This window comes from Plantibacter sp. Leaf314 (assembly GCF_001423185.1).
GTDB lineage: Bacteria > Actinomycetota > Actinomycetes > Actinomycetales > Microbacteriaceae > Plantibacter.
Genome location: NZ_LMOB01000002.1, coordinates 456,902 through 512,030 on the forward strand (window position 1 = coordinate 456,902; position 55,129 = coordinate 512,030).

The window sequence follows — 55,129 nt, forward strand, 5'->3', positions numbered from 1 at the left end:
CGCGCCGAGGCTCACGAGGCTGTCGTCGAGCGCGACACCGTGCTCGGCGAGCGCGGACCGGTAGCCCTCGAGCCGGCGACGGGTGCTGGGTGGGTGCGCGGCGTCGGCGACGAAGGCGACCCTGGTGTGCCCGTGCTCGAGGAGATGCCTCGTCGCGAGGTAGGCGCCGCGGTGGTCGTCCTCGACGAAGCTGTCGGCGTCGAGTCCCCCTGGCGCCCGGTCGACGAACACGATGGGCGTGTGCTCGGCCCAGGGCGCGAGCCACGACTGGTCCTCGGCGACGGGGGCGAGGACGAGCCCCATGAGCTGCGAGCGCAGCAAGGAGTCCAGCACGGCGCGCTCACGCGAGGGGTCGTCGCCGATGCTCGTGACGAGCGTGGTGATGCCCGAGCGGGAGCAGACCTCCTCCACCGCCCGGACGACCGCGGCGAAGAAGGGGTCGACGACATCGGGGACGGCGACGCCGACGGAGGAGGATCGACCGGCACGGAAGGTGCGCGCCAGCACGTTCGGGACGTAGTTCAACTCGCGCATCGCCGTCTCGACCCGCGACCGCGTCTCCGGGAGGACGTGCGGGTCGTCGTTGAAGACCCGCGAGACCGTCTTCGAGCTCACCCCCGCGAGGGACGCCACGTCCTGCATCGTGGCCATGGGTGCTCCTCGGGGATGGTGCCGGTTCGACGGGTGGACGTGCGCGGGCGGTGACCTCGGCCACCGCCCGCGACGCGTCAGCGTCCGGCGAGGGCGGTCTCGATGACCTGCTCGAGCTCGCGGAGGCGGGGCAGCGCACGGTTCGTGAGCAGTTCCTCGCGCGTGGCCGACGAGATCGAAAGGCTATCCTTCCACAGCGAGCGACCGGCCATGGCGCCACCGGCACCGTTCTCGACCGCGGTGCGGACCTGACCGACGAAGGTCTCGTGGTCGACACCGGCCGAGAGGACCGCCCACGGCACACCGGCGGCGGCCTCGGTCACGGCGGCGGCGGCCTCCGCCGAACCCGGGTACTGGAGCTTCAGGACCTTGGAGCCGGCGGCGACGGAGATCTCCGCGGCCCCACGGACGAGTTCGGGGAAGATCTCGGCGTAGGCCTCGTCGCTCTCACCGTCGAGCTGGTAGACGAGGATCTCGACGATGAGGAGCACGCCCTCGGCCGAGCACTCCGCCACGAGGCGTGCGATCTCGTCGATGACGACCTGCTCCGCCTCGCGCTGGTCGGAGCGCAGGTAGAACAGCATCTTCGCGGCGTCGCCACCGAGCTCACGGACCTTGCGGGCGTCCATGCCGGGCACGTACTTCGTGCGACGCAGACCGTTCTCGGTGTCGAAACCGGAGGAGTCCATGCCGACCACGAGGCCCGTGGTGCGGGAGAGGGTGCGCTCGTCGACGACGAGCGGGAGGGCGACCTCGGGGTCGAGGAGGATGGCGGGCGCGTGGTTGCCGAGGAAGCGCACGAGGTCGCTCTTCGCCTCGGCGAGCTCGTCACGGCTGATGCCGGCCGCACCGTTCGGCGCGTCCTTCATGACGGCCTTCATGCCGTTGCGCTGGTCGCCGGCGACGATGAGCATGCCACCGGCCGGGGTGCTGATCGTGGACATGGCGCGGCGTTCGAGCGTCGTGAGCTCGTTGGTGCGGGTGGCTACTGCGTTCATCAGGTGCTCCTTGTGCTTCGGATGGGGTCTGTGCCGACGCGGTCGCGTCGGATGCTGCGGGCCGGTCGTGGTCGACCGGTGGGTGGGTTCGGTGGGTGGGCTGGGCGGACGGACGGGTCAGGGACGGGCGCGGCCGGCGACGGCCGGCTCGAGGAGGGAACGGGCGAAGACGGTGGCACCGTAGGCGGTGTCCTGGGAGCGGTCGGAGACCTGGATCCCGGGCAGGACGGCGGCCCGCGCGCGCTGGACCGAACGCATGCCGGCCCACCCGCCCGTGAGGAGGGCCGAGCTCGCCGGCGGCACCTCGCGGTCCATCGCCTCGATGAGCACGCGGAGTTCGTCGTTGCCGTGGCGGAGGACCGCCGCGAAGACCTCAGCGGGGTCGGCGCCGTCCGCCCGCACCGTCAGGTGCAGGACCCCGTCATCGTTGCGGGCACCGGAGACGACGATGTCGCCGTCAGCGAGACGACCCTCGGCAGGCAGCTCCATGACCGCGTCGTCGAGGCGGTCGCGGCCGGACCGCTCGGTCACTCCGACGAGCTGCAGGGTACGGCGCATGAGGAGTCCCGTCTTCACTCCGGCGACGAGGACCCAGGTACCGGGGACGACGTGGCGGACGCAGTTGATGAACACCTCGGCGAGGCGTTCACGAGCGGCGAAGGGCAGGGGCGCGTCGAGCCGGCGCAGGAGGACCTCGGCGGTGCCCATCGACACGTGGTACCGCTCGGCGGGGAACGAGCCGGTGGACACGGCGGAGACGAGGTGGTCGTGACCGGCGACGGTCAACGCGGCATCGGCGAAGACCTCCGGCACCCAGGGGGCCGAGGCGGAGCCGAGCGGGGTGCCGGCGTCCACGAAGGGCGGCAGGAACGTGGCGTCGACCCCGAGGTGCTCGAGCAGTTCAGGCCAGGGGGCGCCGGTGTCCTGATCGAGGAGTCCGGTGCGGGACGAGAGCGAGTACTCCGCGGCCTCCTCGCCGCCGAGTGCTGCGACGAGGTACTCGGGCAGGTTGAGCCAGCGGGTCCCCGCGAGGTCGAGTCCGGCGTCCCGCAGGTGCAGGAGCTTGACGACCGAGACCTGGACACCGAGCGGGAGGCCGGTCCGGCCGGCGAACTGCTCCGCGATCGTGGCCGGGAGCGCGGCGAGCTGTTCGGCGCCGCGTGGGTCGAACCAGGCGATCGCGGGGGCGACGGGCCGACCGACGGCGTCGAGGACGATCCCGGACTCCCCCATCCCCGACACGGCGAGCGCGCGGACCCGGACGGTCGGTCCGAACCGGTCGGCGAGTTCGGCGGCGACGTGGTCGAGGAGCTCCCGGACGGTCGCGATGAGGGAGGCGGCCTCCATGACGGTCGTGCCGCCGGCACCGGCGAGCCACGGGGTGGGGAGCTGGTGGATGAGGACCTCGGCACCGTCGGCGTCGGTCACGAGGATCTTGACACCGGTGCTTCCGAGGTCCAGGCCGGCGACGAGTCCGTCGGGGGCCACGGACGCGACGGTGGTCGGGTCGAGGTTCGCAGCAGGGTGCACGGCGGTGTCCGTTCAGGGTCCGACGTCCGTGTCGGCTTCCGACGATGACTCCATGTCATCGATGTCATGGCGAGCATACCCCGTTCATGTCATCGATGACATACCCCAGCGTGAATTCTTCGGAAACCGTGCGCTCGAGGGTGGCCGAGGCCGGTGGATTCAGTCGCCGACGTCGTCCGTCGCCGGCTCGAACGCGATCTCGAGGTCGACCTCGAACGACTCCCCTGGCTCCACGATCCGCCCGACCTTCCCGCGGTCCGGGCCGACGGCGTGACTCGGCCAGCAGGTGCCCGGTTCGACACCGAGGGCGTACGAGCCGGCAGCCGTGCTCCGCCACACGGTGAGGAAGGGCAGCTGTTCAGGGCGGAAACGGATCGAAACCGTGCCGGCCTCGCCGACCAGCGTCGCGGTGGACCAGCCGTCCGGCCCCGCGACGGCGTCCAGGGCGTCGACCCGCTCATCGGCCGCGGGCTCCGGCTCTCCGATCACCCGTCGCCATCGGCCGTCGTCCTGCGGTCCGCTGGAGTCCGGTCCTCCGGACGGCTCGGCCTCAGCCGCCACGACCGCGCCACCGTGCAGCAGCGGCCACCCGAGGTTCACGTGGTAGAGCAGCCGGACCGGCTCGGCGACGAAGCCCTCGTTGCGGACGACGTCGTGCAGGCGGATCCGCGCGACACCGACCTCGGCGCGGATGCCACGGGTCACCGTGAGGTTCTGCTGGAAGACGGCACCCTCGCGCAGCAGCCCGTCGACGAGGAGCTCGTACCGGCCCTCGGGGGTCCACCGGCCCTCGCTCCGGGTGAGCGTCGCCGGGATCCTGGACGCCCGGCCGTGCATCCCACCTTCGGCCTCTGGCGCCACCCCGACCGCCGTGAGCCCGCAGGTCGTCAGCAGGCCGCCCTGCCACCGCCTGGCCCAGCTCTCCGCATGCGGTGCGGTCGTCGGCGCGACGAAGGACACGACGTCCCCGTTCCAGGACGCCTCGCCGAGGTCGAGGAACTGGTCGACCTCGACGGTCGTCTCCAGCCCACCGAGGTGGCGGAGTTCGATCTGCCGCCGACCGATCGACGGGCCGTCGTCGACCCGGACGGGACGCGGAGCCCAGGCTCGTTCGACCGCGCCGGAGCGCGCCTCGACGAACCGCCGCCGACGCGTCCCCCAGGCGGCGTCGCCGGCGAGGTCGGGTGCGGGGTCACCGTGCGGGTCGGGGTCGGTCATGGTTGGTCCTCGGGTCTGGTGGGCGGACGGTCTGGTGGGGTGGGGGGGGGGGGGGCAGAGCGCCGTGTAGCCGCCGTCGATCACGAGACTCTGGCCGGTGAGATAGGACGACGCGTCCGAGGCGAGCAGCAGGACGAGCCCGTGCAGATCCTCCGGCTGTCCCATGCGTCCCGCCGGGATGGCGGCCGTCCACTCGGCGGCGAGGTCCGGGTTCGCCTCGGTGAACTCACGGGTCATGTCGGAGAGGAAGTACCCCGGGGCGATCGCGTTCACCCGGACACCCGAGGGCGCCCACTCCACGGCCAGCGAGGAGGCGAGGTGACTGACCGCCGCCTTCGAGGTGTTGTACGAGGCCTGGAACTGCGGCTGGTTCACGATGAACGCCGACATCGAGGAGATGAAGACGGCCGAGGCGGGCCGACCCGCTGCGATCGCGCGACGGGCGAAGGACTGCGCGGCGAAGAAGGTGCCGTCCAGGTTCACGGCGAGCACCTTCCGCCAGGTCTCCGGCGCGACGTCGACGCTGTCGCCCCAGATCGTGATGCCCGCCGCGGTCACGAGCAGCGACGGCGCGCCGAGCTCGGTCTCGGCGGTCGAGAAGGCCGCTTCGACGGCCTCGGCGTCGGTCACGTCGACCGTGATCCCGACACTGCGGACGCCGTGTTCAGCGGCGAGCCGCTCGGCCGACGCGTGCACGGCGGGCAGCAGGTCGAGGAGGGCGACGTCGACGCCCTGAGCGGCGAGCGCCGTCGCGATCGAGAAGCCGAGCCCGCGGGCCCCGCCGGTGATGACCGCGGTGCGGCCGTTGAGGTCGGAGAACATCAGGACTCCCTGCTGGTGGGTGGCTGGTGGATGGAGGTGTGGCTGGAGATCGGTCCGGGCACGGCGGTCAGATCTCCTGGTCCGTCGGGAGGATCACGAGGTCGCGGATGGTGACGTGGCGGGGGCGGGTGAGCATGAAGAGCACCGCGTCGGCCACATCCTCCGAGCGGATGCCGGTCCGTGCAGCGACCTGGTCCTCCACGCCGGAAGCGCCCTCCGCGATCCCCCACAGCTCGTTGAGCACCACGCCGGGGGCGACCGCGCCCATCCGCACCCCCGACCCGACGAGGTTCCGCCGGGTGGTGTGGACGAACGACTGCATGGCGTGTTTCGTGGCGGAGTACACCGGCTCCCAGTGGATGTCCTGGTGGCCCGACACCGAGCTCGTCACGAGGACGTCGCCGGAGCCCTGCCCGATGAGGTGGGGCAGCGCGGCCCGCACGGTCGCCATCGCGCCCAGGACGTTGACGCCGACGAGCTCCTGGATCGCCGTCATCGGGGTGTCGGCGACGTCGCCGCCGACGTAGAGCCCAGCGTTCGCGAGGACGATGTCGAGGCGACCGAGGGCGGCGAGGGCGAGCGCGACGGCCTGGTCCGAGACGGCGGGATCGGCGAGGTCGCCGGCGAGGAACACGCTCTCGGTCGGGAGGGCGTCGGCGACGGCCGAGAGCCGCTCGGTGGAGCGACCGACGAGGACGGTGCGCACGCCCACCGCCGCGAGCGCCTGCGCGTACGACCGGCCGATGCCGGAGGAGGCACCGGTGATGATGGCGACCTGCCCGGCGAGGTCGATGGTGCCGTTCGGTCCGGTCATGCGTCGGCCCCGTCCTGTGCCGTCGTGGCACGGTTCGTCGTCGGTCCCGGCGACGCCAGGGCGGCGCGCCGGAGGAGTTCGTCGGGTCGCGTGTCGATCCGCGCGACCGCGTCGTCGTCGAGGTACACGGGGCCGCCCACCGCCAGCGCGCCGAGGAGCACCTGGGCGACCTTGACCGCCATCTCGGTGATCCGCAGGACCTCTGCGCTGTCGGATCCGAGCGCGAACATGCCGTGGTTGCGCAGGTAGACGACCTTGGGCACCCGGCCGGTCGCCTCGATCCGCTCGCGCAGGAGGCGTCGGACCACGCGGGCGAGCCCCAGCCCCGGGTCGACGTAGGGCACGAGCAGCGGATCGGGGCCGAGCACGACGATCTGGTCGGGGAACAGCGAGCCGCGGGTCAACGCCTCCGCCGACACCGAGCAGAGGAGCGCGTTGACGGGGACGGGATGGGTGTGACCGACCGCGGCGACGCCGGGCAGATCGAGACAGACGGCGTGGAGGATGGCCTCGACGGAGGGCCGTCTGCCGTTCCCGGCACTGGCCGCCGCGTCGAAGAGCGCACCGACCTCGGCGTCGCCTCCCGTGTCGGCGTCGACGAGCTCGAGGACGGACGGAAGCTCCAACCGGACGGCGTCGTCGGGGGTCGCCGTGGCCATCGACGTGCCACTCGCCTTCACGAGCATCGTCGGGGTGTCGGCGCCCGGGAGCAGGAGCGAGGTGTTGCCCTCGGCGAGCAGCGCCCACGCACGATCCGGGTGGCCGAGTTCCCGGGAGAAGGTCGCGAGCCGTGCACGCGGCTCGGCCTCGGTCTCCTGCCGGTCGGTGGGGTGTGTCATGTCGGTCCCTGTCCCTGATCGTCGGCGGGGTCGTCGCGGTGACCGCGGTACACGGCGTCGAGCGACGGAGCGCGGCCGGCGGCCACGAGTTGCACGGCGAGGTTGCCGAGCGCCGAGGCCTCCACGGGGCCGGCGGTCACCGGCAGGCCCGTCAGCTCCGCGGTGCGCGCGCAGAGCAGCCGGTTGCGGGATCCGCCGCCGACGATGCGGACCGAACGGATCGGGACGCCGGTCAGGGCCGCAGCGGCCCGACCGGTCGCGGCGTACGCGGCGGCGAGGCTCTCGATGACGCTGCGGACGAGGTCCACGCGACCGCTCGGCGGGGTCCCTCCGGCCGCTCGGCAGAGCGCCGTGATGCGGGCCGGCATGTCGCCGGGGACGAGGAGTCCGGGGTCGGCGACGTCGAACACCGTCGGTGGGACGGCCTCGGCCGACTCGGCGGCCGCCGTCGCCGCGGCGACGAGCGCCACCGGGTCGACGACGTGTCCGTCCTCCTCCGACCAGGCCCGCGCGCACTCGGTGAGCAGCCACATCCCCGAGAGGTTGCGGAGGAGGAGCGACGATCCCGCGGCGCCCGCCTCGTTCGTGAAGCCGGCCAGCCGCGCCGGTTCACTGAGGACCGGCTCGGCGAGACACACGCCGGCGAGCGACCAGCTGCCGCTCGAGACGAGCAGCTCGGCGCCGTCCGGGCGGGCGAACGCGAGCGCCGACGCCGTGTCGTGCTCGGCGACCCGGTGGACGGGGATCGCGGCGCGCGCGCCCAGACGAGCGGTGATCTCGGGGGTCGTCGAGCCGACCAGGGTGCCCGGTGCGACCACGGGCGGGTAACGGAATCCGCCGAGCCCCCACCGCTCGACGAGCGATCCCGCCCAGTCGCCGGAGCGCTGGTCGAGCAGCTGGGTCGTGGAGGCGATCGTGCGCTCGGCACCGACGACGCCGGTGAGCAGCCAGACCCAGAGGTCGGGGACGAGCAGGACGGTCGGTGCCTCGGTCGTCGGCGGTCCGGCCTTCGAGCCCGCAGCGAGCGACCGGAGCTGGAAGGCGGTGTTGATCGGGTGTTCGATCACGCCGGTGACCGCGTACGCCGCGGCGGGGTCGACGAGGGCGGCGGCGCGCTCCGGCTCGTGCTCGTCGGCACCGCGGTGGTGCCGGACCTCGGGGACGGACGAGGCACGACGCGAGGTGCCCAGAACGGGCAGGCCGACATCGACACCCCAGCTGTCGATCCCGATGCCGTCGAGCGCGCCACCCGCCGCCTCCGCGTGCCGGACCGCCACTGCGAGGCCGATCAGCGTCTCCTCGAACAACCGCTCGGCGTCCCACACGAGCCGTCCGTCGCGCACGACCGGGCCGTTCGGGAAGCGGTGCACCTCGACGAGCCGGAGATGCTCGCCCTCCCACCGCCCGAGGATGACACGACCGCTCGACGCACCGAGGTCGACGGCGGCGTGGAAGCTCGGGACGGTGGACGCGGTCATCGCGGCTCGACCTCCGACCGCGGTGGTGTCGCCGGTTCACGCAGGGGCGTCGCCGGGTCGGGGTCGCGGACGGCGATCGGGAGCGGTGCACCGTCGAGCGAGGTGAGGACCGTCGTCGCGCTCGACACCGCGAGCGCGCCCCAGGCGGCGGCCGTCGCGACGGCGGTCGCCGGATCGTCCTGCCCGTCCGGCCCGCGGAGGCCGACGAGGAAGCCGGCGAGCGAGGCGTCTCCGGCACCGGCGGTGTTGACCACGGTCGCCGCGGTGTGGGCGTGCCACAGGCCGGCGGACGACCGCACGAGCGCACCGTCGGCCCCCATGCTCACGTAGACGAGGTCGCAGCCGGCCCGGTGCAACTCGTCCGCAGCGTCGGCGACGTCACCGACCGTCAGCAACTCCCGGCCGGTGAGTTCGGCGAGTTCGTGGGCGTTCGGTTTGAGCAGGTGCACCAGATCGAGGTTCGCGACGGCGGTCTCGAGGGCCACGCCGGCGGTGTCCACGGCGACGCGCGCTCCGCGACCCGCGGCCGCCCGGAGCAGCTCGAGGATGTCGACGAGTCCGCCGCCCTCCGCGACCGTGGGGATCGTCCCGGAGAGGACCAGCCAGTCCGCGCCGATCCGGTCGATCTCGCGCACCGACGCCGCGACGACCGCGGCCCAGTCCGCGGCCCGCAACGGGATCGCGGGCTCGTTGACCTTGGTCGTGCCGGTCGCGTCGTCGAGGATCGTCGTGTTCACCCGGGTCCGTCCGTCGGTCGGGACCACGGCGAGGAGGGGCTGCAGGGCGGGGTCGGCGGCGAGGATCCGGCCGTCCTCCCCCATCGGCACGACGGCTCGGACGGGCAACCGGGACAGGGTCACGGCCCTGGCGACGTTGACACCCTTCCCGCTCAGCTCGGTCGAGACGCCGACCGCCCGGTTGACGTCGCCGAGGCGCAGCCCGTCGACGCGGTAGGTCTGGTCGATCGCGGCCGCCGGCGTGACGGTCACGATGCCGCTCATGCGCCGACCCCGATCGTCTCGACACGGACGCCGGTCGTGAGGAGGGCGTCGAGGGTCGGTTCGTCGACGCCGTGATGCACCACCGCCACGTCGAGGCGGGCGGCCGGGACGGACGCCGCGAGGCCGTCAGCCCCGAACGTCGCGGGGTCGCCCAGCAGGATCGCCGTGGAGGCGAGTTCGACCGCGGCCGCGACGACCGCCGCCTCCTCCGGCGAGGCGTGGAGCAGTCGGCCGTCCGCGGAGACACCGAGCGCCTCGACGACCGCGACGTCGAGGCGGAGGCCGGCGAGCTGCTCGCGCGCCCAGGCGCCGGTGAGGACACCGCGCCCGTCCGCCGTCCCGCCGACGAGGTGGACGACGGCCGATTCCTCGGCAGCGGCCGCGGCCAGCGCGACCGGCACCGAACCGGTCACGATGACGGTCCCGGCGGTCGTCGCGAGGCCGGCGGCGAGCGCCTCGCAGGCGGATCCCGCGCCGAGGAAGACCGCTGAGCCGGGATCGACCAGGGTCCTCGCCCGCGCGGCGAGCGCACCGGACGCCCCGGAGTCCTGGCCCGGGTCGAGGTCGACCCGCACCGCACCGCCGTGCGCGCGTCGGAGGCGTCCGTCGAGTTCGAGGACGCGGAGGTCGCGTCGGATCGTCTCCTCGGTCACGCCGAGGCTTGCGGCGAGCACGCCGACCTCGACCCGCCCGTCCTGATCGAGTCGGGTGAGGATCTCCCGCCGCCGGTCGTCCACCGGGCTGGACGTGGCCGTGCCACGACCGCCGACGGAGGCGCTCATCGTCCCACCCCGGCACGGTCGTCACGTTCGGACGCCGGACCGTCGGGGCTCGACTCCTCGCCCCGCCGTCGCCACCAGGGGCCGATGGCCTCGACGAGCTCGTCGAACGCGGTTCCGACTCCGGCCCAGTAGGCGGCCGAGGCGTCCGTCGGCAGGACGGCGGGTGCGTGTCGGACGACGTCGTGCTGGGCCTGTTCCACTGACGGCAGGAGCCCGGTCGCGACCCCGGCGACGATCGCGGCGCCGAGGGCACCTGCCTCCTCGGAGTCGACGACCGTCACCGGCGCTCGAAGCGCGTTGGCCACGAGTTGCACGTACAGCGGCGACCGCGCGAGGCCACCGCCGAGGACGATCGGTTCATCCCACCGGAACCGTTCGCCGAGCGCCCGGGTGTGCCAGCGGTGCATGAGCACGATGCCCTCGAGGGCTCCGCGCAGCACATGCGCCCGGGTGTGCCAGTCACGGACGCCGGCGAGCGTGGCAGACGCTTCGGCGCCGAGCGGCGAGTCCGATTGGAAGGGCAGCACGAGCGGCACCTGCTCCTCCGGAGGGAGCGCCGCGGCCTCGGCGATCAGCGCGTCGCGGCCGGTGGCGTCGGTCACGCCGAGCAGCCGGAGCGTCCAGTCGAAGGAGGGCGATGCGGTCGCCGAGGTGGACATCGCGATCCGCAGGTCCGGGGTGATCGAGAGGCGGGACTGCCACCGCGGGTCCACGTCGGGCCGGGTCGTCGTCACACCGTTGGTGCTGAACGAGCCGGCCACGAGGGCGAGCCGCCCGGGGACGAGCGCTCCCATGCCGATCGACGAGGCCTGCACGTCGTGGAGCCCCGAGACGACCGGCGTCCCGGCGACGAGGCCCGTGCTCGCGGCGGCCGCTGGGAGTACCCGCCCGACGATCGTGCCGCTCGGGTTGATCGGCGGCAGCAGGCGGAGCAGTTCGGCGGGCAGGCCGTAGGCGTCGAGGACCTCGGCGCTCCAGGTGGCGGTCCCGACGTCCAGGAAGGAGGCGCAGGCGTCGGAGTAGTCGGTGGAGATCTCACCGGTGAGCCGCAGGCGGACCACGTCCTTGCAGAAGAGCATCGCGTCCGCCTGCTCGACGCGTTCCGGGTCGTGCCGGAGCAGCCAGCGGAGGAGGTTGCCGGCGGCGCCCGGCGTCGGCAGCTGTCCGGAGCGTTCGAGCACCACGCGCAGCCGGTCCGGATCGGCCGCGAGTTCAGCGGCCTCGACGTGCGCCCGGGAGTCCATCGCCGTGATGGCCGGGCCGACGGGCGCTCCCGCAGCGGTCACGAGGTGCAGGCCGTCGCCGTGGCCCGTGATCCCGACGGCGGCGACCAGGTTCGGGTCGACACCCGCCGTCGCCATCACCTCCGAGACCGCGTCGGCGACCGCGGCCCACAGGGCGTCCTGCGACCGCTCGGCGTGCCGGGCGACCGGACGGTCGACGGGGCTCGCGCGCCGAGCGACGGCGACCGGCCGCAACCGCTCGTCGTGCAGGACGGCCTTGACGGCGGTCTGCCCGACGTCGATCCCGAGCAGGAACCGCGACCCCGACTCGTGGGGTGCGCTGTGCGGCCCGTGCTCAGCCATCGGCGGCCTTCCGTTCGTCGTCATCGTCGTCGTCGGGTGCGCCCGATCATGTTGATCTTTGCACCGATCCCACCGAATCGGAAGGGATATCGGACAGATTCGGATACGCTGGCCGGACCGGACGGAGGAGTCATGTACCCAGCAGAGCGTCACGCCGCGATCCTCGCGGGCGCCCGCCACGGCGACGGTGCTCTGTTGGTCGCCGAGCTGAGCAGCCGACTCGGCGTCACGCCGGAGACCATCCGGCGCGACCTCGCGGTGCTCGAGCGACAGGGGCTCATCCGCCGCCACCATGGTGGCGCGGTCCTCACCCGACGATCCGCATTCGAGCCCAGCCTCCAACGACGCCGCGAGGGCGAGCGCATCGAGCGCGCCGCCGTCGCCCGGCTCGTCGTCGAGCAGCTCCCCGCGGAAGGGGTCGTCCTCCTCGACTCCGGCGCGATGACCCTCGAGGTCGCCGCACTCCTCCCCCACGCCAGCCGACTCCTCGTGGTGACGAACAGCCTGCCGATCGTGGCCCTGCTCGGTGGCCGACCGCGACTCACCGTGCTCGCCCTGCCCGGACGGGTCCGCGCCGTCACGCAGGCGACCGTCGGCGCGTGGACCGTCGAACGGCTGTCGGGCCTCCATGCCGACGTCGCCGTGCTCGGCGCCAACGGGGTTGGGCTCACCGCCGGAGCCACGACGACCCTGCCCGAGGAGGCCGAGGTGAAGCGGGCGATGCTCGCTATCTCCAGGCGACGCATCCTCGCCGTCACCGCCGCGAAGTTCGGCACCACCTCGTTCCACCGCGCCGCGGGGCTCGACGAGTTCGACCAGATCGTGACCGACGACGGGATCGACCCTGACACCGTCGACGCGCTCGCCGAGAGCGGTCCCGAGCTGCTGCTGGCCACCACCTGACCATCCACACCGGCACCGGGTTGATCGTCCCGTGTGCATCCCGAGAGGAACCACCATGACGCTCGTCTCCACCGCCGCGCTCCTCGACGCGCAGCGCGCCGTGCTCGCCTTCAACGTCGTCCAGCTCGAACACGGCGAGGCCATCCTCCGCGGCGCCGAGCTCGCGGGCCGGGGCGTCATCCTGCAGGTCTCGGAGAACGCGGCGAAGTACCACGGCGGCCTCGCACCGATCGGGCTCGCGAGCCTGGAGCTCGCACGTGGGACCGGTACCGCGACGGCCGTCCACCTCGATCACGCCGAGGACGAAGCGCTCGTGGAGGAGGCGGTCCGGCTCGGCTTCACCTCGGTCATGTTCGACGCCGCGACCTTGCCCGACGCCGAGAACCGCGAACGCACCGCAGCGGTCGCCCGGGCGGCTCAGGCGCAGGGGGTCTGGGTCGAGGCCGAACTCGGGGCGATCGGTGGCAAGGGTGGCGCGCACACGCCCGGCGTCCGCACGGACGTGGACGACGCGGTCGCGTTCGTCGAGGCCACGAGAGTGGACGGGCTCGCGGTCGCGGTCGGCAGCTCGCACGCGATGACGTCGCGGAGCGCGACCCTCGACTTCGGGCTCATCCGAGAACTCGCGTCGGCCGTCCCGGTCCCGCTCGTCCTGCACGGTTCGAGCGGCGTGAGCGATGCGGACCTCGTGCGGGCGGTGGACGCGGGCATGCGGAAGATCAACATCTCGACGCACATCAACGGGATCTTCACCCGCGCCGTGCGCGAACGGTTGGACGCCGACCGCTCGCTCGTCGACCCGCGGAAGTACCTCGGGCCCGCCCGTGACGCCGTCGCCGCCGAGGTCGCGCGGCTCCTCGCCCTCGTCGCCTAGGACTCGTCGCCGACGCGACCGTCAGTCGATCGAGTCGGTCACAACCAGTGGACGATGTCCGGGTCCAGGCAGACCCCGCCGAGGCCCTCGGTGGTGGTGACGCCGTCCGCGAAGCGGACCTCCACGGTTCGTCCCTCCATACGCACGTACTCGGCCCGGAGCCCGAGTCGGAACGGGACGTCGGTCGACGCGGTGGCCGCATGGCTCGCGCGTTCGGGGACCGTGATGACCAGGCGGTGGGCTCGCCCCGCTGCATCCACGATCTCGGCCTCGATCCGTCCCGGAGATTCGTCGGACATCCGCTGCACCGCGGTCGCCGCGACGATCACCTGGGTCATGTCGCGATTCTCGCACCCCGTGGAGGGTGGCGTCGAGGCGGAGCGAATCGCCCGCTCATCGGGAACGGATGCTTCCGGACGCAGCGCGACGGCGCCGGAGCTCGAAGCTCCGACGCCGTCGCGGTCTGTCGTGCGGGGTGGCCTTCGGGCCTAGCCGCACTTGGACTGGTAGACGGCATCCTTCGCGTCGCCGTCGACGTTGTCCTTGGTGATGATGGTGAAGCCGGTCTCGATCTTGGCCTCGACCTTGTCACCGTTGAGGGCCGCGATCGCCTGGGCGACGCCGTCCTTGCCGATGGTGGCCGGCTCCTGAGCGACGAGCGCCTGGACGGTGCCCTCCTTCAGCTGCTTGACCTGGGCGGGACCCGCGTCGAACCCGACGATGGTGACCGAGTCCTCCTTGCCGGCCTGCTTGACACCGGTCGCGGAACCTTCAGCCGCGAACAGGTTCGCTGCGAAGATGCCCACGATGTCGGGGTCCTTCTGGAGCGCCGCGGTCACGATCTCAGCAGCCGTGGACGGCTCGTTGTGGCTGTACTGCACACCGAGGTCGGTGAACTTGTCATCGCCCTTGACCGCTTCCTGGAAGCCCTCGGCACGGGCGTCCGTGGTCGAGATGCCGGGGTCGACCGAGACCACGAGGACCTTGCCGCCCTCGGGGTGTGCTTCCTTGATCGCGTCGAACGCCGCAGCGCCGCCGCCCTTGTTGTCGCTCGAGATCTGCGAGACCGCGAACGACGGGTCGTCGACCGTGGTGTCGACGAGGACGACCTTGATGCCCGCGTCGGCAGCAGCCTTCAGCGGAGCCTCCATGGCCTTCACATCGGTCGGGGCGACGAGGATCGCGTCCGGCTTCGAGGCGACGACCGAGTCGACGAGCGGCTTCTGCAGCGTCGGGTCGAACTTCTCCGGGCCCTGGGTGGTGACCGTGGCACCGGCGTCCTTCGCCGCCGACTCGATACCGCACTGCATCGAGATGTAGAACTCGTCACCGGCGACACCCTGGATGAACGCGATCTTGTAGCCGTCGGAACCTGCGCCTGCGCTGCTGCCGCCGGAGCTCGCGCCACCGGAACACCCGGTGAGCATGAGGCCTGCCGACGCGCCGAGCGCGAGGACTCCGAGAACTGACTTCTTCCACTTCATTGTGATTACCCGTTTCTCTTGAACTGCTGGACTACTAGGGATGGTGCTGGGGAGGGTCGAACTATTGGGGGCTATTTCTTCTTCCTGCTGACGAGGGCTCGCCAGAAGCTGGTGGATCCGCCGCGGGCTGCGGAGGAACGACGGACCTGGTCGACGTAGACGGCCAGGATGAGGACGGCGCCGACCGCGACCTGCTGCCAGAAGGGCTGCACGCCGGTGATGACGAAGCCGTTCTGGAGGACGGCGGGGATGAACAGACCGACGACGGTGCCGAAGATCGTGCCGTAGCCACCGAACAGCGAGGTGCCACCGATGACGACCGCGGCGATGACGTTCAGGTTCGTCTGCGACTGACCGGCGATCGCGGTCGTGCCGAACTGCGACAGCGACAGGATGCCGGCGAGGCCCGCGAGTCCACCCGAGATGGCGTAGATGCGGATGAGGTGACGGTCGACCTTCACGCCGACGCGTCGCGCCGCCTCTTCGCTCGAGCCCACCGCGTAGGTGTAGAGGCCGAACTTCGTCTTGTGGAGCACGAGGGCGCCGATGATGACGACGACGAGGGCGATGACCGAGATGATCGGGACGGCGCCGAAGATGTTGCCGTAACCGATCGAGTCGGTGAGCACGGACGGCACCTCGCGGATGTCGACACCGCCAGTGAGGATCTGGGCGAGGCCGAGCGCCATGCCGAGGCTACCGAGGGTGACGATCAGCGGCGGCACCTTCGCCTTGGAGATGAGGAGGCCGTTGAACGTGCCCCAGACGATGCCGACACCGATCGACACGAGGATGCCGACGATCGCGGTGCCCCAGTCGTCGCCGCCCATGGCCCGCATCGTCGTCGCGGACACGACGCCCGAGAAGACGAGGACGGAGCCGATGGAGAGGTCGATGCCCGAGGTGATGATGACGTACGTCATGCCGACGCCGAGCACCGCGAGGATCGACGCGTTCTGCACGACGAGCCGCAGGTTCGACAGCTGCGCGAAGGTGTCGGGGGCGATCGCGGAGAAGATCGCGATGACGACGAGGAGGACGATGAAGATCTGGAAGGCCTGCGCCTTGAAGAGCTTCCGGATCGGGGTCTCCCGATCCTTGGCCGTCTCGATGGCGGTCGTCTCCGGCCCCATCTCGGCTTGCTTCACCGCGCTCATGCGACGTTCCTCGTGCTGGCACCGGTCATCAGACCGACGAGTTCTTCCATGTTCGTGTCCTTCGTGTCGACCGTCGCCGCGCGGTGGCCGAGCCGGAGCACCTGCACCCGGTCGGACACCTCCATGACGTGCGGCATCGAGTGGCTGATGAAGACGACCGCGATGCCCTTGTCGCGGACGCGGCGGATCGTCTCGAGGACGTTCTTCGTCTGGCGGACGCCGAGGGCGGCCGTCGGCTCGTCGAGGAAGACGACCTTGTTGGCCCAGTGCACGGCGCGGGCGATGGCGATCGCCTGGCGCTGACCACCGGACATGGCACCGACCGGGTCGGTGAGCGAGCGGACGGTCGCGCCGAGTTCGTCGAAGGCGTGACGCGACTGCTTGCTCATCTCCTTCACGTTCATGAGGCCGAGCAGGCCGCCGAGGCCCGGGCGCATGATCTCGCGGCCGAGGTACACGTTCTGCACGGGGTCGAGGTGCGGGGCGAGGGCGAGGTCCTGGTAGACCGTCTCGATGCCGAGCGAGCTCGACTGCATGGGCGAGGTGAGGGTGATCGGTTCGCCTTCGAACTTGATCACGCCGCTGTCGACCGCGAGGTTGCCGGAGAGGGCCTTGACCAGCGTGGACTTGCCGGCGCCGTTGTCGCCGATGAGGGCGGTGACCTCGCCGGGGTAGACCTCGAAGTCCGCTTCGTCGAGGGCACGGACGTGCCCGAACTGCCGGGTGAGGCCTCTGGCCTCCAAGACGGGAGTCGTCATGTCGTTCTCGTTCCTTTCCAGCCGGTCCCGGTGGACGGGTCCGGCGTGTGGTGGCTGTCGTACCGCCGTTCGGGGCGGTGGTGTGGGGTGTTCGGGTGACTGGTGGTCCTGGGTCCTGCGTTCAGCGGGGGCGTCATCGGATGCCTCCCGCGGTGAGGCTCGCCGGCCAACCGGCTCCGGGTCCTGCGACGAGCACGGTGGCCTCGCCGGTGACGGTCCACGGACCGAACCCGGCGGGCACCGCGAGGACCTCGCCGGCGGACACCGCGACCGGTTCCGCGCCGTCCTCCGGCGTGAGCGACCCGGCGCCGCTGAGCGCGAGGGCGACCGAGAAACCGGCGTCGACGGGGTCGCTGCCGTCCGCGCCCGGTGCGACCGCGAACAGCCGGAAGTAGGGGTCCGCGGCGGCGGGGAGCAGGCTGACGGGCGTGTCCGTCCGGGCGTCGAGGTCGTGCTGGACGACGAGCCCGGCGATCTCCGACTCGGGCAGCGCGGCCGTCGACACCGCCCCCATCACCGTGTCGAAACCGAGCCCGAGGTGGGACTCCTCGCGCGTCGAGGTCGTGACCGACCACTCGAGCAGGATGGAGAGGTCGGTGGGTTCCTGCACCTCGGCGAGGAAGATCCCGCCGTCGATCGCGTGTGCGGTGCCGGCCGGGACGAGGATGCCCATGCCGCGTTCGACGACGATGCGGTTCATGTGGGCGAGCATCCACTCGCTGTCCTGGGCGTCGCGGCGACGGTCGAGTTCCTCGGGGTCGACGTCCTCGCTCCACCCGAGGTGGACGGCCGAACCCGGCTCGGCGTCGAGGATGAACCAGGCCTCCGTCTTGCCGTAGGCGCAGTCGAGGTGCGAGGCCGCGAAGGCGCGGTCGGGGTGCACGTGGACGGGCAGGCGCTGCCTGGCGTCGAGCAGCTTCACGAGGATGCCGGTGTCGGCGGCGTCGGTGCCGTGGTCGCGCCCCGCGCCGGTCCACTGCTCGGGGTCGGCGGCGACGAGGTCGCGGAGGAGGACGCCGTCGACGGTGCGGGCGAGGCCGATGGCACCGCCGGGCTCCTGATCGGCGCGGCTCACCGTGGCACCGAGCCACTCCTCGGGCTGGAACTCGCTCTGCTGCTCGATCCCGCGCAGGGCGGCGATCCGGTCGCCGCCGCGGTAGAAGTGCTCGATGAGGTTCGGTGCGAGTCGCGTGGGCTGGGCGAGCCTCGTGGGCTGGGTCGTGCTCATGCTGCTGGTCCTCCGACCATGGTCGTGGTGGATGCGGTGTCCGCATCGACGGTGTGCTGCCGCATCGGTCCGGCGATCTCGCCGGAACCGCGGGGGACGAGCGAGGTCGGGACGATCCATTCGCGCGGCTCATCCGTCGGTGACTCGCGCAGTTCCAGCAGCCGTTCGATCGCGGCGGTGCCGATGACGAACGGGTCCTGGTTGATGCAGCTGACGGCCGGTCGCAGCACGTCGGCGAGGATGAAATCGCCGAACGCGATGTGCGCCGTCCCCTCGCGCCCGATGCGGTGGAGGGAGGTCGTCAGGCCGATCGCGGCCTTCGCGTTCGAGGCGAAGAAGGCGGTGGGCGGGTCGTCGAGGCCGAGCAGTCGCTCCGTCTCGGCGGCGTAGTCGAGGGAGCCGTCGATGGTCCAGGAGACGAGGGACGGGTCGAGCTCGATGCCGGCCTCCGCCAGCACGTCGGTGTAGCCCTGGTAGCGGCGGCGGATGGTGAGGAAGCGCTCGTCGCGGTCGTAGAACGCGATGCGGGTGTGACCGAGCTCCACGAACTGGCGGATGGCGAGCTGCGTGGCGGCGTAGTCGTCGACCACGACGCTGTCGAAGGCGGCCAGCGGGCGGTCGACGGCGACGACGGGGGTCACGTTCCGGAAGGCTTCGAGGTAGGGCAGCTCCGCGGCGACCGGGGCGATGATCACGCCGGCGACCTGGTGCCCGGCGATGAAGCCGGTGAGCTGGTCGCGTTCGCGACGCTCGTCCAGCCCGGTGCTCGCCACAAGGACGCTGAGGCCCTCCTTGAGCGCGCGGGCCTCGATGGCGCTCACGAGTGAGGCGAAGAAGGGGTCGGCGAGCGAGTCGATGAGCACACCGATCGCGCCACCGGTGCCGGACTTCAACGAGCGGGCGGCCGTGTTGGGCACGTACCCGAGGCGATCAATCGCCTCGAGCACGCGGCTTCTGGTCTCGGGGTGGACGGACGCTTCGCCGTTCACCACTCGCGAGACGGTCTTGATGCTGACGCCGGACTGCGCAGCGACATCCTTGATCCCGGGCGGCCGCATCAGCGGGTCCACCGGTCATGCGACGGAGCGGTTCCGACGGTGCGGTCGGGGTGGAGCGGCAGCGCGTGCGCACCCGTCCGGTTCGGACTGGTCGCGGCGTTCGCGGGGTTGCAGGTGCCCATGGGCTCCACCTCCTGACAGCGTTGTCATCGTTCGGAGTGGTGCAGCTGCAGAACCCCGTCGTTCCTTCGTGCGCTTATACTGACCGCACACCGACAACGTTGTCAAGCAACGTTGTCTGAAAGAGATCAAATTCATTTGGAACTCGCATCGATGAGGCGTTCAGGCCCCTCGGATGTGGGTCGCCACCCCGGAATCATCGAGGAGTCAGCGTGATCGTCGTCGTCGCAGGAGCAGCCGGAAGCGGCAAGACCACCCTCGGACGTGAGCTCGCGCGAGCCCTCCGACTGCCGCTGCTCGACCTCGACACGATCACCAATCCGCTGCTCGACGGCCTCGGCCCGGTCTCCGATCCCGAGGGCGCCGAACCGCGGCACTGGAACGACCCGGTGCTGCGTCCGACGATGCGGCCGGCGCGATACGCGGCGCTCCGCGCGGTCCTCGCCGACCAGCGCGACAGTGGGGTCGGCGCGGTGCTCGTCGCCCCCTTCACCGCGGAACTGCGAGGCGGAGCCGAATGGGAGGCGCTCGTCGAGGCGGCAGGGGTCGTCCCGAAGGTCGTCTGGCTGCACGCTGACGCCGCCACGCTGGCCGCCCGTCGGGCCGAGCGTGGTGCTGAGCGGGACTCGCACATCGTGGACCCGGCGACCGACAACCCACCGGCGATCGAGCACCTGTCGATCGAAGCGGCGTTGTCCACCTCGCAGCAGCTCGCCGCCGTCCAACGTGCGCTCGGCCTCGGACGGACCATCGAGGCGACGGCGCCGATCTTCGGCCAGGTCTTCGCCGCAGGGCTCTTCGACCTCGACGGGACGCTCATCGACTCGACGCCCGCCGTGAACCGGTCCTGGGCGCAGCTCGCCCGCGAGTACGGTCTGGAGGTCGACCTGCTCGCCGAGGGGCACGGCCAGCCCGCGGCCCAGGTGCTCACTGCGAGCTTCCCGCCGGAGCAGGTCGCTGGAGCGCTTGCACGGATCATCGAGATCGAGGCCGAGGAGGTCGCGGACGTCATCGCGCTCCCCGGGGCGGCGGAGGCCCTCGCGGCGCTCGGTGACGATGCGAAGGCGATCGTCACGAGCGGCACCCGACTCATCGCGGGGAACCGGATCGCCGCCGCCGGCCTCGTGCGGCCTGCGGTCGTGGTGACCTTCGACGACGTCACGAAGGGCAAGCCGGATCCGGAACCGTTCCTCCTCGGCCGCTCGCGGCTCGGCATGGAGGCGCAGCCGTGCGTCGTGTTCGAGGACGCACCGGCGGGGCTCGCCGCCGCACGTGCCGCGGGGTGCTGGACGGTCGGGATCGCGGGGACGCACGAGGCGCACGAGCTTGACGCCGACCTCGTCATCGACGGCCTGTTCCAGCTGCGACTCGAACCGGTGGTCGAGGGTGGCTTCCGGCTTGTGCCGGCGTCGCTCGGCTGACCCCGGCCGGTCCTGATCCCTGATCTCTGATCCCGCGACCCGGCCCCTGAGCTTGTCCGGCCCCTGAGGCTGTCGAAGGGCGCACGGGCGACTCCCCTACCCTTCGACAAGCTCAGGGACCCGTGCTTCCCTCGGGCACCGCGGGGGCTGGCAGGCGGAACCGGATCGCGCTCCGAACCCGGCCACTCGGTTCTTGAGCCCGTCGAAGGGCACACGGACGCCCCCATCGTGCTCGAGACCCGACCCATCGGTCCCTGAGCTTGTCGAAGGGCGTTCCGGTCGCCGAATCCGTGACGTGGCATCCCCGGCCCCTGAGCGTGTCGAAGGGCACACCGGCAGACTACACCTGTTGCGTAAAACACCAGGTCCGGGTAACATTCCACTCGAGTTCCAGTGTCGGTGGTCCGTGTTTGGATGGAACCATGACCAGCACCGCACCGAACCCTCTCGTCGCCGCCGCGGCGGGGTTCGATGCCGTGTGGAACGGTGCGCTCGACGCGATCCGTGCCGGCTCGGATGTCGCGGAGCAGCTCGAGAACATGAACGGTGAGGCCCTGTTCCGCGTCCTCGACGAACTCGGTGCCGTGCAACACGCGGTCGAGGTCCTGGCCGCGCGGGTGACCGGGGCGATCGCGCTTCGTCCGTCGCCGACGGGCCGCGACGGGAACCTCGTCCGGGCGGCCGGCTACGCCAACCCTGGCGTGNTGGCCGCGCGGGTGACCGGGGCGATCGCGCTTCGTCCGTCGCCGACGGGCCGCGACGGGAACCTCGTCCGGGCGGCCGGCTACGCCAACCCTGGCGTGATGGTGTCGGAGCGGTGGCGGGTGGCACGTGCCCGTGGTGCGGCCATCGCTGAGGTCGGCGCCGCGATCACCCAGCCCCGCGGGCTGCTCGGCGAGCTGGAGGCGTGCCCGTTCCCGGACATCGCTGCCGCCCTCGACGCCCCGAGTGGCCTCGTCGAACCATCGGCTGAGGTCGAGGCCGCAGACACGCCAGCTACTGGGGCGCCCGGCACACCTCCTGCCCCGCTCAGCGTCGACGGTGCGGCGGTCATCGTCCGCGAACTCCGCAACGCTGGCCGCATCTGCGCCACGGCCGAGCTGCAGGCCGCGACGGTGATCGCGGTCGAGCACGCCGCGCACGCGCCCCTGCAGGACGTCGTCCGGATCGCGAAACTCGTCCGCACCCGCCTCGACCAGGACGGCCGCGAACCCCGCGACGAACTCCTCCGCCGAGCCGAACGCGCCACCCTCCGAGAACTGCCCTCCGGCATGACGCTCCTGCGCGCCGAACTCGCCCCCGAAAGCGCCGCGTTCGTCCGCGCCGGCCTCGACGCCCTCATCGGCGCCGGGCTGCGCCGACCGTCCTTCGTGGACACCGCCGCCGACACCGCCGGCGATCAGCCCGACGGATCCGGCACGCCCATGCCGGAGGGCCTGTCGGTGATCCCCACCGACCGGCGCCGCGCGATCGCCCTCACCGAGATCTTCCGCCACACCGCCGGCTGCAGTGGCGCCGCCACCGAGCTCGCACCCGTGTCCGTCGTCATCCGCGTCGACCACGACACCCTCGAAACCGGCCTCGGCGCAGCCACCATCGACGGCATCGAAGAACCCATCGGCCCTGGAGCCCTCCGGCGCCTCGCCGCGGACGCGAAACTCATCCCCATGGTCCTCGGCGGGCCGTCCCAGGTCCTCGACCTCGGCACCGGTGCCCGCCTCTTCTCCCGCGCCCAGAAAGTCGCCCTCGCTGAACGCGACGGCGGCTGCGCCTGGACCGGCTGCACCCACCCACCATCCTTCACCGAAGCCCACCATCTCGATTGGTGGTCAACAGGTGGCCCAACCGACCTCGAGAACGGCATCCTCCTCTGCCCCTTCCACCACCACCGCATCCACGACGACCACTGGAACATCCAGGTGCGCGACGGCGTCCCCTGGTTCATCCCACCAGGCACCATCGACCGACACCGCACCCCCATCCGCGGCGGACGCATCCGCCTCGCCGCCTGACGCATGGCACCCGTCTGCCCGCAGGCAACCACCCTGCCCTTCGACAAGCTCAGGGACCGGAACTGCCAGCAGAGACGGGGGCCACTCGCTCCCCGCGTCACTCTCGGAAACCAGAGCCCCGGTCCCTGAGCCTGTCGAAGGGCCCACGGACGACCACGCCCTTCGACAGGCTCAGGGACCGGTGCTGCGCTCTGAGACCGGTGGGGCGCTCAGGGACTGGTGCAGCCCTCTGGGACCGCGGACACCCCGCTCAGGGACCGCACCCCGACACACTCGGCGACCGGTCCGGCGCACGCCGCACGGGTCAACCCGCGGCGACGACCTCCTCGACGGCCGCACGCGCACCGACGGCAGCCAGTCGGTCGCGCGCCGCGACGAACGCCTCACGGAGCCGCGCATCCTGGCCGAGGTCTCCGAAGACGACCTCCAGGTCGAGGAACGCCCCGGGCTTCTCGGCTTCCTGAGCGACGGCCGCCTGCAGTTCGGCGAGCCGCCGGTCGACCGGCTGCAGCTCCCGACCATCGTCACCGACACCCTCGATGAACCGACTCCACGCCGCCAGCACGAGCGCCGAGCGCGCGATCCCGCCGCCCGTCCGCAGCTGCTCCCGCACGACCGGAAGCAGGAACTTGGGGATCCGTTCCGACCCGTCGACGATCTGCCGGGCCAGGGTGTCCTTGATCGCCTCACTGCCGAAGCGACGCATCAGCTCCGCGCTGTAGGCGTCGAGGTCGATGCCCGGCACCGGCGCAAGCGTCGGCCTCGCCTCCTCGTGCATGTAGCCGAGGAGGAACCGGGCGAAGAGGTCATCGCGGCAGACGTCATGGACGTACGTCTCCCCCGCGAGCAAGCCCAGGTAGCTCATCGCCTGATGGGAAGCGTTCAGCAGCCGGAGCTTCATCAGCTCGTACGGTTCCACGTCCTCCACCAGCTGCACCCCGACCTGCTCGTACGGCGGACGGCCGTCACTGAAGTCGTCCTCCAACACCCACTGCTCGAACGACTCCGACAGCACCGGCCACCGGTCCTCGATCCCGAACCGCTCCGCGACCATGACCCGCTGCTCGTCGGTCGTCGCCGGGGTGATGCGGTCCACCATTGAGTTCGGGAAGCGCACCTCGGCGGCGATCCAGGCCGCGAGCGACGGGTCGATCCGCTCGGCGAACGCGAGGATCGCCGTGCGGGCGACGTGACCGTTGCCCTGGATGTTGTCGCACGACATGACCGTGAACGGCACCGCCCCCGCGTCCCGACGAGCGCGCAGGCCGGCGGCGATGAATCCGAGCGGGCTCTGCGGCAGCGCACGCGCGGGCAGGCCGTCGAGATCCGCGAGGGTCGCACCGTCGCTCGGCTCGAACGCGCCCGTCGCGTCGTTGACGCCGTAGCCGCCCTCGGTGATCGTGAGCGACACGATCCGGGTCGAGGGATCACTCACCCGGGCCAGGACGGCGGCCGGGTCGTCGGGTGCGAAGAGGTACTCGACGATCGACCCGACCACGCGCGCCTCGGCCTCGCCGTCGGGACTCGTCGTCACGAGCGTGTACAGCCGGTCCTGCGCACCCAGCGCGTCCCGCATCGCGGCATCGCCGGGCAGGGTGCCGACGCCGACAAGCCCCCAGGACGAGTGCTCGGCACCGGGCAGCGCGAGTACCCGGTCGACGAACATCGCCCCGTGGGCACGGTGGAAGGCGCCGACCCCGAAGTGGACAATGCCGGGGCGGACGGCGGAACGGTCGTAGGACGGCACGGCCACCTGCGGGTCGAGGGTGGAGAGGGTGGCGTCGGAGAGCTGGGTCATGGGTGGTGCCTTCTCGTCGGTGAGCGGGTTCCGGATGGTGCGGTGGTCGTCAGGCGCCGTGGCTGGACTCGGTGGCCAGCGGCGTGGTGGCGTCGAGGGTCACGACGCGGGTGGCGCGATGCTTCGTGGCGTCCACCAGGCGCGCGTTCGGCTCGTCGACGCCGAGCACCCAGGCTTCGGCCTCGTCCCGCGGGTGGCCGTGGCCGAGGCGTCGGGCGATGAGGCGGTCGCGGCGGAGCTCGTCGTCCACGTCCACGTACCAGGACTCGTCGAGGTGCCGGGCGACGTCCTGCCAGCCGTGATCGTCGAACAGCAGGTAGTTGCCCTCGGTGATGACGAGCGGCACCTCGGGGCGAACGAGCACCGCGCTGCCGATGGAGACCTCGAGTGAGCGGTCGAACCGGGGCGCGTAGACCGGGGCGCCGGCCGACGCCTCCGTGCGACCGCTCGTGGCGAGCCGCGCCAGCAGGGCGACGTAGCCGTCGACGTCGAAGGTGTCCGGGGCGCCCTTGCGGTCGCGTCGCCCGAGGCGGACGAGTTCGGGGTTGTCGAGGTGGAAGCCGTCCATGCCGACGATGACCGCCTGGTCGCCGAGGGCCGCGGCGAGCGTGTCGCTGACGGTCGACTTCCCCGCGCCGGGAGCGCCGACGATGCCGAGGATGCGTCGCGACCCTGAGGCGGCGAGGGTCCGCGCGCGGTCGACGAGCTCGTCGAGGCTGGTCCCGGTCGTGCTGCCGCCCATCGTGATGCCCCACCTCTCGTCGGGTCGGCGTCGTCGCGGTCGCGCCGTCGCCCGACTCACGGTAGGTCCAGGCGATGCCCGTGTCAACCGCGCATGTCACCGGTGTCACGACATTGGTCGGAAATGCCATGTCACGGGTGACATGAGCGTGAATCCGTGGATATGATGCTCGCGACCCGGTGCACCGACGCACGGGCCCCTCACGTCGATCGGAAGAACCCATGACTGACTTCAACGGCCGTACCATCCTCGTCACCGGAGCGAGCGGCGGCATCGGCGGCGCGACCGTCCGCCACCTCGTCGCAGCGGGCGCACAGGTCATCGCCTCCGGCCGCAACGTGGAGCACCTCGAGGCCATCGCCGCCGAGACGGGTGCCGAGCCGCTGCCCTTCGACCTCACCTCCGAGGACAGCATCCGCGACGCCATCGAGGGTCGCGACATCTGGGGCGTCGTCAACTCCGGCGGCTGGGGCGGCGAGATCGCCTCTCCTCAGGAGACCGACATCGAGGTCTTCGACAAGGTCATCAGCATCAACGCGCGCGGATCGCTGCTCGTCACGAAGTATGCGTCGCGCGAGATGATCCGCCAGGAACGCGGCGGCGCGATCGTCAACGTCTCCAGCCAGGCTTCCCTCGTCGCCCTGTCGGGTCACATCTCCTACGGTTCGTCGAAGGCCGCCCTCGACAACATCACGCGGGTCTCCGCCCTCGAACTCGGGAAGTACGGCATCCGCGTCAACGCCGTCAACCCGACGGTCGTCATGACGCCGATGTCCGCCTGGTACTGGGGCCGCCCCGACATCGAGGGCCCGTTCCTCGAGGCCATGCCGCTCGGCAAGTGGGCCACCGAGGACGACATCGCCGGCCCCATCACCTTCCTCCTCAGCGACGCCGCCGGCATGATCTCGGGCGTCTCGCTGCCGATCGACGGCGGCTACACCGCACGCTGACCCGGTCGGCACGGGCGGCGCGGCGAGCACGAGCGACACGAGCGAGCGGGAGGGAGGACGACGCATGGCGACGATGCGACAGATCGCGGCAGCCGCCGGCGTGAGCGCGAAGACCGTCTCGCGCGTCTTCAACGACGATCCACACGTCCTCCCGGAGACGCGCGAACGCGTCGAGGCGATCATGCGCGAGCTCGACTACGTGCCGAACACGCTCGCCACCTCGTTCCGGTCCGGCCGCCCCTCGGTCATCGGGGTCGCCGTGCCCGACATCGTCGATCCGTTCTTCGCCGAGATCGCCCGGGCGGTGGAGCGGACCGCCCGCGACCACGACATGTCGACGCTCGTGACCAGCCTCGGCGACGATCCGGAACGCGAACGCGAGGTGCTGGAACCGATGCTGCGGCGGCAGCTCGCCGGGGTGGTGCTCGCGCCGATCGGCGACGACCAGAGCTCCCTGGCCGCGTGGGCGTCGCGGACGCCGTTCGTGTTCGTCGACCGTGCACCCGGCGGACTGGCCGCCGACTCCTTCACGCAGGACGACTTCGGTGGGGCGTTCGCAGCGACGACGCACCTCGTCGAGCACGGCCACCGACGGATCGCCTTCATCGGCGACCAGCTGGCCCTGCCGACGACGGCCGAACGGTTGCGCGGATACCGGGCCGCACTCACGGAAGCCGGGCTGCCCGTCGACGAGGACCTCGTCGTCCTCGGCGCGGAGACCCGGGTGGGGGCCGCGGGTGCGCTGGCGGCGGTCGGCCCACGGGCGACGGCACTCTTCTCGTCGAACGCCGTCTGCACCATGGCGTTGCTGCCCGCCCTCGCCGAGCACCCGCCGCCCCTGGTCGCATTCGGTGACTTCCCCTTGGCCGAGCTCCTGCGACCGTCGGTGTCCGTCATCACGCAGGATCCGGAGACCCTCGGCCGACTCGCTGCCGAACGCATCATCGACCGCCTCGACCGCCCGGACGGACGCTATCGCCGGAGCACCGTCCTCCCGGTGCACCTCGTCGAGCGGGACTCCTGCCGGGTCGCCTGAGTCACCCGGTCCCTGAGCTCCCTGCCGGTCCCTGAGCCCACCGCCGGTCCCTGAGCCCACCGCCGGTCCCTGAGCCCACCGCCGGTCCCTGAGCCTGTCGAAGGGCCCACGAGCACCCGACCGCCCTAGTAGCTCAGCACCGCCGGCGCGAGCTCCGCGGTCTGGTCGCCGACCCGGTCGGGATCGCGCGGGTCGAGCCGCAACACCTCGTCGGCGTCGGCGAGCCGGTCGAGCTCGACCCAGAAGATGTTGGGGCTCCTCGTCGACCCGAAGTAGTACACCCGGTTCGTGAGGTCGGCCCCGGCCCGCCACCAGGTGGGGTACACGTCGCCCGTCGAATACGGTGCGCCGTACGGGACCGACACGTTCGCGATGAGCTGGAACACGCCCGCCACGGCCTCCACGGTGCCCTCGGGCTCCGGCAGGTAGTGGAGGAAGTAGGACGCGCGCACGAACCGGTCGAGCGAGGTGATGTCCCCGGGAGGCGGGAGCTCGCCACCGAACGGGCGGTACCGGTCGCGGTTGGCGAGCTGCTCGTCGAGACTCGGCGAGTTCGCCATGACGGTGTATTCACGGCCGTGGTGGACGACGAGCCGGCCATCGATGGGCTCGATGATCGCGGAGTCACCCGACGCGTCCTCGATGGCGATGTGGATGCCCATCTGGAGGCCGCGGAACAACGGGGACGTGATGCGGACGGTGTCGATGTCGGCGATCGCCTCGGCGACCGACGCGTAGCTGTCGAGGAGGTACTGCACCCAGAGCGCGTTCGACACCGTCGGGCGACCGTCGGGCTCGGCGAACGTCACGTCCTCCGGATCGAGGTAGAGCGCATGCGCACCGAGGCCGGCGGTGTTCAGGCCGTCGACGGTCCCCATCCCCCACATGCTCGTGACGACGCTGCCGTACCGGGAGGTCCACCGATGCGAGGTGGCGTCTCCGGTCCCACCCCGGACCGTGCCGCTCGGGACGAACCACAGCTCCGGTTCGTCGCTTGCGGACCAGTCCATGCAGCGGCTGACCGTCTTGGCGACCGCGTTGTCATTCCAGAAGATTCGAGTGCACACGCGCTGAGCGTACTCCGCGAGCGGTGTTCGCCGGAGGGGTTATCGCCCACGCAGTGCCGCCGCCTCGCTGAGCCAGCGGGCGTACCCGTCCCAGGGGTCGACGTCTCGGGCGACCGCGGCGATGTGGGCGAGGAGCCGCGGCGAACCGGTGAACCACTCGGAGCGTTCCAGGCGTTCGCGGGCGAACTGCTCGTGCCGGGCTCGTTCGACGTGTCGGTCGCCGCGTTCGAGCGCGAGCAGTTCGTCGTGCCAGATCGCGGCGAAGCGTTGGCGGGGGTTGGTCGTCGTGCCGATCTTCACCCGGTCGCCGTGACGGAGGTAGTAGACGACGTCGATCCGTGGTCGGGCGAGGTCGTCGTCGGGCACCTCGCCCTGTCTCCATTCGCAGGTGGCGCACAACCAGCCGGATGGGTAGTCGCGGCCGAGCCGTGAGCCGCACATGATGCACGGCGAGGGCAGGGTGTCGAGGACGCCCCATCGGCGTCCGGCCCACTCGGCGGCGAGCGCGAGGTGTTGTTCGCACAGCGCGACCGGCGCGTCCCGTGGAGCCGTGTCGTCGCACCCGGGCTGCACGCATCGTCTGTCGGACATGTGGCGAGTCTCCCCCACCCCGCCGACACCCGTAGGTCCCAGAGCTCGTCGAAGAGCCCAGGGCCACCACGGCACGCTCCCGGCTGGGAGGCGGTCGGGTGGCCTCCCAGCCGGCGCGCAGGTCACATCGCGATCGCTCGCCCCTCCTCGTGGGAACGGATCGCCGCACGGTAGATGTCGTGGGTCAGCGCCGCCTCCTCAGGACGGGCGGCACCGAACCGGTCACCGAGCGAGCCGTGACGCTCGGCCAGGAACACCGCCCACATCTGCAGGATCGTGTCGGAGAACCCCGACTCGAAGTTCGGCCCGGTGACCGTCGGCCACACCGACTGACTCCCCGCATCGAGCTGCTGCCACACCTGTTCGCGCCCGCCGCCCGGGATGTCCCGGATCGCGAACACCTCCACGAGCTTCGGGTTCTTCGTGCTGAACCGCACGCCACCGTCCAGCCCGATCGCCTCGAACTCCCAGGTGTTCTTCTGCCCGGGATCGATGCGCTTCGTCTCCGTCGTGAGCGGGAAACGCACGCCGTCGTGGCTCGCCCAACTGTGCAACACGGCGTTGTCCCACGTGTCGCACGGCACGAGCGAACCGTCAGGGCCCGGGCGTTCGGTCACGATGTTCTGCAACACGCCGTAGACGCTCTCGGGTGCCCAGCCGAGCCGCAACGGCACGTGCCAGGTGTGCATGCCGAGGTCGTTCATCACGCCGGCCTCGCCACAGAACTGCGTCTGGCGCTTCCAGTTGATCTGCTTGCCGCGATCGATGTCGCTCGAGTGCAGGAAGCTGTTGCGCGCCTCGACGATCGTGCCGAGCGCGCCGGAGCGGACGTAGACGATCGCCAGCTGCGCACCCGGGAAGAACGGCATCTCGCTCGAACACCGGACGAAACTCTCGGGGTGCTCGGCCATGGCCGCGAGGACGGACTGCGCCGCCGCCGCGTCGATCCCGAACGGCTTCTCCGCGAGCAGACCCTTCCCGGCGCGGATGACGTCGGTGTAGATCTGCTCATGGAGGTCGTGACGCACGGCCACGTAGACGACGTCGACGGACGGGTCGGCGAGGAGCTCGTGGTAGTCGGTGGTCTTCGTCACGACGGTGTCGATCTCATCGAACCAGTCCAGGGCGGCCGGGTTGATGTCGCACACCGCCGTCAGCCGGGGTCGCACCGGGTGGTCGATGAGCGCGGGCCAGCGCTGGATGGCCGCGGCGATCTCGCGCCCCATGAGGCCGCCGCCGATGATCGCGATGTTGACGCGTTCCGCCGCCACCCGGTCGGTCGTCCCCTGCTCGGCGCTCATGCGCGGGCCGCCTCGAGGATCGCGAGGCCGGCGTCGGCGTCGGCACCGTCGTGCAGCACCGCCATGAGTGCCGCCGTGATGGCCGCCGGGTGCTCGTGCTGGATGATGTTGCGGCCGTAGACGATGCCGCTGACCCCGGCGTCGAGCACGGCGACCGTGCGCTCCAGCAGGGTCCGGTCGTCCACCCGGCCGCCACCGCGGACGAGGACGGGGACGTCACCCGCGACCTCGACGACGCGCCCGTACTCGGTGATGTCACTGCTCGGATCGGCCTTGACGAGGTCGGCCCCCAGTTCGACCGCCTGACGCACGAGCGTGACGATCTTCTCGATGTCGCCGTCGACCTGGTAGCCGCCGGCCGTCGTGTTGTCCTGCATGACGAGGGGCTCGATCATGAGCGGCATCCCGTACCGGGTGGCCTCGCGGCGCAGCGCCATGATGGAGCGGATGTTCGCCTCCCGCACCTCGGGGTGGTCGGGGATCTGCATGAGGTTGACGCACACGGCGACGGCGTCGAGCCGGACGGCCTCCTCGATCGCGTGCGGCACGTGGTGGCTGTACAGGAGCGAGTCGAGCGGGTTGCCGTAGACGTTGGCGACATCGGTCCGGAGGACGAGTGCCGGCTTGTCCTTGCCGGGGACCTGCTGCAGGTGTCGGGCCTGGCCGAGCGTCAGCTGGACGGCGTCGGGACCGGCGGCGACGAGGGTGCGGACGACCGTGCCCATGTCCTCGATGCCGGTGATGAACGAACGCTCTCCGAAGAACCCGTGGTCGACGGCGACGTCGAGCGCACGACCGGATCGGGCGTTGAAGAGACGATTGAGGCGGTACAGCGACATTGCGGCGGCTCCTGATCGTGACGGGAAGGGTTTCCGGATCCTCCCTCGGTGTGTCACAGTAGTGGCCTGAGACAACGTTGTCTAGCGTGCGTCGGCTGAGCGTCGACGCGAAGAACGGAGGGTCCATGGGCGAGATCGTCGTCGCCGGCCACATCTGCGTCGATCTGTCGCCCCGGCTCGGCGCGAGCGCGCGCATCGACCCCGGCGCGCTCATCGACACCGGCCCGCTCCGCATCTCGCTCGGTGGATGCGTCGCCAACACCGGTCTCGCGCTCGCCGACCTCGGCAGTGACGTCCGACTGCACGCGACCGTCGGTGACGACGAACTCGGCGCGATCGTCGCCGCCCGTATCGCCGCGCAGCCCCGCCTCCATCCGGCACTCGAGGTGACCGACCGGGCGGCGACCTCGTACAGCGTCGTCGTCGAACCCGAGGGCCTCGACCGCACGTTCTGGCACCACACGGGCGCGAACGAGGTCTTCACCGGCGAACACCTCGCCGTCGGTGGCGCGGACCTCGTCCACCTCGGGTATCCGCCGCTGCTGCCCGGCATCGTCGCCGACGGCGGAGCACCACTCGCCGCCCTCCTGGAGCGGGTCCGCACGCACGGGGCGACCACCTCGATGGACCTCGCCGTCGTCGACCCGAGCAGCACGGTGGGCGCCCTCGACTGGGAGGCGATCCTTCGACGCACCCTCCCCCTCACCGACGTCGTGAGCCCGAGCGTCGACGACCTCCGATCCGCCCTCGGCACGACACTGCTCCCGGCCGACACCGCGCCGTCACCCCGGGCGCAGGCCGCCGCGTTCGCCGAGCTCCTCCTCGCCTGGGGTGCCGGCGTCGTGGCGATCTCGGCCGGCGAGGACGGGCTCGTGGTGCGCGCCGCCGGCGTCGACCGCCTCCGTCAGGCCGGCCGGATGCTCGCGCCGCTGGCTGCAGCCTGGGCCGACGCCGCGCTCGTCGCACCACCGATCCCCGCTCCGGCGTTCGTGTCCACGAACGGCGCCGGAGACGCCTCGACCGCCGGTCTGCTGTTCGCCATGTCACGCGGCGCAGGACCTGCGGCCGCGGCGGACGTCGCCGGCGCCAGTGCCGCCGCGGTCATCGCCGGTCTCCGGCCGACCGCGGACGAGATCGTCCGGCTACGGCCGAGCGTCCGCCCGCTCCTGACGGACGCATCGCCCGACCGACCCGCCGCGTGATCGGCGGTAGGCCAGGATGGTGATCATGCGCAGCTCCCGGCCCCCGACCATGAACGACGTCGCCGCAGCGGCCGGCGTCGGTCTCAAGACGGTCTCGCGGTACGTGAACGGCGCGACGAACATCAACACCGAACTGTCGGAACGCATCGGCGCGGCCATCGAGTCGCTCGGCTACCGACACAACCTCGCGGCGGCGAGCATCAGGCCCGGACGGTCGAGCAAGGTCGTCGGACTCATCATCGGCGACCTGGCGAACCCGTACTACTCGGTGCTCGCCCGCTCCGTCGAACGGGTCTGCACCGAACACGGCTACCTCCTCATGTCGGCGAGCTCCGAGGAGGACGCCGGCCGGCACCGACTCCTCGTCGACCGCCTGGTCGCGCAGCGCGTCGACGGGCTCATCGTCGTTCCGCCTCGGCACGCCACGACGCCGTGGGCGACGAGCACGGTGGAGCACGCGCCGATGGTCCTCGTGGACCGCCCGACCGGACCGCTGGAGTCGGTCGAGGTGCACACGGTCCTCGCCGACAACGCGGGCGGGGCACGCCGGGCGACGGCGGCGATGCTCGACGGCGGGGCCCGGCGGATCGCGTTCCTCGGCGACTCCCTCGAGCTGTACACGATGCGGGAACGACTGACCGGCTACCACCGGGCCCTCGCCGAGGCGGACCACGTGAGCGCCACCGGCGCCGCGCCGCCCGAGCCGATCGTGTCCGACGGCGCGCACTCCGTCGAGGACGCGGCCGCGGTCGTGGCCGGCTTTCTCCGCGACGGCGTCGTGGACGGGGTGTTCGCGGCCAACAACCGTGCCGCGATCGGGACCATGCAGGCGTTCGCCGCGGCCGGACGTCGCCTCCCGCTCGTCGGCTTCGACGACTTCGAGGCGGCACCCCTCGTGACGCCGGCGGTGTCGGTGGTCGCGCAGGACGTCGCCCTCATGGGGCGGGTCGCCGCCGAGACCCTGCTGGCCCTCATCGCCGGCGAGGCCGGACCACCGACCACCCACACACTCGACGTGCACCTGGAGTTGCGCGGCTCCGAGCGCTGAGCGGGGGCCCTTCGACAGGCTCAGGGACCGGCGTGGGGTGCGCTCAGGGACCGGGGCGCCCTTCGACACGCTCAGGGACCGGGCCGGGGGTCGCTCAGGGACCGATCAACCCGGGTAGCGCAGGCCGTGGCCGAAGCGGAACAGCGGGTCCTCGGTGTCGTAGGGCACGTCCGACCGACTCGCCTCCACGGCCGCCATCGACCGCGGGAGGTCGAAGGGCAGCGACCCCTCCGGCAGCGCTCGACCGAACACGACGTCAAGGAAGGCCGCATCACTGCCGCCGAAGCTCGCGACGAGTGCCGCGACCGCGTCGACCACGCCCGTGAGGATCGCCGGTCGGTCGAGGTGCATGTCGAGCACCGTCGGCACCGTCGCGGCGAGGTCCAGCAGGCGGGCGACCTCGTCGGCAGGGATGTCCAACGATCCGGCGTGGAACATCGCCTCGAACCCGCCAGGCCGCGGTTCGTACGGGGTCTGCATGCGGACGAGTGCGAGGTCCGCCGACGCCGGGTCGGTGACGACCTCGCCGTATCCGGCGGCCACGGCCTCGTCGATCCCCTCGACGTACAGCCGAGGACGCGGCGAGCGGACCGGGAGCGTCTCGTCGACGTTCGTCAGCACGGTGAACGCCCGGCGCTGTGCAGCCTCACCGGCCGCGACGAAGTCGGCACGCCCGACGATCGCGCTCGCGGCCGACGCGTCGACGAGGGGCTGTTCGAAGAGCCCGAGCACGAACTTCTCGCGGAGCAGTCTCCGGACGGACGCGTCGATGCGGTCCTCGGTGATCCGTCCCTGTGCGACGAGTTCGACGACGAGTTCCGGTCGGGCCTCGCCGCCGAACTGGTCGCAGCCGGCCTGCAGGATGCGCTCCACGCGTGTCAGCTCGTCGAGGTGCTCGAGTCCCCAGGCCCGGGCGGGCATCTCCTGCCCCATGATCGAGGTGTCGGTGATGAGCCCCCAGTCGGTGCAGACGATGCCGTCGAAGCCGAGCTCCTCGCGGAGCAGCCCGGTGATGATGCCGTGGTTGAACGCGAAGGCGACCTCCTCGTGCTCGGTGCCGACGGGCATCCCGTAGTACGGCATCATCTGGCCGGCACCGGCGGCGATCGCGGCACGGAACGGGATGAGGTGGTAGTCGAAGTTGCCGCCCGGGTAGACCTGTTCGCGTCCGTAGGCGAAGTGCGGGTCCTCGCCGTCGAGCTGGGGCCCGCCGCCCGGGAAGTGCTTCGTCATGGTCGACACCGAGTCGGGGCCGAGTTCCGCACCCTGGAAGCCGCGGATGTAGCCGGCGACGAGCTCGGCGCTCAGCTCCGCGTCCTCGCCGAAGGTGCCGCCGATGCGCGACCAGCGGGGTTCGGTCGCGAGGTCGACCTGCGGGTGGAGGGCGAGCCGGATGCCGACCGCCAGGTACTCCTGGCGGGCGGTGTCGGCGAAGGCCTCGACGAGCTCGGTGGATCCGATGGCGGCGAGGCCGAGCGTCTCCGGCCACTGGGAGAACGCTCCGGCTCGGGCGGCGGTGCCCACGTTGTCGGTGAAGTGGTTGCGCGGGTCGGTGGAGAGGGTGACGGGGATGCCGAGCCGGGTACGCGACGCCCGCTCCTGGAGGGCGTTCGTCCACTCGGCGAGCGCCGTCGTGTCGGGTGCCGTGCCGAGCACGTTGAAGTGCGTCAGCAGCTGCTGGCCGATCATGTGCTCGCCGCTCGCGAGGCCCATGTGCGGGTTGGCCTCGTCGATCGGGCCGGGGGCGATCATCGTCTGGAACAGCATGCCGGCCTTCTCGGCGACGGTCATGCGGCCGAGGAGGTCGTCGACGCGCTCGTCGACCGGGAGGGTGGCGTCGCGGTAGGCCGGCGCGGGTTCGGGAACGCTCATGGGTGGTCCGTTTCTCGTCGATGAGTGGAGCAGCGTCGGGATCACCCGTGCCCGAACGGGCCGAGCATGAAAACCGAACTCCGTTCGGGAACGGAGGATGTCTCTAGTATGCCCGCTGTCGACGATCGCGCAACGCGTCCGGGGGTGGCGATTCGCGCTGCATCCTCGTCTACCCGGCGCGCTCCTCCATCGCGCGGAGCCCCTCCGCCAGCCAGTCCAGCGAGGGCGCCACACCCGGCGCGACGGGATGACGGTTCAGGTGCCCGTGGAGGACGCCCGGCTCGAGCCGGCTGCGGACGGATGCCCCGGCGGCCTCCGACGCGGCGATGAACGCCTCCCCGGACGGGCGGAGGTCGTCGAACTCCGACAGCAGGACGGAGAGCGGCGGGCGGTCGGCGGTCACCGGCACCACCCCCGGCAGGGCGAGCTCTGGCAGGTCGTCGAGGCGGCCGACGTAGTTCTCGACCATCCACTCGATCGACTCCCGCGGGAAGCGCATGAAGTCGGGCAGGACGTCCATCTCCGGAAGGACGTCCTGCGGCAGTGGCGGCACGACCGCGTGGAGGAACGGGTAGGCGAGGAGCACGGCGTCCGCTCGGCGGTCGCTGCGGAGCGAGGCAGCGAGCGCGAGGGCGGCTCCGGCACTGGCGCCGCCGATCGCCGTCCTCGAACCGGGGACGACCGACCGCTCGTCGACGAGCCACTCCCAGACGGCGAGCACGTCGTCGAGTGGCACCGGGTAGCGCGTCACCCCGTCCGCCAGCCGGTAGTCGACGGACACGACCTCGGCTCCGGCCCGAGCGGCCAGTTCGGCGCTCACGACGTGCGCCTCCGGCCAGTCGAGCGTCCCCGCCGCGAACCCACCACCGTGTGCCCAGAGGAGCGCGGGACGGGCGAGATGGGCGGCGGCCGGGTCGGCCCCTTCGGGAACGTAGCGCCTGATCGGGATCTCGCCGTGGGGGCCGTCGACGACCTCGTCGGTGATGACGACGTCGACCGGTGGCTGCCACGGCCCGTCGTCGCCGTAGGCCGCGAGTCGCTCCTGGAACGACGCCTCGAGTGCCCCACCGGCAGCGGCTCGCTGGGCATCGGAGAATCCGTCGAAGAGCTGCAGCCGGTCGCGGTAGTAGGGGTCGAGTGCCATGCGCCGAGCCTACCCAGCCGGCCCCGTGGACCCAGCCGCCTCAGACCACGACGCCGCCGACGCGGTCGAGGTAGACGTCGATGGCGTCCCGGCTGGCCTGGATGGAGCCGAGCTTGGCGTCGAGCCGCGCGCGGTGTTCGAGGAGTCGCTCGAGCACCTCGGCCGACGGCGTCACCTGGTAGATCGTGTCGTCGTCCTCGAAGCACGGCAGGATCTGCAGGATGAGCGCGGTCGGCATGCCGACGGCGATCAGCTCGCGGATGCGCTGCACCTTCGCGACGAGGTGGTCGCCATACTCGCGGTACCCGTTCGCGCAGCGGGTCGGTCGGAGCAGACCCTGCTGCTCGTAGTACCGCAGCAACCGCGGGGTGCTCCCGGTGGCCGCCGCCAGTTCGCCGATGCGCATGCAAGACCCCTTCGAACGAGATGTGTCCATCTGCAGCAGCCGTCCGAGTCGGTTGGATATTCCCGAGCCGTCGCGTTCCGGCTTGACCCTGACACCAGTGGCAGGCCGCGAGACTTCCCGACATGACCACCGACGCCGTGCGCACCGCACCACCGACGACCCTGTCCCCGACCCGAGGCCGCTCGCCCCTCCCGACCGCGCTCCTCCTCGCCGCCGTCGGATTCGTGACCCTGCTCACCGAGGTCCTCCCAGCCGGCGTCCTGCCCGCGATGGCTGCCGACCTCGGCACCACGGAGGCGATCGCCGGCCAGAGCGTCGCGGTCTTCGCCCTCGGGTGCATCGTCGCCGCGATCCCGATCAGCCGCCTGCTCGCACGGCTCGACCGCCGCACGGTCGTGCTGCTCGCCATCGCGGTGTCGGCCCTCGCGAACGCCGGGACCGCCGCAGCACCCGACCTCCTCACACACCTCGCGACGCGCTTCGTCGCGGGACTCGTGGCCGGTGTCGTCTGGGCGATGCTCCCCGGGTACACCCGCGGGTTCACGAGCCAGGAGCGGTTCGGATCGACCCTCGGGATCGTGCTCTCAGGTGCGACGCTCGGCTTCGCCCTCGGCGTCCCGGCGGGTGCCGTCCTCAGCGCGGAGCTCGGGTGGCGGGCCGTGTTCGGCATCGTCGCCGCCACGACAGCGCTCCTCGGCGTCGTCGCCGTCGTCCTCGCGCCACGAGTGGCCGGAACGGTCTCCGGTCGCTCGACTCGCATGGGCGCTGCGCTCCGCCTCCCCGCGGTCGTGACGATCCTCGTGGCCCTGGCGGTCTGCATCATCGGTCAGAACATCGCGTACACCTACCTCGCGCCGGTCCTCGCCGACCGCGGGACGCCCGTGCCGCTCGGCCTGCTCCTCGCCGTGTTCGGGGTGGCGTCCGTCCTCGGCACCCTCGGGGCCGGACGGCTCGCGAACGTGCGTCTCGGGATCACCATCCTCGGCGCGGCCGTCCTCGGGACCGTCGGGCTCGGCGTCGTCGCGGCGGATCCACCGGTCGCGCTCCTCCTCGGCGCGGCCGGGGGCTGGGGGCTCGCCTTCGGCGCGTACTCCGTGCTCTTCCAGGTCGCGATCGCCCGGGTCGCCGGCAATGCGGCGGACGCGGCCCAGTCGGCGCTCGTCACGATGTGGAACGTCTCGATCGCGGTCGGCGGCGCGGTCGGCGGGATCATTCTCGGCACCTGGGGCGCCGCGCTCCTCCTCCCGGCCGCCGCGGCGCTGACCGTCGTCGCCGTCCCACTGTGCGTCGCGATCGCGCGATCCGTCCGTCCTCGGTGAGCCGCCGGACGCCACGGGACCGGCTTCGGATCCTCCTACACTCGATGGGATGCCCGTCCCGTTCCTGCACTCGCCCAACGTCCTCTTCGACACCGTCGTACAGGGCACCCGGCGTCTGTCCCCCGGCTTCGTGCGGGTGACCCTCGGCGACCCGTCGCTGGCGGACTTCGCCCCCTACGAGCAGGATCAGCGCATCAAGATCCTCCTGCCGGATGGCGACGGCACCTATCCGGACGGACTCCGCGGTGGCCAACCCGAGCACGAGTGGCGACGGGCCTGGCGTGCCCTGCCAGCGGCGGAACGCCCGGTCATGCGGAGTTACACCGCGCACCGGGTCCGGCCCGGCCGGCACGAACTCGACCTCGACGTCTTCATCCACGACCCGGCGGGCCCGGCCAGCCGCTGGGCGCTCGGCGCGAGCACCGGGGACCACCTGCTCGTCTCCGGGCCGGACCTCCGCCGCGGCGACCCGACGCACGGCGTCCAGTGGGCGCCGGGAACCGCGACGACCGTCCTCCTCGCGGCAGACGAGACGGCCTTCCCCGCCGTCGACGGCATCCTGCGCTCCCTCGGCGAGGACGCGCACGCACACCTCATCCTCGAGGCCGGAGACCCGGCCGACCTGGCCCTCCTGCAGCCGCTGCCCGAGCGGCACCGGGTCGAGGTCCACGAACGCGGAGGCCGGGCGGGCGGTGACGCCCTCGTCGACGCGGTCGAGCGGTGGCTCCGCGCACACGGTGCGCACGTCGCGACGCTCGGCCACGACTTCGCCGCCTGGTTGGTGACGGAGAGCACCAGGGTCCCACTCCTGCGAGCCGCGACGACCGCCCACGGCATCGCCCCTGAACGGGTCCACACCCAGGGCTACTGGAACGCCCGGCCAAGGACCACCGACTGACAAAGGTTATGCTTGCCTTACCCGGTCGCGTCGATCGCGACCCGTTCGAAAGGTGACCAGTGCCACTCCCCCTCGTCCGCCGCCGACGGCTCGCCGCCGTCGCCGCCCTCGCCGTCGCCGCCCTGAGCCTGGCCGCCTGCAGCAGCTCGAGCGCCTCCACACCCTCGGACGCCGCCACGAGCGCCACCCACGTGATGAAGCACGCCCACGGCGAGAGCACCATCCCGGACAGCCCGAAGCGGGTCGTCGTCCTCGAGCCGGTCCAGCTCGACACGACGGTCGCCCTCGGCATCACCCCGGTGGGCGCGGCCGTGCTGAACGAGACGGCCGGCGTGCCCGCGTACCTGGGGAAGCAGGCCGCCGACATCCCGACCGTCGGGACCGTGGCCGAGCCGAACGTGCAGCTGATCGCCGCGGCGAAACCCGACCTCATCATCGGCACCGAGTCGCGCCACTCGGCCCTGTACGACCAGCTGTCCGAGATCGCTCCGACGGTGTTCATGGCGACGCAGACCGACCCGTGGCGGGACAACGTGCGCTTCGTGGCAGAGGCACTCGGCAAGCCGGACGGCGCCGACGAACTCCTCGACGCCTACGACGCACGCTGCGCCGAGATCGCGACGAAGCACGACACCGCCGGCAAGACCGCACAGCTCATCCGCCCGCGCGACGGCGTCCTGACGCTCTACGGCCCCACCTCCTTCGCCGGCAGCACGCTCGAGTGCGCCGGGTTCACCACGCCCGAGCACGCCTGGGAGGACATCTCCCTCGACCTCTCGCCCGAGCGGGTCCTCGAAGCGACCGCCGACCAGGTGTTCGTGACGAGTGTCGACCCCGACGACGCCTCGACCATGCCGGCCTCCCTCACCGCGAACACGGACGCGTTCCCGGAGCTGCACCTCGTCGACCAGTCGTTCTGGATCACCGGCGTCGGTCCCCTCGGCGGCATGGCCGTGCTCGACGACCTCGACCGGCTGCTGTCCGCGGAGTCGTGACGGACAGCGTCACGACCGGCGCCATCGCGACGACCGATCCTGCCGGACGGGCCACGACGGACCCCCGGCCCGGCTTGCGGACGCCTCACCGACGGCATCGGTTCATCCCGCTGTTCGCCGGGCTCGGAGCGCTCGTGCTGGCCGTCGTCCTGTCGCTCCTCGTCGGCGCGAACCCGGTCAGCCCCGACGCGGTCTGGTCGGCACTCACCGGCGCAGGTTCCGGCGAGGCGCGGTTCGTCGTCTGGGACCAGCGGGTGCCGCGGACCATCGCAGCGCTCGCCGTCGGCGCCTCCCTGGGTGTCGCGGGAGCGCTCATGCAGGCGTTCACCCGCAACCCCCTCGCCGACCCCGGCATCCTCGGGGTCAACGCCGGGGCCGGGTTCGCCGTCGCCGCCGGCCTGGCGTTCCTCGGCGTCACGGCACCGAGCGAGATCGCCTGGCTCGCCTGCGGTGGCGCGCTCGTCGTCACCCTCGTCGTCTACACGATCGGCTCGGGCGGACGCGAGCGGTCGTCCGCCGCCCGCCTGACCGTGACGGGTGTGGCGTTCGGCGCCGTGCTCGCCGGCCTGACGACGGGGATCGCCATCACCCACCCCGACGCCTTCGACCGCATGCGCGGCTGGAACGCAGGGAGCCTCCTCGAACGCGACCTCGGCGTCGTCGTGCCCGTGCTCCCGTTCCTCGCGGCGGGGCTCGTCCTGGCGGCGGCGAGCGCCCGCAGTCTCAACGCGATCGCCCTCGGTCCCGACGTGGCTCGCGCGCAGGGGGTCAGCGTCGGCCGGAATCGCGTCCTGGTGCTCGCGGCCGTCACCCTGCTCGCCGGCGGGGCGACCGCGATCGCCGGGCCGATCGCCTTCGTCGGCCTCGTCGTCCCCCACCTCGTGCGATGGACGGTCGGGAGCGATCAGCGCCGCATCCTCGCCGGCTCGGTCGTCGTCGGCTGCGTCCTCGTGCTCTGCTCCGACGTGGTCGGCCGGATCGCGGTGCTCCCCGGCGAGATGCCCGTCGGACTCGTGACCGCCTTCGTGGGCGCCCCCGTCCTCATCGCGCTCGCCCGGCGCAGGACGGCGTCAGGACTGTGACCGCGATCCGTGAACGGGCGGCGGACGTGCCGCGCACCAGGAATCGGCCGGCACCGCGCCTGCTCATCGTCTGCGGCGCGGCCCTGTTGCTGATCGTCGTCGCGGCCATCGCCGGTCTCGCCCTCGGCGACTACCCGCTGAGCGCCGAGGAGGTGCTCGGTGTCCTCTCCGGCCGGGTCGACGGCCTCGCCCGCACCGTGGTGCTCGAGTGGCGACTGCCGCGGGTCCTCGCCGCGATCGGCTTCGGCGCGGCGCTCGCCCTGTCCGGTGCGATCTTCCAGACGCTCACGCGGAACCCGCTGGCGAGCCCCGACATCATCGGTCTCGCCAACGGCTCCTTCACCGGCATGCTCGTGGCGCTCCTCCTCCTCGGCGGCGGCTGGCCGGCCCTCATGGCCGGTTCCCTGATCGGCGGCCTGGCCGCTGCGGTCGCGATCTTCCTCCTCGCCCTGCGGCAGGGCTTGTCGGGCTTCCGCTTCATCGTCGTCGGCATCGGCGTCTCGGCCATGCTCGCCGCGTTCAACAGCTGGCTCCTCCTCCGAGCCGACCTCGACGTCGCCCTCTTCGCCGCCGCCTGGGGCGCCGGCACCCTGAACACCGCGACCGCGACGGTGGTCTGGCCGGCCCTCGGCTGCCTGCTGGTCCTGTTCGCATTGCTCCCGCTCGTCGCCCGCCCGCTCCGCCAGCTCGAGCTCGGTGACGACGTGGCCGCCGCGACCGGGGTGCGCCTCACCCGCGAACGCGCGATCCTCATCGGCATGGCCGTCGCCCTCGTGAGCGCGGTGACCGCCGTCGCCGGGCCGATCGCGTTCATCGCCCTGGCTGCCCCGCAGATCGCCCGCCGCCTGACCCGGTCACCGGGCATCCCGCTCGTCGCGACGGCGCTCGTCGGTGGGGTCCTGCTGCTCGGGTCCGACCTCGTCGCCCAGCATCTGATCCCGCTGACGGTTCCGGTGGGCGTCGTCACGGTGGTGATCGGCGGGCTCTACCTCACACAGCTGCTCCTCCGCGAGCGCCGGCGCTGAGGGATCGGCGCGGAGGGTCGGCGCTGAGGGGTCAGCGCGGAGGGGTCGGCACCGGACGGCTCAGGGTGCGGCGTCGAGCTCGAGCAGCTCGCCGATCTCGCAGTCGAGCGCGCGGCAGATGGCGGTGAGGGTCGAGAACCGGATCGCCTTCGCGCGGTCGTTCTTGAGCACCGACAGGTTCACCACGCTCACCCCGACGAGCTCGCTGAGTCGGGCGAGGGTGAGGCCGCGGTCGGCGAGCAACCGGTCGAGGGTGCAGTGCACCCCGGTCGCCGCGTCGTCGTCGATGGCCGGGACCATCAGACGAGCCCCTCGGTGTCGGCGCGCAGTCGCTCGCCGGCACGGAACGCGATCGCGAGGCCGCCGACCGCCATGGCGACGAGCACGGGGACCCAGGTGAGTGGGTACGGGGTTCCCTCCACCGCACCGTCGGTCGCGACCGCGAGCGCGCCGTTCGACGCCATCGTGCCGAACCAGGTGTCCGCGATCCACCCGCAGAGGATGGCGATGGAGGCGATCGAGAGCAGGCGTGCGTTGCCGGGCGCGAAGGCGTCGCCGCGCAGCAGGCGGCGGAAGAACCTGAACCCGCAGACGATGACGACGAGGTTCGCGATCGCCGGCAGGATCGCGGCGAGCAGGACACACACGAAGGTCACGACCGGGAGGTCGACCACGACGATCGAACCCTGGTCGACCGTGACGGAGCCGGCTCCCGCTGCGCCCGGCAGGGCCACGTCGACGGCGTCGAAGAACACGGGGACCCGGGTCCCGTCGGTGCCGAAGACGTCGAGCAGCCGGAGGACGAGGATGACGACGACGGCTCCTGCGGCGGCGACGGCGGCACCGAGCACGGACACGAGGTCGTTGCGGTTGGAGCGCTGGGTCTTCGCCGCCTGCCAGGCGGCGTGGTCGAAGCCGGACGGCGTCGGGCGATCGGTGGAGTCGGTCATGATCATCACATCCATATCGATTGTCGTTGGTATCGATAAACGATATGTCGAGATCGTCCGGAGCGCAAGTCCGGCCCCCTGGATCACCCCTGGATCACCCCCAGGATCGCCCCTGCGGTCACTCGTCGAGCGCGTCGAGCTCCTCGAGCGCCGCCTCAGCGCGTTCGAGCCGTGCCGCCTCGGGCTCCTCCCACCAGGTCGGACCACGTTCACCGAGCCCGTGTTTCGCGAGGCCGACCCGACGGCGTGCGGCAGCCACAGCCTCCTCGTCGCCCGCGCGCTTCGCGACCCCGACGCCCGAGCGGCCACGGCCGAGGTGCGACTGCAGCGCGGCGACGAGGTCCTCCGGCAGGCTCGGGTCGGTGCGACGCCAGCGTCGACCCTTCACGACGAACCAGTGCTCGTCCTCCGCCGGTCCGCCCTCCTCCGGCCCGTCATCCGAACGCGGCGTCACGGACGCCTCCCGGAGACGACGCAGGGCCCGGTCCCCCGCAGACGCGGACGGGACCGGACCCTGGTGGTCATGATCGGTCGATCAGCCCTTGACGGCGTCGAGCACGCCGGCCCAGCCGAACGAGGAGATCGCGTCGGCGAACGTGGAGTCGCCGCGTCCCTCGCCGAGCTGCTTGCCTGCAGCGTCGCGGACGACGACCGTGTGGTCCTTCTCGGCCTCGGTGCCGTTGCCCTCTTCGACGAAGTCGATGTGGATCTCGGTGTCGCCGAGGGTGCCGGTGACCGTGGTCGTCGCGTCCTGCTCGGTGGTCTTCGTCGTGAGGAACGGGCCGCCGCCGAGTGCCGCGAGCGCCTCGTTGATCTGGTTGATGAGCGATGAGGTGTTCATGTGTCTCTCCCTGCGGTCGTGAAGCCTCCAGGGTAGTGAGCGGACCCGAGAACGGCAGGAGCATGGCGTTCGCGCACGAGATGTGCGATAGGACCAACCTGGCCTGCGCGCAGAGCAGAAGAAGCCGCTCCCGTCAACGGTCCCGCGCATCCAGGTGCGGTCGGAGCCGCGAGTCGTAGGCTGCGAGCCACGCAGACCGGCACCCCGACACCGACGGGCCGGTCGACGAGACGAAGGAGACCCCCATGGCCGGAGACACCGACCCCTACACGACCCTCAACAAGCTGCTCGCGGACTTCCGCTTCGCGATGCTCACCACGGTGGACCTCGACGGCAAGCTCGTCGCCCACCCGCTCACCGTCCAGGAGCGCGAGTTCGACGGCGACCTGTGGTTCATCGTCGGCAAGGACGCCTCCGCCGTGCAGCAGCTCGACGTCAACCCGAACGCCGGCGTCACGCTGAGCTCGGACAGCTCGTGGGTGTCGCTCGCCGGCACCGCCGGACTCGTCGAGGACCACGCCAAGCTGGAAGAGCTGTGGAACAGCGTCGTCGAGGCCTGGTTCCCGGACGGCCCCTCCGACCCGCGCGTCGGTCTGCTGAAGTTCTCGGCCGACAGCGCCGAGTACTGGGACAGCCCCGGCGGCAAGATCGCGACCGCCGTCGCGTTCGTGAAGTCGAAGGTCACCGGCGAGACCTACGACGGCGGCGACAACGCGAAGCTCGACCTGTAAGCAGGGCGTCAGCCAACGGCGCCGACGCGCTCGTCCGCGAGCACCTCAGGCGCGCTCGTCCGCCAGCACCTCGCCCAGGATGCGGGCCGCTTCCTCGAAGCGGTCCGCATCCTCGCCGGAGTAGTTCAACCGGATGAAGGACCCGGCGGGTTCAGCGGGGAACCACTCGGCGCCGTCGGCGATGATGAGCCCGCGGCTCTCGCAGGAGCGCACCACCTGCGCCGCATCCGTGCCGTCCGGCAGTCGCCCCCACAGGTTCAGGCCGCCGGCGGGGACGAACCCGAGGTGGACCGTCGGCGCATGTTCGGCGAGGCTCGCGACGAGTCGGTCGCGTCGGGCACGCAGGCGGGGACGCAGGCCACGGAGGTGCGTCCGCCAACCGGGTTGGGTCACGACGTCGAGCGTCGCCGCCTGGAGCAGGCCACTGATGTACATGGACTCGGCGGACCGGTCCGCCAGGATCCGGTCGCGCGCCGGCCCCCTCGCGATGACCGCGGCGACCCGCAGCGACGGGGACACGCTCTTCGTCAACGACCGCAGGTAGATCACGTGTCCGTCGCCGTCGAGCGCGGCGAGGGGACGTGGCTCGGTGTCGATGGCGAGGTCGTGCGCCCAGTCGTCCTCGATGAGGAACGCGCCGTGGCGCCGCACGGACTCGAGGACCGCGAGTCCGGTCTCCTCCGGCCACTGCCCGCCGCTCGGATTGGCGAAGGTCGGCTGCGCATAGAAGGCGCGGGCTCCCGTGTCCTGGAAGGCGCGCTCCACGGCGTCCGGATCCGGCCCGGTCGGTCCGGTCGGCACGGGCACGAGCGTGACGCCGGCCTGCTCGGCCGCGAGGATCGCACCCCAGTAGCTCGGCGACTCGATGAGCATCGGCTGCCCTGGCCCCACGAGCGCCCGGAAGATCGAGCTGAGGCCGCTCTGACTGCCGGCGATCACGATGACGTCTCGAGCCGTCGCCGGGGTGACCCCGGGCGGCGTGACGGCTGCGAGTTCGGCGGCGAACCAGGCTTGGAGTCCGGGCGCTCCGGCTGCCGGCGAGCGGGTCATGGCGACGTCGGTGCGGGCTGCGCGGGCCAGCGCCGCGCGGACGAGGCGTTCCGGGAGGAGTTCACGGGCCGGGTAGCCCGAGTGCAGCGCGATCGTGTCGGGCGCGACCGACCGCTGAGCCGCGGACAGCGCACCGGGCCGCCAGGGCAGCGCACCGAGCGCGGCCGTCTGCCAGCCGTAGTCGACGGCTCGGTTGGTCCGCGCCGCCCGGACGAAGGTGCCGACCCCCGGCCGGCTCTCGACGAGCCCTCGCCCGGCGAGTTGCCGCATCGCGTTCTGCACGGTGACCGGACTCGCGCCGAACTCCCCGGTGAGCGCCCGGTTCGACGGCACCCGAGCGCCTGGCGGGGCGGCGGCGATCCAGGCGGTCATGGCCACGACGATCCGCTCGGTGCTATCGTTGTTCATGAGTCAACAGAGTAGCGTTATCGCTCAGGCACTGGTGGCGTTATCCCGTGCCGGTCTCGGCTGGGGGCTGCTCGGCGTGCTGGCGTTCTCGCTCACCGTCCCGCTCACCAAGGTCGCGCTGACCGGGATGTCCGCGCTGTTCATCGGCTCGGCTCGCGCCGTCGTCGCGGCCCTCCTCGCCCTCCTCGTCCTGTCGATCACCCGTCCACGGCGTCCCGTCGGCGCGCAGTGGGCCCGCCTCGCCGTCGTCGGCGGCGGGGTCGTCGTCGGGTTCCCGCTTCTGACCTCCTTCGCGCTCACCACGGCTCCCGCGGGCCACAGCGCCGTCGTGATCGGCCTGCTCCCCGCCGCCACCGCGGTCGCCGGGGTCGTCCGCGGCGGCGAGCGCCCATCCCGCGTGTTCTGGATCTTCGCCGGCCTGGGTGCGGTCGCCGCCGTGGGGTTCGCCGCCCTGCGGACCGACGGACTCGCCCCGCTGGACTGGTCCGACCTCCTCCTCCTGGGCGCCGTCGTCGCCGCCGCGATCGGCTATGCCGAGGGCGGCTTGCTCGCCCGCGAGCTCGGCTCCTGGCAGACCATCTGCTGGGCACTCGTCCTGGCCTCGCCGCTCATGGTGACGCTCACCGCGATCGCGTGGGCCGCGGAACCGCCGACGGCGACGCCGGTGGCCTGGCTCGCCTTCGGGTACCTCGGCGTGGTCAGCATGTTCCTCGGCTTCTTCGCCTGGTACCGCGGGCTCGCGATCGGCCCCCTGTCGCGCGTGAGCCAGATCCAACTCGTCCAACCGGTGCTGAGCATCGGGTGGGCGACCCTCATCCTCCGCGAGGACCTCGACCGGGCCACCGTGCTCGGCGGCCTCGCGGTCATCCTGTGCGCCGGCCTCGCCGTCCGCACCCGCCTCGACCGGAAGTGACCCCACCATGCGCCACACCCCCACGTACCTCATGACCGACGTCGACGAGGTCAAGCGCCTCATCCGCAACCACCCGTGGGCGACGTTCGTCTCGCCCGCGAGCACCGGCCTGGTCGCCTCCCACTACCCCGCGATCCTCGAGGAGGACGTCGACGACCTGTCCATCGTCAGCCACTTCGGCCGACCGGACGAGGCGTCGCACGAGCTCGGCGCGCACGAGATCCTCGTCATCATCCAGGGGCCGCACGACTACGTGTCGCCGAGTTGGTACCCGGAGGGCCAGCTCATCCCCACGTGGAACCACGTCACCGCCCACCTGTACGGGACACCTGAGGTCCTCAGCGAGGACGAGAACTACGAGATGTTGAGCAAGCTGACGGACCACTTCGAGGACTCCCGGCCAGACGGCCGCCACCTGTCCGAGGACGAGGCCGGCACCCGGCGCGCCGCGAAGGGCACGGTCGGCCTGCGCATGCGGGTGACGCGCTTCGACGCCCGCGCGAAGCTCAGTCAGAACAAGGCGCCCGAGGTGGTCGACGACATCACCGAGCACCTTGCGGAGCGGAATCCGGAGCTCGCCGAGGAGATGCGTCGCCAGCGGGAGCTCCGGACGCCGGGTCACTGACCCGACTCCGGGCACCGACCCGACCGCGGGCGTCGCTGACGAGCACGAGGGCGACGCCCGCCGCACTCAGGAGGAACCCGCCGGCCGTCAGGAGGGTGAACGGCTCGCGGAAGAGGAGCGCCCCGGCGACGGCGGTCGTCGGGGCGACGAGGAACAGGAGGGCGTTCAGGACCGTCACGCCGATCCGACGCAGCAACCACCAGTAGAGACCGTAAGCGGAGAGCGTCGGCACGAGCGCGAGGAAGAGCGTCGTGAGCCAGAAGGTCGCGTCGCCCGGCGGCACGGCCGCACCGGTCGCGAGGGCGAGGACGGCGAGGAGCACCGTGGTCGCCGTCGCGTGGACGGTCAGCGTGAGGAGGACCGGGGATCGGTGCGGCGAGCGCCGTTCCAGGATCGTCGCGGTGATGAGGCTGGCCATGGCCAGCGCAGGGAGGGCGTAGGCGATCGGCGGCGCATCCGAGGCGCCGAACTGGGACTGCACGATGAGGAACACCCCGACCGCACCGATCCCGAGTCCCAGCCATTGCGCGCCGGGGACGCGCACGTGCAGCAGCGGGCCGGCGAGTGCGGCGATGACGAGCGGCTGGACGGCGTCGATGAGCGCGGTCGTCCCGGTCGAGATGCCCACGGCGACCGAGGCGTAGACGAACACGACGTAGCCGAACTGCGCGAACAGGCCGATGACGAGTTGTGAGCGCAGTTGGGCCTGGCTGGCGTTCCTCCACTGCCCGCTGACCAGCAGCACGATCGCGAGCCCGACGGCGAGCGGGACGAACCGCCAGAGCAGGACGGTGAGCACGGGCACGTCCTCGGTGCCGATCTTCGCGACGATGAAGCCTGAGCTCCAAGCGAGGACGAAGGCTGCGGCCGCGAAAACTATACCGATCTGTTTACTCATCCCCGCAGTATACAGACTGGTATAGTTTTTGCATGACGGTCGACACGCCAGAGCTCGCACCCCTCACGCCGGGCGCCCGACGGGTGCTCGACGCCGCGTCCGTCCTCTTCTACGAGAACGGCATCCACGCGGTCGGCGTCGACACCATCGCCGAGGCCGCCGGGGTCACGAAGAAGACCCTCTACGACCGCTTCGGCAGCAAGGAGGCCCTTGTGCTCTCCTATCTGCAGCACCGCGATGCACGGTGGCGGGCCTGGCTCGACGAGGTCCTCGCCCGGCACCCGGAACCCGGGATCGACCGGGTGCTCGCGATCTTCGATGCGGCGATCGGCTGGTCCGACGACAACAGCCCGAAGGGCTGCAGCGCCGTGAACGCCCGCGCTGAGATCCCCGATCACGCGACGAGCGGCCTGGTCCTCCCCGAGGTCACCCGGCAGAAGCAGTGGCTGCTCGACCGCTTCGCCGAGCTCATCACCGAAGCAGGCCTGCCGGACCCCGGGGCACGCGCCCGCGAACTCATGCTGCTCTACGAGGGCGCCATCGTGACGGTCGGGATGCGGACCTTCCGTGAGCCGTTCGAGACCGCCCGCGCGATCGCCGGTCGCCTCTTGGCCGCCTGACCGGAGCCGGACCCGGCCTGTCGGCGACCACCCGACATCGCGTAGGGTCTCGGGATGGACTTCACCGACGACGCCGCCGCCGACCGCATCGCCATCATCACCGGGGTCGGGCGCCGCCGGTCGATCGGGGCCGGTCTCGCCGTCGGCCTCGCCGCCGACGGTTGGAACCTGGTCCTCAACGCCTGGCGCCCCTACGACGAGCGCCTCGGCTACGAACGGACCCCCGACGACCCGGAGTCGATCGCCGAGGAGTGCCGTGCCCTCGGCGTCACGGTCGACGTCGTGTTCGGCGACCTCGCCGACCCGGCCTTCCCCGCAGAACTCGTCGAGCGGGCGGCGCGCTCCGGTCGCGTGTCCGGACTCGTGATGTCGCACTGCGAGTCGGTCGACAGCTCGATCCTCACCACGGACGTCGACAGCTGGGACCGCCACTTCGCCGTGAACGCCAGGGCCACCTGGCTGCTCATCAAAGCGTTCGCCGAACAGCTCCCGGTGCAGGAAGGGACGCCGGAGGTGGCCGGCCGGATCGTCGCGCTGACGAGCGACCACTCGGTGCACAACCTCCCCTACGGCGCCAGCAAGGGCGCGCTCGACCGCATCGTCACGGCGGCCGCGGTGGAGCTCGCCGACCGCGGGGTGCGGTCGAACGTCATCAATCCGGGGCCGATCGACACGGGCTGGATGACCGAGGACATCCGTCGCGCGGGGGCCGAGGCGACGCCGGCGGGCCGGCTCGGCACGCCGTCCGACACCGCGGACCTCGTCCGGTTCCTGTTCTCCCCCGCAGGTTCCTGGATCAACGGCCAACTGCTCTCGAGCAACGGCGGGTTCAACGTCGGCTAGCCGGGCCCTGCCACATCGACTCCGGGCTCGAACGCATCGGCCCTGCCCCGGATGACGGCGATGTCGTCGGGCAGGATCCGGCAGCAGCCACCGACGACGCTCGCACCGGCCTCCAGCCAGGCGTCGACGTCGCCGACACCGCCACGCCCGCGCCAGACCCGCGCCTCGGCGTCCCACCGTTCACCGGAGTTCGGATAGACGACGATCGCGCAGTCCGTCACCGCGCGAGCGGCTCGGATGGCCGGCAGCACCTCGTCCGGATGGGAGCAGTTCACGCCCACCGCCTGGATCTCGTCGACACCCTCGACCAGCCGGAAGCCCTCCTCCATCGGTTCACCGGACCGCAGGCGACCACCCGCGACCGTGAAGGACAACCAGGCCGGCACCCCGGAGCCGCGCACCAGCTCGGCGAGCGCCGTCGCCTCGTCGAGGGAGGGGATGGTCTCGAGGGCGAGGAGGTCCGGACCGGCGTCGGCGAGGACCGTCAATCGCCGTTCATGCCACCGACGCAGTTCCGCTCGCGTGAGGCCGGAGTCGCCCCGGTATTCGGAGCCGTCGCCGAGGGTCGCACCGTACGGTCCGACGGAGGCCGCAACGAGGAGGCGACCCTCGTCGTCCGGATCCGTTCGCGTGTCGCGGGCCCGACGGGCGAGGTCCACGCTCGACCGCAGGAGCCGTTCCGTGTCCGAGGCGGTGAAGCCGATGCGCTCGAACGCCTCGAAGCCGACCTGGTAGGAGGCGGTGATCGCGATCTGCGCACCGGTATCGAAGAACTCCTGATGAGCCGCCTGAACGGCCGCTGGCTGATCGACGAGCAACCGGGCGCTCCAGAGCGCGTCGGAGAGGTCGTGACCGCGCGCCTCGAGGAGGGTCCCGAGACCGCCGTCGAGCGTCCACGAGCGATGCCTCAGGTCCATGCAGCCCATTGTGCCCCCACCACCGCGGGGAGGGGCGGCACTGAACACCTGGTATTGTCTATACCCGTCCAGAGCCGAGAGGACGCGTTCGCACCCGAACGAACCGCCACCCGACGTGTAGCTCCCCCGAGCTCCGTGCCAGTGCAGCATGGCGATCCTCCGGCATTTCTCGGGCACTGAGCGATTACGCGAGTGCCGAATGATTCAACACGACTGTCAGGAAACGAGTACTGCTTGTGAACTCCAGCGACAACGCGGCATCATCGTCCCCCGCATCCCCCTCCCCCAAAACCGGCCGGAAGCCGGCCCGCAAGACCAGGCGCCTCCGCGTCGACGACGTCCTCGTCGTGAAGCGCTCGCGCATCCGCACCGCCATCTCGGGCACCGTCGTCGGCAACTTCATGGAGTGGTTCGACTTCGGCATCTACGGCTACCTCGCCGTCACCATGACCGTCGTCTTCACCGAGGGCCTGCCGCCTGAAGCCGGCATCCTCGTCACCCTGTTCGGCTTCGCCGTGTCGTTCCTCGTCCGTCCGCTCGGCGGCCTGGTGCTCGGGCCGCTCGGCGACAAGATCGGCCGGAAGAAGATCCTCTTCCTCACGATGTCGATGATGGCTGCGGCCACCGCGCTCATCGGTGTGCTGCCGACGGCTGCGCAGATCGGCCTGTGGGCCATCGCCCCGCTGTACCTGCTGAAGATGATCCAGGGCTTCTCGACCGGTGGTGAGTACGCCGGCGCCTCCACCTACGTCGCCGAGTTCTCCCCCGACCGCCGCCGTGGCTTCTGGGCGTCCTGGCTCGACGTCGGCTCCTACGTCGGCTTCGCGGCCGGTGCCGGAACCGTCGCCCTCACCACCCTGATCGCGGAGGGCCTCGCCGGGCCGGACGCGATGACCGAGTTCGGTTGGCGCATCCCGTTCCTCATCGCCCTGCCGCTCGGTGCCGTGGCGGTGTGGTTCCGCCTCAAGATCCCCGAGACCCCGGCCTACGAGGTCGCCGAGACCGCCGGTGGGATCGAGTCCGAGCACGAGGACCCCATGGCCCGCCAGGGGATCTTCGGGATCTTCCGCCACTTCTGGCGCCAGATCCTCATCGCGATGGCGATCGTCGCCGCGACGAACACCGCCGGGTACGCCCTCACGAGCTACATGCCGACCTACCTCGAGAAGGACGTCGGCGTCTCCAACCTGACGGCCGCGGTGGCCACCATCCCGGTGCTGCTCATCATGTCCGCCTGCCTGCCGCTCGTCGGCCGCATGTCCGACAAGATCGGCCGCAAGCCGGTGTACCTCCTGGCCGTCGGCGCGACCCTCGTGCTCATGGTGCCGGCGTTCGCGGTCATGCAGATCGGTGAGATCTGGGCGATCTTCATCGCGCTGTTCATGGTCGCCGCCCCCGTCGCGCTGTGGGCAGGACCGTCCGCGGCCTCGCTGCCGGCGTTCTTCCCGACGGCGTCCCGCTTCGGTGCCATGGCGATCGCGTACAACCTGTCGGTCTCCCTGTTCGGTGGCACGACGCCGCTGTTCAGCGAGTTCCTCATCCAGCTGACGGGCAACACGTTCATGCCGGCGTTCTACATCATGTTCTTCGCGGCGGTGGCCGGCGTTGGTGTGCTCACCATGCGGGAGACGGCTCGTCGTCCGCTCATCGGCTCGGTGCCGACGGTCGAGACGAAGGCCGAGGCGGTGGAGCTCGTCAAGGGGCAGGACGACAACCCGCTCATCGACACCCACACGATGCCGCTCGACATCCTGCCGCCCGCCGGTTCGTTCTCTGCGGCGGACGGTCAGGACGGGCGCGTCACGACGCCCGCCGGCTAGCGGGTTCTGCGGCGACGACGCGTTCGTCGATCACGATCAGGGCGGGTGCGCGATGCGCATCCGCCCCGTCGCGTCCGACCCGCTCGAGGAGTGCGGCCTGCCAGCCGCCGCTGGCGAGAGGCTTCGCCGGGACAGGCGGCACGGTCGGGCCCTGGTCCTCAGCCACTGACTCGAGCGGCCCATCCGGCCGACGCTCCTCGGCGAGTGCCTCCTGGATGATCCGTCGGGGATCGAATTGTCGGGGGTCCAGGCGTCTCCACTCGGTCGCGTCGAACTCGGGGCCGAGTTCCTCGGCAGCACGCGCCTTGGTCGTGGCGACGAGGTCTCGGACGGTGCGGACGAGCACCCCGAGTCTCTCGGCGTACACCGGCAACTGCTTCGGGCCGATGAGCACGGCCGCGAGGATGCCGATGACGATCAGCTTGTCCATGGTGAGTCCGAACACGATGCGCTCCGACGATCAGGCGGCAGGGGTGTCGGCGCGGGTATCGGCGCGGGCGTCGGCCCCGGTGTCCACGTCGCCCGACACCTCGTCCTTCAGGATGCGCGCCGACTGCCCGACGCTGCGGGCGAGACTCGGGAGCTTCGCGGCGCCGAAGAACAGCAGGATGACGGCGAGGACGATGAGGGCGTGCCAGCCGGTGAGGTTCTGGAGGATTCCCATGACGGGTCCTTTCGGGTCGATGCGGGTGAGGGCGGGAGTGTGTGGAGGTGTCGGCGGTCAGCGCCCGCTCGGCGGCGTTCCTCCGCCGCCGCCAGCTCCACCACCGCCGGACGGAGCGGCACCGGCGGTCGGCGTCGTCGTGGTGTCCACCCGCACGGTGAGCGCCACCTGGTACCCGGAGGTCGCGTCGCCCGTCACCGTCGCGAGCTGCAAGGCACCGCCGTCGTCGCCGAAGACGTTGTCGGCGTCGAGGCTCACCTGCGAGAGGTTCGCGCTCGAACCGTCGTAGCCGGACAAGGCGTAGACGGTGTCGCACGCCGCCTGCGGCAGGGCGACCTGGGAGGTCGCGATGGCGTTCGCGGAGTCGGAGATGTCCGCCACCGTGGGGTAGACCTCGAAGTGGATGTGCGGCCACCGTCCCGAGTAGCAGGCCGGGAAGATGGAGGTGTACGAGACGGTCCCCGAGCTGTCGGCGACCTGGACGCCGCGGAGGTAGGTCTCGTCCTCGATCCCGTCGGAGTACATCGAGTAGCCGCCCGACGCGTCGCAGTGCCAGACGTACACAGCGACGTCGGCGAACGGGGCGTCACCGTTCGCCAGGTCGAGGATGGTGAGTGAGAGGGCCATGGGGACCCCGCTCGCGGTGGTGCCGGACCCGATACTCGACCGGATGTCGCTGCGCACGATGCCGGACTCCTCGAGCACGTCGGCACCGTTCGAGCCGTCGCCTGGGTAGGGGCCCGCGGTCTCGTCCGGGATCTCGCCGGCGGGGAGGTCGCCGGTCGCGGTCGCGCTGCTCGCGCCGGACCCAGCGGCGCCGGTGCTCGTATTGCTGCTGCCGGACGCCCCGGTGGAGCAGGCGGCGAGCGCGACGGCTCCGACCCCGGCGCCCACGAGACTGAGCACCGTGCGCCGACTGACGAGGGTTCCGAGGTCGAACGCGACCCCCTGGTCGACGACCTCCTCGTCGGCGCGGTCCAGCAGGCGGCCCTCGTAGGCCGGGCCGTCCGGGGTGGTCTCGGGTTCGGGGATCCTGCTCATGGTGCGCCTCGCCTTCATCTGCGATCGGTGGTCTCGATCGGTCGTGGGACGAGCCTCGGCGTGCGGGCTATGGACTTCCTATGAGCCGTCCATACCTCATCCATGGGTCTGCTGGGCGGTTGCCGAGCGCGCTTCATCCCACCAGCTGAGGACCCGGGAACCGATGAGCGTGAGCCACTTCGACGGTTCGCCCTCGGGCGCGTCGACGTCGAACCAGACCCGGCCGGGCAGACGGGCGCCCTGCAGCCAGGTGCCGTCGGCTTGCCGTGCACGGCGGACGAGTTCGACGGCGTCCGCGAGTCGAGCGTCCGGCGGGGTCCCCTCGGCGATGGACACGGCCCGGAAGTGGTCGAGGGCGACGAGGGCGCTGTAGCGATAGCGGTTCGGGTAGACGAAGTGTTCGACGAAACCGCCGACCCGCTCCCCGGTGGACGCGCGGTTGAGCAGCCGGCGAGAGAGCAGGTACTCCTCGCCGCCGCGGCGGGCCTCGCGCACACTCGTGTCACCGGTGGTCGTCTCGTAGGCGAGGAGTCCGCGGACGGCGTTGAGGGTGGAGTGGAAGGAGGAACGGACGGAGTCGCCCTCCTCCGCCTCGCAGTTCCAGCCGCCGTCGGCGAGGCGGTGGGTGGTGAACCAGGCGGCCAGCTGGGTCACGTCCACGCCGAGCCAGGCGCCGCTCGCGAGGGTGAACGCGTTGATGCAGACGTCGACCTCCCCACTCCAGTAGGGCAGGTCGTCGTAGTCCCAGCGACTGTTGGC

Annotated in this window: 56 protein-coding genes (2 of these 56 cut by a window edge); 20 read left to right on the forward strand and 36 right to left on the reverse strand. The window is 71.5% G+C overall.

Annotated features, from left to right (window positions below; all coding sequences use genetic code 11):
* The 10 genes from ASF68_RS15295 to ASF68_RS18530 all read right to left on the reverse strand — a co-directional run.
* Positions 1–651, reverse strand: the 5' portion of a protein-coding gene (locus ASF68_RS15295) for a LacI family DNA-binding transcriptional regulator (RefSeq protein ID WP_056012993.1). It extends 339 nt beyond the left edge of the window; only the first 651 of its 990 coding nucleotides appear in the window; it begins with the start codon at positions 649–651; its stop codon lies beyond the left edge, outside the window.
* 77 nt (positions 652–728) lie between these two features.
* Positions 729–1,649, reverse strand: a complete 921-nt coding sequence (locus ASF68_RS15300; RefSeq protein WP_200936454.1) for a hypothetical protein — start codon at positions 1,647–1,649, stop codon at positions 729–731.
* Positions 1,650–1,766: 117 nt separating this feature from the next.
* Positions 1,767–3,179 carry an L-fuculokinase gene (locus tag ASF68_RS15305; RefSeq protein ID WP_082498712.1) on the reverse strand — a complete coding sequence of 471 codons (1,413 nt, stop codon included), beginning with the start codon at positions 3,177–3,179 and terminating at the stop codon, positions 1,767–1,769.
* Positions 3,180–3,338: 159 nt separating this feature from the next.
* On the reverse strand, positions 3,339–5,219 hold the full coding sequence (locus ASF68_RS19245; RefSeq protein ID WP_082498713.1) for an SDR family oxidoreductase: 1,881 nt from the start codon (positions 5,217–5,219) through the stop codon (positions 3,339–3,341).
* Positions 5,220–5,286: 67 nt separating this feature from the next.
* Positions 5,287–6,033 carry an SDR family oxidoreductase gene (locus ASF68_RS15315; protein WP_056012996.1) on the reverse strand — a complete coding sequence of 249 codons (747 nt, stop codon included), beginning with the start codon at positions 6,031–6,033 and terminating at the stop codon, positions 5,287–5,289.
* Positions 6,030–6,872: a class II aldolase/adducin family protein gene (locus ASF68_RS15320; protein ID WP_082498714.1), complete on the reverse strand. Its 843-nt coding sequence runs from the start codon at positions 6,870–6,872 to the stop codon at positions 6,030–6,032. The genes ASF68_RS15315 and ASF68_RS15320 overlap by 4 nt, the downstream gene beginning before the upstream one ends.
* A complete protein-coding gene (locus ASF68_RS15325) occupies positions 6,869–8,350 on the reverse strand; it encodes a rhamnulokinase family protein (RefSeq protein WP_056012999.1) in 1,482 nt (493 codons plus the stop codon). The genes ASF68_RS15320 and ASF68_RS15325 overlap by 4 nt, the downstream gene beginning before the upstream one ends.
* Positions 8,347–9,351, reverse strand: a complete 1,005-nt coding sequence (locus ASF68_RS15330; protein WP_056013001.1) for a 1-phosphofructokinase family hexose kinase — start codon at positions 9,349–9,351, stop codon at positions 8,347–8,349. The genes ASF68_RS15325 and ASF68_RS15330 overlap by 4 nt, the downstream gene beginning before the upstream one ends.
* Positions 9,348–10,133, reverse strand: a complete 786-nt coding sequence (locus ASF68_RS15335; RefSeq protein WP_056013003.1) for a DeoR family transcriptional regulator — start codon at positions 10,131–10,133, stop codon at positions 9,348–9,350. The genes ASF68_RS15330 and ASF68_RS15335 overlap by 4 nt, the downstream gene beginning before the upstream one ends.
* A complete protein-coding gene (locus tag ASF68_RS18530) occupies positions 10,130–11,719 on the reverse strand; it encodes an FGGY-family carbohydrate kinase (RefSeq protein WP_056013006.1) in 1,590 nt (529 codons plus the stop codon). The genes ASF68_RS15335 and ASF68_RS18530 overlap by 4 nt, the downstream gene beginning before the upstream one ends.
* 132 nt (positions 11,720–11,851) lie before the next feature.
* Between ASF68_RS18530 and ASF68_RS18825 the strand changes: the two genes are divergently transcribed.
* On the forward strand, positions 11,852–12,622 hold the full coding sequence (locus ASF68_RS18825) for a DeoR/GlpR family DNA-binding transcription regulator (protein WP_056013009.1): 771 nt from the start codon (positions 11,852–11,854) through the stop codon (positions 12,620–12,622).
* 55 nt (positions 12,623–12,677) lie between these two features.
* Positions 12,678–13,496, forward strand: a complete 819-nt coding sequence (locus ASF68_RS15350; RefSeq protein WP_056013010.1) for a class II fructose-bisphosphate aldolase — start codon at positions 12,678–12,680, stop codon at positions 13,494–13,496.
* Positions 13,497–13,534: 38 nt separating this feature from the next.
* Here ASF68_RS15350 and ASF68_RS15355 read toward each other — a convergent pair whose 3' ends face one another.
* From ASF68_RS15355 to ASF68_RS15380, 6 genes are all read right to left on the reverse strand, one after another.
* Complete coding sequence (locus ASF68_RS15355) at positions 13,535–13,834, reverse strand: hypothetical protein (RefSeq protein WP_056013012.1); 300 nt, start codon at positions 13,832–13,834, stop codon at positions 13,535–13,537.
* Between the two features lie 150 nt (positions 13,835–13,984).
* The gene (locus ASF68_RS15360) at positions 13,985–14,980 is read right to left on the reverse strand and encodes an ABC transporter substrate-binding protein (RefSeq protein WP_056013014.1); all 996 of its coding nucleotides are present in this window, start codon (positions 14,978–14,980) and stop codon (positions 13,985–13,987) included.
* Between the two features lie 71 nt (positions 14,981–15,051).
* Positions 15,052–16,137, reverse strand: coding sequence for an ABC transporter permease (locus ASF68_RS15365; RefSeq protein WP_056013017.1), 1,086 nt, complete (start codon positions 16,135–16,137; stop codon positions 15,052–15,054).
* Positions 16,134–16,895, reverse strand: a complete 762-nt coding sequence (locus tag ASF68_RS15370; protein WP_056013020.1) for an ATP-binding cassette domain-containing protein — start codon at positions 16,893–16,895, stop codon at positions 16,134–16,136. The genes ASF68_RS15365 and ASF68_RS15370 overlap by 4 nt, the downstream gene beginning before the upstream one ends.
* Before the next feature lie 133 nt (positions 16,896–17,028).
* On the reverse strand, positions 17,029–18,123 hold the full coding sequence (locus ASF68_RS15375) for a class I mannose-6-phosphate isomerase (RefSeq protein WP_056013021.1): 1,095 nt from the start codon (positions 18,121–18,123) through the stop codon (positions 17,029–17,031).
* Positions 18,120–19,181: a LacI family DNA-binding transcriptional regulator gene (locus ASF68_RS15380; RefSeq protein ID WP_056013025.1), complete on the reverse strand. Its 1,062-nt coding sequence runs from the start codon at positions 19,179–19,181 to the stop codon at positions 18,120–18,122. Before ASF68_RS15380 ends, ASF68_RS15375 begins: the two co-directional genes overlap by 4 nt.
* A gap of 332 nt (positions 19,182–19,513) precedes the next feature.
* Here ASF68_RS15380 and ASF68_RS18535 point away from each other — a divergent pair, with 332 nt between their 5' ends.
* From ASF68_RS18535 to ASF68_RS19420, 3 genes are all read left to right on the forward strand, one after another.
* On the forward strand, positions 19,514–20,722 hold the full coding sequence (locus ASF68_RS18535) for an HAD-IA family hydrolase (protein ID WP_082498716.1): 1,209 nt from the start codon (positions 19,514–19,516) through the stop codon (positions 20,720–20,722).
* Between the two features lie 422 nt (positions 20,723–21,144).
* On the forward strand, positions 21,145–21,426 hold a 282-nt coding region (locus tag ASF68_RS19250; RefSeq protein ID WP_235526842.1), incomplete at its 3' end, for a hypothetical protein.
* 99 nt (positions 21,427–21,525) lie between these two features.
* Positions 21,526–22,734 (forward strand): DUF222 domain-containing protein, encoded by a 1,209-nt coding sequence (locus ASF68_RS19420; RefSeq protein WP_369796509.1) that lies wholly within the window; start codon positions 21,526–21,528, stop codon positions 22,732–22,734.
* A gap of 304 nt (positions 22,735–23,038) precedes the next feature.
* Here the strand turns inward: ASF68_RS19420 and ASF68_RS15395 are convergent, their stop codons facing one another.
* Positions 23,039–24,532 (reverse strand): mannitol dehydrogenase family protein, encoded by a 1,494-nt coding sequence (locus ASF68_RS15395; RefSeq protein ID WP_056013031.1) that lies wholly within the window; start codon positions 24,530–24,532, stop codon positions 23,039–23,041.
* A 49-nt stretch (positions 24,533–24,581) separates the two neighbouring features.
* Entirely contained in the window at positions 24,582–25,274 is a 693-nt protein-coding gene (locus tag ASF68_RS15400) for a nucleoside/nucleotide kinase family protein (protein WP_056013034.1), read from the reverse strand.
* A 221-nt stretch (positions 25,275–25,495) separates the two neighbouring features.
* Here ASF68_RS15400 and ASF68_RS15405 point away from each other — a divergent pair, with 221 nt between their 5' ends.
* The gene (locus ASF68_RS15405; RefSeq protein WP_056013037.1) at positions 25,496–26,224 is read left to right on the forward strand and encodes an SDR family oxidoreductase; all 729 of its coding nucleotides are present in this window, start codon (positions 25,496–25,498) and stop codon (positions 26,222–26,224) included.
* Positions 26,225–26,288: 64 nt separating this feature from the next.
* Positions 26,289–27,260 (forward strand): LacI family DNA-binding transcriptional regulator, encoded by a 972-nt coding sequence (locus tag ASF68_RS15410; protein ID WP_056013040.1) that lies wholly within the window; start codon positions 26,289–26,291, stop codon positions 27,258–27,260.
* Positions 27,261–27,385: 125 nt separating this feature from the next.
* On the opposite strand, the gene ASF68_RS15415 is transcribed toward ASF68_RS15410, so the two are convergent.
* The 4 genes from ASF68_RS15415 to ASF68_RS15430 form a co-directional block, all read right to left on the reverse strand.
* Positions 27,386–28,327, reverse strand: a complete 942-nt coding sequence (locus tag ASF68_RS15415) for a linear amide C-N hydrolase (RefSeq protein WP_082498717.1) — start codon at positions 28,325–28,327, stop codon at positions 27,386–27,388.
* Between the two features lie 39 nt (positions 28,328–28,366).
* Complete coding sequence (locus ASF68_RS15420) at positions 28,367–28,918, reverse strand: GIY-YIG nuclease family protein (protein ID WP_056013046.1); 552 nt, start codon at positions 28,916–28,918, stop codon at positions 28,367–28,369.
* 122 nt (positions 28,919–29,040) lie between these two features.
* Positions 29,041–30,219 (reverse strand): Gfo/Idh/MocA family protein, encoded by a 1,179-nt coding sequence (locus ASF68_RS15425; RefSeq protein ID WP_056013049.1) that lies wholly within the window; start codon positions 30,217–30,219, stop codon positions 29,041–29,043.
* Positions 30,216–31,058 carry a class I fructose-bisphosphate aldolase gene (locus tag ASF68_RS15430; protein ID WP_056013052.1) on the reverse strand — a complete coding sequence of 281 codons (843 nt, stop codon included), beginning with the start codon at positions 31,056–31,058 and terminating at the stop codon, positions 30,216–30,218. Before ASF68_RS15430 ends, ASF68_RS15425 begins: the two co-directional genes overlap by 4 nt.
* 125 nt (positions 31,059–31,183) lie before the next feature.
* Between ASF68_RS15430 and ASF68_RS15435 the strand changes: the two genes are divergently transcribed.
* Together ASF68_RS15435 and ASF68_RS15440 are read left to right on the forward strand one after the other, a co-directional pair.
* Positions 31,184–32,260, forward strand: coding sequence for a carbohydrate kinase family protein (locus ASF68_RS15435; RefSeq protein WP_157580488.1), 1,077 nt, complete (start codon positions 31,184–31,186; stop codon positions 32,258–32,260).
* 25 nt (positions 32,261–32,285) lie between these two features.
* Positions 32,286–33,308 carry a LacI family DNA-binding transcriptional regulator gene (locus ASF68_RS15440; RefSeq protein WP_056013485.1) on the forward strand — a complete coding sequence of 341 codons (1,023 nt, stop codon included), beginning with the start codon at positions 32,286–32,288 and terminating at the stop codon, positions 33,306–33,308.
* Positions 33,309–33,413: 105 nt separating this feature from the next.
* On the opposite strand, the gene ASF68_RS15445 is transcribed toward ASF68_RS15440, so the two are convergent.
* From ASF68_RS15445 to ASF68_RS15455, 3 genes are all read right to left on the reverse strand, one after another.
* Positions 33,414–35,180 (reverse strand): glycoside hydrolase family 3 protein, encoded by a 1,767-nt coding sequence (locus tag ASF68_RS15445; protein ID WP_056013057.1) that lies wholly within the window; start codon positions 35,178–35,180, stop codon positions 33,414–33,416.
* A 169-nt stretch (positions 35,181–35,349) separates the two neighbouring features.
* Positions 35,350–36,324, reverse strand: coding sequence for an alpha/beta hydrolase fold domain-containing protein (locus ASF68_RS15450; protein ID WP_056013060.1), 975 nt, complete (start codon positions 36,322–36,324; stop codon positions 35,350–35,352).
* A gap of 40 nt (positions 36,325–36,364) precedes the next feature.
* Entirely contained in the window at positions 36,365–36,730 is a 366-nt protein-coding gene (locus tag ASF68_RS15455; RefSeq protein ID WP_056013062.1) for a MerR family transcriptional regulator, read from the reverse strand.
* Positions 36,731–36,852: 122 nt separating this feature from the next.
* Here ASF68_RS15455 and ASF68_RS15460 point away from each other — a divergent pair, with 122 nt between their 5' ends.
* The 5 genes from ASF68_RS15460 to ASF68_RS15480 are packed head-to-tail and all read left to right on the forward strand — an operon-like array spanning position 36,853 to position 42,049.
* Positions 36,853–38,049: an MFS transporter gene (locus ASF68_RS15460; protein WP_082498718.1), complete on the forward strand. Its 1,197-nt coding sequence runs from the start codon at positions 36,853–36,855 to the stop codon at positions 38,047–38,049.
* Between the two features lie 49 nt (positions 38,050–38,098).
* Positions 38,099–38,947 (forward strand): siderophore-interacting protein, encoded by an 849-nt coding sequence (locus ASF68_RS15465; protein ID WP_157580491.1) that lies wholly within the window; start codon positions 38,099–38,101, stop codon positions 38,945–38,947.
* Between the two features lie 59 nt (positions 38,948–39,006).
* Positions 39,007–39,942 carry an iron-siderophore ABC transporter substrate-binding protein gene (locus tag ASF68_RS15470; RefSeq protein WP_056013064.1) on the forward strand — a complete coding sequence of 312 codons (936 nt, stop codon included), beginning with the start codon at positions 39,007–39,009 and terminating at the stop codon, positions 39,940–39,942.
* Complete coding sequence (locus ASF68_RS15475) at positions 39,939–41,024, forward strand: iron ABC transporter permease (RefSeq protein WP_235526843.1); 1,086 nt, start codon at positions 39,939–39,941, stop codon at positions 41,022–41,024. Before ASF68_RS15470 ends, ASF68_RS15475 begins: the two co-directional genes overlap by 4 nt.
* Positions 41,021–42,049, forward strand: a complete 1,029-nt coding sequence (locus ASF68_RS15480; protein ID WP_056013067.1) for an iron chelate uptake ABC transporter family permease subunit — start codon at positions 41,021–41,023, stop codon at positions 42,047–42,049. Before ASF68_RS15475 ends, ASF68_RS15480 begins: the two co-directional genes overlap by 4 nt.
* A gap of 60 nt (positions 42,050–42,109) precedes the next feature.
* Here the strand turns inward: ASF68_RS15480 and ASF68_RS15485 are convergent, their stop codons facing one another.
* From ASF68_RS15485 to ASF68_RS15500, 4 genes are all read right to left on the reverse strand, one after another.
* Positions 42,110–42,349, reverse strand: coding sequence for a helix-turn-helix transcriptional regulator (locus ASF68_RS15485; RefSeq protein ID WP_056013071.1), 240 nt, complete (start codon positions 42,347–42,349; stop codon positions 42,110–42,112).
* Positions 42,349–42,999, reverse strand: coding sequence for a DUF2975 domain-containing protein (locus ASF68_RS15490; protein ID WP_157580009.1), 651 nt, complete (start codon positions 42,997–42,999; stop codon positions 42,349–42,351). Before ASF68_RS15490 ends, ASF68_RS15485 begins: the two co-directional genes overlap by 1 nt.
* Positions 43,000–43,117: 118 nt before the next feature.
* Positions 43,118–43,453 carry a hypothetical protein gene (locus ASF68_RS15495; protein WP_056013077.1) on the reverse strand — a complete coding sequence of 112 codons (336 nt, stop codon included), beginning with the start codon at positions 43,451–43,453 and terminating at the stop codon, positions 43,118–43,120.
* A gap of 81 nt (positions 43,454–43,534) precedes the next feature.
* The gene (locus tag ASF68_RS15500; protein ID WP_056013080.1) at positions 43,535–43,840 is read right to left on the reverse strand and encodes a hypothetical protein; all 306 of its coding nucleotides are present in this window, start codon (positions 43,838–43,840) and stop codon (positions 43,535–43,537) included.
* Positions 43,841–44,085: 245 nt separating this feature from the next.
* On the opposite strand from ASF68_RS15500, the gene ASF68_RS15505 reads away from it, so the two are divergent.
* A complete protein-coding gene (locus tag ASF68_RS15505) occupies positions 44,086–44,571 on the forward strand; it encodes a pyridoxamine 5'-phosphate oxidase family protein (protein ID WP_056013083.1) in 486 nt (161 codons plus the stop codon).
* A gap of 45 nt (positions 44,572–44,616) precedes the next feature.
* Here ASF68_RS15505 and ASF68_RS15510 read toward each other — a convergent pair whose 3' ends face one another.
* The gene (locus ASF68_RS15510) at positions 44,617–46,029 is read right to left on the reverse strand and encodes a PLP-dependent aminotransferase family protein (protein WP_056013086.1); all 1,413 of its coding nucleotides are present in this window, start codon (positions 46,027–46,029) and stop codon (positions 44,617–44,619) included.
* Here ASF68_RS15510 and ASF68_RS15515 point away from each other — a divergent pair.
* Together ASF68_RS15515 and ASF68_RS15520 are read left to right on the forward strand one after the other, a co-directional pair.
* Complete coding sequence (locus ASF68_RS15515; RefSeq protein ID WP_056013089.1) at positions 46,028–46,942, forward strand: DMT family transporter; 915 nt, start codon at positions 46,028–46,030, stop codon at positions 46,940–46,942. The two genes, ASF68_RS15510 and ASF68_RS15515, sit on opposite strands and share 2 nt — an antisense overlap.
* Before the next feature lie 7 nt (positions 46,943–46,949).
* On the forward strand, positions 46,950–47,567 hold the full coding sequence (locus ASF68_RS15520) for an FMN-binding negative transcriptional regulator (protein ID WP_056013092.1): 618 nt from the start codon (positions 46,950–46,952) through the stop codon (positions 47,565–47,567).
* On the opposite strand, the gene ASF68_RS15525 is transcribed toward ASF68_RS15520, so the two are convergent.
* Positions 47,485–48,465 (reverse strand): DMT family transporter, encoded by a 981-nt coding sequence (locus ASF68_RS15525; protein ID WP_082498719.1) that lies wholly within the window; start codon positions 48,463–48,465, stop codon positions 47,485–47,487. The two genes, ASF68_RS15520 and ASF68_RS15525, sit on opposite strands and share 83 nt — an antisense overlap.
* Before the next feature lie 32 nt (positions 48,466–48,497).
* Between ASF68_RS15525 and ASF68_RS15530 the strand changes: the two genes are divergently transcribed.
* Positions 48,498–49,085, forward strand: coding sequence for a TetR/AcrR family transcriptional regulator (locus ASF68_RS15530; protein WP_056013095.1), 588 nt, complete (start codon positions 48,498–48,500; stop codon positions 49,083–49,085).
* Between the two features lie 54 nt (positions 49,086–49,139).
* Entirely contained in the window at positions 49,140–49,928 is a 789-nt protein-coding gene (locus tag ASF68_RS15535) for an SDR family oxidoreductase (protein ID WP_056013098.1), read from the forward strand.
* Here ASF68_RS15535 and mmuM read toward each other — a convergent pair.
* Positions 49,925–50,845: a homocysteine S-methyltransferase gene (gene mmuM / locus ASF68_RS15540; protein ID WP_235526844.1), complete on the reverse strand. Its 921-nt coding sequence runs from the start codon at positions 50,843–50,845 to the stop codon at positions 49,925–49,927. The two genes, ASF68_RS15535 and mmuM, sit on opposite strands and share 4 nt — an antisense overlap.
* Positions 50,846–51,081: 236 nt before the next feature.
* Between mmuM and ASF68_RS15545 the strand changes: the two genes are divergently transcribed.
* On the forward strand, positions 51,082–52,665 hold the full coding sequence (locus tag ASF68_RS15545) for an MFS transporter (RefSeq protein WP_235526845.1): 1,584 nt from the start codon (positions 51,082–51,084) through the stop codon (positions 52,663–52,665).
* Here the strand turns inward: ASF68_RS15545 and ASF68_RS15550 are convergent.
* From ASF68_RS15550 to ASF68_RS15565, 4 genes are all read right to left on the reverse strand, one after another.
* Positions 52,646–53,110 (reverse strand): hypothetical protein, encoded by a 465-nt coding sequence (locus tag ASF68_RS15550; protein WP_056013102.1) that lies wholly within the window; start codon positions 53,108–53,110, stop codon positions 52,646–52,648. The genes ASF68_RS15545 and ASF68_RS15550 overlap by 20 nt on opposite strands.
* Positions 53,111–53,125: 15 nt before the next feature.
* A complete protein-coding gene (locus ASF68_RS15555) occupies positions 53,126–53,329 on the reverse strand; it encodes a twin-arginine translocase TatA/TatE family subunit (RefSeq protein ID WP_369796501.1) in 204 nt (67 codons plus the stop codon).
* A gap of 57 nt (positions 53,330–53,386) precedes the next feature.
* Positions 53,387–54,370 carry an intradiol ring-cleavage dioxygenase gene (locus tag ASF68_RS15560; RefSeq protein ID WP_056013499.1) on the reverse strand — a complete coding sequence of 328 codons (984 nt, stop codon included), beginning with the start codon at positions 54,368–54,370 and terminating at the stop codon, positions 53,387–53,389.
* 96 nt (positions 54,371–54,466) lie between these two features.
* Positions 54,467–55,129: the 3' portion of a hypothetical protein gene (locus ASF68_RS15565; RefSeq protein WP_056013104.1), read on the reverse strand. The gene runs 333 nt beyond the window's last position; only the last 663 of its 996 coding nucleotides appear in the window; its start codon lies beyond the right edge, outside the window; its stop codon occupies positions 54,467–54,469.

Bases quoted from the DNA above. Each gene is read 5' to 3' on its own strand.
- ASF68_RS15375 (WP_056013021.1), bottom strand. From the start codon at position 18,123: ATGAGCACGACCCAGCCCACGAGGCTCGCCCAGCCCACGCGACTCGCA.
- ASF68_RS15485 (WP_056013071.1), bottom strand. From the start codon at position 42,349: ATGGTCCCGGCCATCGACGACGACGCGGCGACCGGGGTGCACTGCACC.
- ASF68_RS15445 (WP_056013057.1), bottom strand. From the start codon at position 35,180: ATGAGCGTTCCCGAACCCGCGCCGGCCTACCGCGACGCCACCCTCCCG.
- ASF68_RS15350 (WP_056013010.1), top strand. From the start codon at position 12,678: ATGACGCTCGTCTCCACCGCCGCGCTCCTCGACGCGCAGCGCGCCGTG.
- ASF68_RS15535 (WP_056013098.1), top strand. From the start codon at position 49,140: ATGGACTTCACCGACGACGCCGCCGCCGACCGCATCGCCATCATCACC.
- mmuM (WP_235526844.1), bottom strand. From the start codon at position 50,845: ATGGACCTGAGGCATCGCTCGTGGACGCTCGACGGCGGTCTCGGGACC.
- ASF68_RS15465 (WP_157580491.1), top strand. From the start codon at position 38,099: ATGCCCGTCCCGTTCCTGCACTCGCCCAACGTCCTCTTCGACACCGTC.
- ASF68_RS15525 (WP_082498719.1), bottom strand. From the start codon at position 48,465: ATGAGTAAACAGATCGGTATAGTTTTCGCGGCCGCAGCCTTCGTCCTC.
- ASF68_RS15335 (WP_056013003.1), bottom strand. From the start codon at position 10,133: ATGAGCGCCTCCGTCGGCGGTCGTGGCACGGCCACGTCCAGCCCGGTG.
- ASF68_RS15365 (WP_056013017.1), bottom strand. From the start codon at position 16,137: ATGAGCGCGGTGAAGCAAGCCGAGATGGGGCCGGAGACGACCGCCATC.
- ASF68_RS15315 (WP_056012996.1), bottom strand. From the start codon at position 6,033: ATGACCGGACCGAACGGCACCATCGACCTCGCCGGGCAGGTCGCCATC.
- ASF68_RS19420 (WP_369796509.1), top strand. From the start codon at position 21,526: ATGGTGTCGGAGCGGTGGCGGGTGGCACGTGCCCGTGGTGCGGCCATC.
- ASF68_RS15530 (WP_056013095.1), top strand. From the start codon at position 48,498: ATGACGGTCGACACGCCAGAGCTCGCACCCCTCACGCCGGGCGCCCGA.
- ASF68_RS15450 (WP_056013060.1), bottom strand. From the start codon at position 36,324: ATGGCACTCGACCCCTACTACCGCGACCGGCTGCAGCTCTTCGACGGA.
- ASF68_RS18530 (WP_056013006.1), bottom strand. From the start codon at position 11,719: ATGGCTGAGCACGGGCCGCACAGCGCACCCCACGAGTCGGGGTCGCGG.
- ASF68_RS15490 (WP_157580009.1), bottom strand. From the start codon at position 42,999: ATGACCGACTCCACCGATCGCCCGACGCCGTCCGGCTTCGACCACGCC.
- ASF68_RS15555 (WP_369796501.1), bottom strand. From the start codon at position 53,329: ATGGGAATCCTCCAGAACCTCACCGGCTGGCACGCCCTCATCGTCCTC.
- ASF68_RS15300 (WP_200936454.1), bottom strand. From the start codon at position 1,649: ATGAACGCAGTAGCCACCCGCACCAACGAGCTCACGACGCTCGAACGC.
- ASF68_RS15455 (WP_056013062.1), bottom strand. From the start codon at position 36,730: ATGCGCATCGGCGAACTGGCGGCGGCCACCGGGAGCACCCCGCGGTTG.
- ASF68_RS15325 (WP_056012999.1), bottom strand. From the start codon at position 8,350: ATGACCGCGTCCACCGTCCCGAGCTTCCACGCCGCCGTCGACCTCGGT.
- ASF68_RS15440 (WP_056013485.1), top strand. From the start codon at position 32,286: ATGCGCAGCTCCCGGCCCCCGACCATGAACGACGTCGCCGCAGCGGCC.
- ASF68_RS15410 (WP_056013040.1), top strand. From the start codon at position 26,289: ATGGCGACGATGCGACAGATCGCGGCAGCCGCCGGCGTGAGCGCGAAG.
- ASF68_RS15505 (WP_056013083.1), top strand. From the start codon at position 44,086: ATGGCCGGAGACACCGACCCCTACACGACCCTCAACAAGCTGCTCGCG.
- ASF68_RS15320 (WP_082498714.1), bottom strand. From the start codon at position 6,872: ATGACACACCCCACCGACCGGCAGGAGACCGAGGCCGAGCCGCGTGCA.
- ASF68_RS15395 (WP_056013031.1), bottom strand. From the start codon at position 24,532: ATGACCCAGCTCTCCGACGCCACCCTCTCCACCCTCGACCCGCAGGTG.
- ASF68_RS15460 (WP_082498718.1), top strand. From the start codon at position 36,853: ATGACCACCGACGCCGTGCGCACCGCACCACCGACGACCCTGTCCCCG.
- ASF68_RS15520 (WP_056013092.1), top strand. From the start codon at position 46,950: ATGCGCCACACCCCCACGTACCTCATGACCGACGTCGACGAGGTCAAG.
- ASF68_RS15400 (WP_056013034.1), bottom strand. From the start codon at position 25,274: ATGGGCGGCAGCACGACCGGGACCAGCCTCGACGAGCTCGTCGACCGC.
- ASF68_RS15500 (WP_056013080.1), bottom strand. From the start codon at position 43,840: ATGAACACCTCATCGCTCATCAACCAGATCAACGAGGCGCTCGCGGCA.
- ASF68_RS15380 (WP_056013025.1), bottom strand. From the start codon at position 19,181: ATGCGGCCGCCCGGGATCAAGGATGTCGCTGCGCAGTCCGGCGTCAGC.
- ASF68_RS15330 (WP_056013001.1), bottom strand. From the start codon at position 9,351: ATGAGCGGCATCGTGACCGTCACGCCGGCGGCCGCGATCGACCAGACC.
- ASF68_RS15360 (WP_056013014.1), bottom strand. From the start codon at position 14,980: ATGAAGTGGAAGAAGTCAGTTCTCGGAGTCCTCGCGCTCGGCGCGTCG.
- ASF68_RS15435 (WP_157580488.1), top strand. From the start codon at position 31,184: ATGGGCGAGATCGTCGTCGCCGGCCACATCTGCGTCGATCTGTCGCCC.
- ASF68_RS15510 (WP_056013086.1), bottom strand. From the start codon at position 46,029: ATGAACAACGATAGCACCGAGCGGATCGTCGTGGCCATGACCGCCTGG.
- ASF68_RS15355 (WP_056013012.1), bottom strand. From the start codon at position 13,834: ATGACCCAGGTGATCGTCGCGGCGACCGCGGTGCAGCGGATGTCCGAC.
- ASF68_RS15420 (WP_056013046.1), bottom strand. From the start codon at position 28,918: ATGTCCGACAGACGATGCGTGCAGCCCGGGTGCGACGACACGGCTCCA.
- ASF68_RS15430 (WP_056013052.1), bottom strand. From the start codon at position 31,058: ATGTCGCTGTACCGCCTCAATCGTCTCTTCAACGCCCGATCCGGTCGT.
- ASF68_RS15515 (WP_056013089.1), top strand. From the start codon at position 46,028: ATGAGTCAACAGAGTAGCGTTATCGCTCAGGCACTGGTGGCGTTATCC.
- ASF68_RS15425 (WP_056013049.1), bottom strand. From the start codon at position 30,219: ATGAGCGCCGAGCAGGGGACGACCGACCGGGTGGCGGCGGAACGCGTC.
- ASF68_RS18825 (WP_056013009.1), top strand. From the start codon at position 11,852: ATGTACCCAGCAGAGCGTCACGCCGCGATCCTCGCGGGCGCCCGCCAC.
- ASF68_RS15560 (WP_056013499.1), bottom strand. From the start codon at position 54,370: ATGAGCAGGATCCCCGAACCCGAGACCACCCCGGACGGCCCGGCCTAC.
- ASF68_RS15370 (WP_056013020.1), bottom strand. From the start codon at position 16,895: ATGACGACTCCCGTCTTGGAGGCCAGAGGCCTCACCCGGCAGTTCGGG.
- ASF68_RS15405 (WP_056013037.1), top strand. From the start codon at position 25,496: ATGACTGACTTCAACGGCCGTACCATCCTCGTCACCGGAGCGAGCGGC.
- ASF68_RS19245 (WP_082498713.1), bottom strand. From the start codon at position 5,219: ATGTTCTCCGACCTCAACGGCCGCACCGCGGTCATCACCGGCGGGGCC.